This is a genomic window from Paraliobacillus quinghaiensis (assembly GCF_003426025.1).
GTDB classification, from domain to species: Bacteria; Bacillota; Bacilli; order Bacillales; family Amphibacillaceae; genus Paraliobacillus_A; species Paraliobacillus_A quinghaiensis.
The window spans coordinates 57,672-115,342 of the sequence record NZ_QJSH01000008.1; the positions used below are offsets into that span (position 1 = coordinate 57,672).

The 57,671-nt window shown below is 35.1% G+C and carries 59 protein-coding genes, 1 other RNA gene and 1 pseudogene (2 of these 61 cut by a window edge); 6 read left to right on the forward strand and 55 right to left on the reverse strand.

Features of this window, described 5'->3' with window-relative positions; genetic code table 11:
- The 9 genes and pseudogenes from D2K40_RS07215 to D2K40_RS07255 form a co-directional block, all read right to left on the reverse strand.
- Nucleotides 1–907, reverse strand: partial view of a PhoH family protein gene (locus tag D2K40_RS07215; protein WP_117154414.1) — the 5' portion only. Its footprint begins 65 nt before the window's first position; 907 of the gene's 972 nt are visible here — the first part of the coding sequence; the start codon lies at nt 905–907; its stop codon lies beyond the left edge, outside the window.
- A gap of 3 nt (nt 908–910) precedes the next feature.
- Nucleotides 911–2,122, reverse strand: coding sequence for a sporulation protein YqfD (gene yqfD, locus D2K40_RS07220; protein WP_162879161.1), 1,212 nt, complete (start codon nt 2,120–2,122; stop codon nt 911–913).
- Between the two features lie 58 nt (nt 2,123–2,180).
- The gene (gene yqfC, locus D2K40_RS07225) at nt 2,181–2,465 is read right to left on the reverse strand and encodes a sporulation protein YqfC (RefSeq protein ID WP_117154418.1); all 285 of its coding nucleotides are present in this window, start codon (nt 2,463–2,465) and stop codon (nt 2,181–2,183) included.
- A 102-nt stretch (nt 2,466–2,567) separates the two neighbouring features.
- A complete protein-coding gene (locus D2K40_RS07230; protein ID WP_117154420.1) occupies nt 2,568–3,038 on the reverse strand; it encodes a hypothetical protein in 471 nt (156 codons plus the stop codon).
- Between the two features lie 32 nt (nt 3,039–3,070).
- The gene (gene floA, locus D2K40_RS07235; RefSeq protein WP_117154422.1) at nt 3,071–4,090 is read right to left on the reverse strand and encodes a flotillin-like protein FloA; all 1,020 of its coding nucleotides are present in this window, start codon (nt 4,088–4,090) and stop codon (nt 3,071–3,073) included.
- Nucleotides 4,091–4,112: 22 nt separating this feature from the next.
- The gene (locus tag D2K40_RS07240) at nt 4,113–5,438 is read right to left on the reverse strand and encodes an NfeD family protein (RefSeq protein WP_117154424.1); all 1,326 of its coding nucleotides are present in this window, start codon (nt 5,436–5,438) and stop codon (nt 4,113–4,115) included.
- Between the two features lie 202 nt (nt 5,439–5,640).
- Nucleotides 5,641–6,087, reverse strand: coding sequence for a GatB/YqeY domain-containing protein (locus D2K40_RS07245; RefSeq protein WP_117154426.1), 447 nt, complete (start codon nt 6,085–6,087; stop codon nt 5,641–5,643).
- A 68-nt stretch (nt 6,088–6,155) separates the two neighbouring features.
- Complete coding sequence (gene rpsU / locus D2K40_RS07250) at nt 6,156–6,329, reverse strand: 30S ribosomal protein S21 (RefSeq protein WP_090794468.1); 174 nt, start codon at nt 6,327–6,329, stop codon at nt 6,156–6,158.
- A gap of 208 nt (nt 6,330–6,537) precedes the next feature.
- Nucleotides 6,538–6,756: pseudogene (locus D2K40_RS07255) on the reverse strand (zinc ribbon domain-containing protein); the annotation flags it as partial.
- A gap of 158 nt (nt 6,757–6,914) precedes the next feature.
- Between D2K40_RS07255 and D2K40_RS07260 the strand changes: the two are divergent.
- Nucleotides 6,915–7,823 carry a Na/Pi symporter gene (locus D2K40_RS07260; protein WP_117154428.1) on the forward strand — a complete coding sequence of 303 codons (909 nt, stop codon included), beginning with the start codon at nt 6,915–6,917 and terminating at the stop codon, nt 7,821–7,823.
- A gap of 40 nt (nt 7,824–7,863) precedes the next feature.
- Here D2K40_RS07260 and mtaB read toward each other — a convergent pair whose 3' ends face one another.
- The 12 genes from mtaB to gpr form a co-directional block, all read right to left on the reverse strand.
- Nucleotides 7,864–9,213: a tRNA (N(6)-L-threonylcarbamoyladenosine(37)-C(2))-methylthiotransferase MtaB gene (gene mtaB, locus D2K40_RS07265; protein WP_117154430.1), complete on the reverse strand. Its 1,350-nt coding sequence runs from the start codon at nt 9,211–9,213 to the stop codon at nt 7,864–7,866.
- 4 nt (nt 9,214–9,217) lie between these two features.
- The gene (locus D2K40_RS07270; RefSeq protein WP_117154432.1) at nt 9,218–9,970 is read right to left on the reverse strand and encodes a 16S rRNA (uracil(1498)-N(3))-methyltransferase; all 753 of its coding nucleotides are present in this window, start codon (nt 9,968–9,970) and stop codon (nt 9,218–9,220) included.
- 21 nt (nt 9,971–9,991) lie between these two features.
- Nucleotides 9,992–10,927 carry a 50S ribosomal protein L11 methyltransferase gene (gene prmA, locus D2K40_RS07275; RefSeq protein WP_117154434.1) on the reverse strand — a complete coding sequence of 312 codons (936 nt, stop codon included), beginning with the start codon at nt 10,925–10,927 and terminating at the stop codon, nt 9,992–9,994.
- 69 nt (nt 10,928–10,996) lie between these two features.
- Nucleotides 10,997–12,124 (reverse strand): molecular chaperone DnaJ, encoded by a 1,128-nt coding sequence (gene dnaJ, locus D2K40_RS07280; RefSeq protein ID WP_117154436.1) that lies wholly within the window; start codon nt 12,122–12,124, stop codon nt 10,997–10,999.
- A 220-nt stretch (nt 12,125–12,344) separates the two neighbouring features.
- Nucleotides 12,345–14,180: a molecular chaperone DnaK gene (dnaK, locus tag D2K40_RS07285; RefSeq protein WP_117154438.1), complete on the reverse strand. Its 1,836-nt coding sequence runs from the start codon at nt 14,178–14,180 to the stop codon at nt 12,345–12,347.
- A 30-nt stretch (nt 14,181–14,210) separates the two neighbouring features.
- Complete coding sequence (grpE, locus tag D2K40_RS07290; RefSeq protein WP_117154440.1) at nt 14,211–14,774, reverse strand: nucleotide exchange factor GrpE; 564 nt, start codon at nt 14,772–14,774, stop codon at nt 14,211–14,213.
- Between the two features lie 195 nt (nt 14,775–14,969).
- Nucleotides 14,970–15,992 carry a heat-inducible transcriptional repressor HrcA gene (gene hrcA / locus D2K40_RS07295; protein WP_117154442.1) on the reverse strand — a complete coding sequence of 341 codons (1,023 nt, stop codon included), beginning with the start codon at nt 15,990–15,992 and terminating at the stop codon, nt 14,970–14,972.
- 111 nt (nt 15,993–16,103) lie between these two features.
- Nucleotides 16,104–17,282, reverse strand: coding sequence for a radical SAM family heme chaperone HemW (hemW, locus tag D2K40_RS07300; protein WP_117154444.1), 1,179 nt, complete (start codon nt 17,280–17,282; stop codon nt 16,104–16,106).
- 72 nt (nt 17,283–17,354) lie between these two features.
- Complete coding sequence (gene lepA / locus D2K40_RS07305; protein ID WP_117154446.1) at nt 17,355–19,172, reverse strand: translation elongation factor 4; 1,818 nt, start codon at nt 19,170–19,172, stop codon at nt 17,355–17,357.
- 108 nt (nt 19,173–19,280) lie between these two features.
- Nucleotides 19,281–19,592, reverse strand: a complete 312-nt coding sequence (locus tag D2K40_RS07310) for a hypothetical protein (RefSeq protein WP_117154448.1) — start codon at nt 19,590–19,592, stop codon at nt 19,281–19,283.
- 42 nt (nt 19,593–19,634) lie between these two features.
- On the reverse strand, nt 19,635–20,792 hold the full coding sequence (gene spoIIP, locus D2K40_RS07315; protein WP_117154450.1) for a stage II sporulation protein P: 1,158 nt from the start codon (nt 20,790–20,792) through the stop codon (nt 19,635–19,637).
- Between the two features lie 99 nt (nt 20,793–20,891).
- Entirely contained in the window at nt 20,892–21,992 is a 1,101-nt protein-coding gene (gene gpr, locus D2K40_RS07320; RefSeq protein WP_117154452.1) for a GPR endopeptidase, read from the reverse strand.
- A 161-nt stretch (nt 21,993–22,153) separates the two neighbouring features.
- Between gpr and rpsT the strand changes: the two genes are divergently transcribed.
- A complete protein-coding gene (gene rpsT / locus D2K40_RS07325) occupies nt 22,154–22,420 on the forward strand; it encodes a 30S ribosomal protein S20 (RefSeq protein ID WP_117154455.1) in 267 nt (88 codons plus the stop codon).
- 236 nt (nt 22,421–22,656) lie between these two features.
- Here rpsT and D2K40_RS16380 read toward each other — a convergent pair whose 3' ends face one another.
- The 14 genes from D2K40_RS16380 to D2K40_RS07390 all read right to left on the reverse strand — a co-directional run bounded on the left by D2K40_RS16380 (nt 22,657) and on the right by D2K40_RS07390 (nt 35,203).
- Complete coding sequence (locus D2K40_RS16380; RefSeq protein ID WP_162879162.1) at nt 22,657–22,806, reverse strand: hypothetical protein; 150 nt, start codon at nt 22,804–22,806, stop codon at nt 22,657–22,659.
- 319 nt (nt 22,807–23,125) lie between these two features.
- The gene (gene holA / locus D2K40_RS07330) at nt 23,126–24,157 is read right to left on the reverse strand and encodes a DNA polymerase III subunit delta (RefSeq protein WP_117154457.1); all 1,032 of its coding nucleotides are present in this window, start codon (nt 24,155–24,157) and stop codon (nt 23,126–23,128) included.
- 335 nt (nt 24,158–24,492) lie between these two features.
- Nucleotides 24,493–26,778: a DNA internalization-related competence protein ComEC/Rec2 gene (locus D2K40_RS07335; RefSeq protein WP_162879163.1), complete on the reverse strand. Its 2,286-nt coding sequence runs from the start codon at nt 26,776–26,778 to the stop codon at nt 24,493–24,495.
- Nucleotides 26,779–26,857: 79 nt separating this feature from the next.
- A complete protein-coding gene (locus tag D2K40_RS07340) occupies nt 26,858–27,316 on the reverse strand; it encodes a ComE operon protein 2 (protein ID WP_117154464.1) in 459 nt (152 codons plus the stop codon).
- Between the two features lie 44 nt (nt 27,317–27,360).
- On the reverse strand, nt 27,361–27,984 hold the full coding sequence (locus tag D2K40_RS07345) for a helix-hairpin-helix domain-containing protein (RefSeq protein WP_117154466.1): 624 nt from the start codon (nt 27,982–27,984) through the stop codon (nt 27,361–27,363).
- 81 nt (nt 27,985–28,065) lie between these two features.
- The gene (gene tnpB, locus D2K40_RS07350; RefSeq protein ID WP_117154468.1) at nt 28,066–29,241 is read right to left on the reverse strand and encodes an IS200/IS605 family element RNA-guided endonuclease TnpB; all 1,176 of its coding nucleotides are present in this window, start codon (nt 29,239–29,241) and stop codon (nt 28,066–28,068) included.
- Between the two features lie 934 nt (nt 29,242–30,175).
- Nucleotides 30,176–30,925, reverse strand: coding sequence for a class I SAM-dependent DNA methyltransferase (locus D2K40_RS07355; protein ID WP_117154470.1), 750 nt, complete (start codon nt 30,923–30,925; stop codon nt 30,176–30,178).
- 3 nt (nt 30,926–30,928) lie between these two features.
- Entirely contained in the window at nt 30,929–31,285 is a 357-nt protein-coding gene (rsfS, locus tag D2K40_RS07360) for a ribosome silencing factor (RefSeq protein ID WP_117154472.1), read from the reverse strand.
- 5 nt (nt 31,286–31,290) lie between these two features.
- The gene (yqeK, locus tag D2K40_RS07365; RefSeq protein WP_117154475.1) at nt 31,291–31,863 is read right to left on the reverse strand and encodes a bis(5'-nucleosyl)-tetraphosphatase (symmetrical) YqeK; all 573 of its coding nucleotides are present in this window, start codon (nt 31,861–31,863) and stop codon (nt 31,291–31,293) included.
- Entirely contained in the window at nt 31,850–32,419 is a 570-nt protein-coding gene (locus D2K40_RS07370) for a nicotinate-nucleotide adenylyltransferase (RefSeq protein WP_117154477.1), read from the reverse strand. The genes yqeK and D2K40_RS07370 overlap by 14 nt, the downstream gene beginning before the upstream one ends.
- A gap of 10 nt (nt 32,420–32,429) precedes the next feature.
- Nucleotides 32,430–32,720 (reverse strand): ribosome assembly RNA-binding protein YhbY, encoded by a 291-nt coding sequence (yhbY, locus tag D2K40_RS07375; RefSeq protein WP_117154479.1) that lies wholly within the window; start codon nt 32,718–32,720, stop codon nt 32,430–32,432.
- 3 nt (nt 32,721–32,723) lie between these two features.
- Nucleotides 32,724–33,563: a shikimate dehydrogenase gene (gene aroE, locus D2K40_RS07380; protein WP_117154481.1), complete on the reverse strand. Its 840-nt coding sequence runs from the start codon at nt 33,561–33,563 to the stop codon at nt 32,724–32,726.
- A gap of 18 nt (nt 33,564–33,581) precedes the next feature.
- Nucleotides 33,582–34,700 carry a ribosome biogenesis GTPase YqeH gene (gene yqeH / locus D2K40_RS07385; RefSeq protein WP_117154484.1) on the reverse strand — a complete coding sequence of 373 codons (1,119 nt, stop codon included), beginning with the start codon at nt 34,698–34,700 and terminating at the stop codon, nt 33,582–33,584.
- Nucleotides 34,688–35,203: a YqeG family HAD IIIA-type phosphatase gene (locus D2K40_RS07390; protein ID WP_117154486.1), complete on the reverse strand. Its 516-nt coding sequence runs from the start codon at nt 35,201–35,203 to the stop codon at nt 34,688–34,690. The genes yqeH and D2K40_RS07390 overlap by 13 nt, the downstream gene beginning before the upstream one ends.
- Before the next feature lie 380 nt (nt 35,204–35,583).
- On the opposite strand from D2K40_RS07390, the gene sda reads away from it, so the two are divergent.
- On the forward strand, nt 35,584–35,727 hold the full coding sequence (sda, locus tag D2K40_RS07395; RefSeq protein WP_117154488.1) for a sporulation histidine kinase inhibitor Sda: 144 nt from the start codon (nt 35,584–35,586) through the stop codon (nt 35,725–35,727).
- Nucleotides 35,728–35,866: 139 nt separating this feature from the next.
- Complete coding sequence (sigK, locus tag D2K40_RS07400; RefSeq protein ID WP_117154490.1) at nt 35,867–36,565, forward strand: RNA polymerase sporulation sigma factor SigK; 699 nt, start codon at nt 35,867–35,869, stop codon at nt 36,563–36,565.
- A gap of 26 nt (nt 36,566–36,591) precedes the next feature.
- Here the strand turns inward: sigK and D2K40_RS07405 are convergent, their stop codons facing one another.
- The 18 genes from D2K40_RS07405 to cymR all read right to left on the reverse strand — a co-directional run bounded on the left by D2K40_RS07405 (nt 36,592) and on the right by cymR (nt 53,858).
- Nucleotides 36,592–36,810, reverse strand: a complete 219-nt coding sequence (locus D2K40_RS07405; protein ID WP_162879164.1) for a YrhC family protein — start codon at nt 36,808–36,810, stop codon at nt 36,592–36,594.
- Between the two features lie 90 nt (nt 36,811–36,900).
- Nucleotides 36,901–37,593, reverse strand: coding sequence for a 5'-methylthioadenosine/S-adenosylhomocysteine nucleosidase (mtnN, locus tag D2K40_RS07410; protein WP_117154497.1), 693 nt, complete (start codon nt 37,591–37,593; stop codon nt 36,901–36,903).
- Between the two features lie 15 nt (nt 37,594–37,608).
- Nucleotides 37,609–38,334, reverse strand: coding sequence for a YrrS family protein (locus tag D2K40_RS07415; protein ID WP_117154499.1), 726 nt, complete (start codon nt 38,332–38,334; stop codon nt 37,609–37,611).
- A gap of 698 nt (nt 38,335–39,032) precedes the next feature.
- The gene (greA, locus tag D2K40_RS07420; RefSeq protein WP_117154501.1) at nt 39,033–39,509 is read right to left on the reverse strand and encodes a transcription elongation factor GreA; all 477 of its coding nucleotides are present in this window, start codon (nt 39,507–39,509) and stop codon (nt 39,033–39,035) included.
- A gap of 247 nt (nt 39,510–39,756) precedes the next feature.
- Nucleotides 39,757–40,395, reverse strand: a complete 639-nt coding sequence (gene udk, locus D2K40_RS07425) for a uridine kinase (RefSeq protein ID WP_117154504.1) — start codon at nt 40,393–40,395, stop codon at nt 39,757–39,759.
- Between the two features lie 16 nt (nt 40,396–40,411).
- Nucleotides 40,412–41,047 (reverse strand): O-methyltransferase, encoded by a 636-nt coding sequence (locus D2K40_RS07430; RefSeq protein ID WP_117154506.1) that lies wholly within the window; start codon nt 41,045–41,047, stop codon nt 40,412–40,414.
- A 46-nt stretch (nt 41,048–41,093) separates the two neighbouring features.
- The gene (mltG, locus tag D2K40_RS07435; protein ID WP_117154509.1) at nt 41,094–42,266 is read right to left on the reverse strand and encodes an endolytic transglycosylase MltG; all 1,173 of its coding nucleotides are present in this window, start codon (nt 42,264–42,266) and stop codon (nt 41,094–41,096) included.
- Between the two features lie 152 nt (nt 42,267–42,418).
- The gene (locus tag D2K40_RS07440) at nt 42,419–42,697 is read right to left on the reverse strand and encodes a DUF1292 domain-containing protein (RefSeq protein ID WP_117154512.1); all 279 of its coding nucleotides are present in this window, start codon (nt 42,695–42,697) and stop codon (nt 42,419–42,421) included.
- Nucleotides 42,698–42,712: 15 nt separating this feature from the next.
- Complete coding sequence (gene ruvX / locus D2K40_RS07445; RefSeq protein WP_117154515.1) at nt 42,713–43,129, reverse strand: Holliday junction resolvase RuvX; 417 nt, start codon at nt 43,127–43,129, stop codon at nt 42,713–42,715.
- A gap of 1 nt (nt 43,130) precedes the next feature.
- Entirely contained in the window at nt 43,131–43,397 is a 267-nt protein-coding gene (locus tag D2K40_RS07450; RefSeq protein ID WP_117154517.1) for an IreB family regulatory phosphoprotein, read from the reverse strand.
- 96 nt (nt 43,398–43,493) lie between these two features.
- The gene (gene alaS / locus D2K40_RS07455) at nt 43,494–46,130 is read right to left on the reverse strand and encodes an alanine--tRNA ligase (RefSeq protein ID WP_117154519.1); all 2,637 of its coding nucleotides are present in this window, start codon (nt 46,128–46,130) and stop codon (nt 43,494–43,496) included.
- Nucleotides 46,131–46,467: 337 nt separating this feature from the next.
- On the reverse strand, nt 46,468–47,535 hold the full coding sequence (locus D2K40_RS07460) for an AI-2E family transporter (protein WP_117154521.1): 1,068 nt from the start codon (nt 47,533–47,535) through the stop codon (nt 46,468–46,470).
- 48 nt (nt 47,536–47,583) lie between these two features.
- Nucleotides 47,584–47,772: a hypothetical protein gene (locus tag D2K40_RS07465; RefSeq protein ID WP_117154523.1), complete on the reverse strand. Its 189-nt coding sequence runs from the start codon at nt 47,770–47,772 to the stop codon at nt 47,584–47,586.
- A gap of 256 nt (nt 47,773–48,028) precedes the next feature.
- Complete coding sequence (gene recD2 / locus D2K40_RS07470) at nt 48,029–50,362, reverse strand: SF1B family DNA helicase RecD2 (RefSeq protein ID WP_117154585.1); 2,334 nt, start codon at nt 50,360–50,362, stop codon at nt 48,029–48,031.
- 22 nt (nt 50,363–50,384) lie between these two features.
- On the reverse strand, nt 50,385–51,053 hold the full coding sequence (locus D2K40_RS07475) for a tetratricopeptide repeat protein (RefSeq protein ID WP_117154526.1): 669 nt from the start codon (nt 51,051–51,053) through the stop codon (nt 50,385–50,387).
- Nucleotides 51,054–51,128: 75 nt separating this feature from the next.
- Nucleotides 51,129–52,238, reverse strand: coding sequence for a tRNA 2-thiouridine(34) synthase MnmA (gene mnmA, locus D2K40_RS07480; RefSeq protein ID WP_117154528.1), 1,110 nt, complete (start codon nt 52,236–52,238; stop codon nt 51,129–51,131).
- Nucleotides 52,239–52,258: 20 nt separating this feature from the next.
- Entirely contained in the window at nt 52,259–53,401 is a 1,143-nt protein-coding gene (locus tag D2K40_RS07485; RefSeq protein WP_117154530.1) for a cysteine desulfurase family protein, read from the reverse strand.
- Between the two features lie 37 nt (nt 53,402–53,438).
- Complete coding sequence (cymR, locus tag D2K40_RS07490; RefSeq protein ID WP_117154533.1) at nt 53,439–53,858, reverse strand: cysteine metabolism transcriptional regulator CymR; 420 nt, start codon at nt 53,856–53,858, stop codon at nt 53,439–53,441.
- A gap of 267 nt (nt 53,859–54,125) precedes the next feature.
- On the opposite strand from cymR, the gene D2K40_RS07495 reads away from it, so the two are divergent.
- On the forward strand, nt 54,126–55,388 hold the full coding sequence (locus D2K40_RS07495; RefSeq protein WP_117154535.1) for a replication-associated recombination protein A: 1,263 nt from the start codon (nt 54,126–54,128) through the stop codon (nt 55,386–55,388).
- Between the two features lie 149 nt (nt 55,389–55,537).
- The gene (locus D2K40_RS07500; protein WP_117154537.1) at nt 55,538–56,233 is read left to right on the forward strand and encodes an RsfA family transcriptional regulator; all 696 of its coding nucleotides are present in this window, start codon (nt 55,538–55,540) and stop codon (nt 56,231–56,233) included.
- A gap of 102 nt (nt 56,234–56,335) precedes the next feature.
- On the opposite strand, the gene ssrS is transcribed toward D2K40_RS07500, so the two are convergent.
- Nucleotides 56,336–56,519: non-coding RNA, 6S RNA (gene ssrS / locus D2K40_RS07505), on the reverse strand.
- A gap of 821 nt (nt 56,520–57,340) precedes the next feature.
- Nucleotides 57,341–57,671, reverse strand: the final stretch of a protein-coding gene (aspS, locus tag D2K40_RS07510; protein ID WP_117154540.1) for an aspartate--tRNA ligase. The gene runs 1,460 nt beyond the window's last position; only the last 331 of its 1,791 coding nucleotides appear in the window; its start codon lies beyond the right edge, outside the window — the gene reads right to left on this strand; the stop codon is at nt 57,341–57,343.

Sequence of the window (57,671 nt, forward strand, 5' to 3'; positions counted from 1 at the left end):
CTACGTCAGCCTGTTGTAAATAGATGAATTCTATCCCTTTAACATTTGATAACCTAGCTTCAACTGCCCTCAAGCCAGATTGTACGCCTCGTGGTAAATCTACTTGCGTTATGTCACCAGTAATAACCATCTTAGAACCAAAACCAAGTCTTGTTAAAAACATTTTCATTTGAGCATGTGTAGTATTTTGCGCTTCATCTAATATAACAAAAGCATCATCTAATGTACGACCACGCATATATGCTAATGGTGCTATTTCAATTGTTCCACGCTCGATTAAGCGAAGTGTATGTTCTGCCCCCAAAACATCATGCAATGAGTCATATAAAGGACGTAAATATGGGTCAACCTTTTCCTTTAAATCACCAGGTAAAAAACCCAAACTTTCTCCAGCCTCAACAGCCGGACGTGTTAAGATGATGCGCTTGACCGCGCCACTTTTTAAGGCTTGAACAGCCATTACAACTGCCAAATACGTCTTCCCCGTACCTGCTGGACCAATACCAAAGACTAAATCATTTGATTTAATAGCATTAACATAGTTACGCTGTCCTAGTGTTTTAACACGTACTGATTTACCTTTAGCATTTTTAGTTATTTCATCTTCAAATAATGTTTCAAATTGATCTATCTTTCCTTTTTTAGCTAATTCAACTGCATACACAACATCTCGTTCTGAGATTGTTAACCCTTTTCTAATTACACGAAGTAAGGCTAACAAAATATCTTGAATTAACTCTATTTCATGCTCATTCCCTGCAACTCTTACTTGTTCTCCTCTTGTAACAATTGATACTTGCAACTGACCCTCTATTTGCTTTAAGTGCTTGTCCTCAGTACCAAATAAACTTAGTGCTTCGTTTGTATCTTTAATGTGTAAATCGATCAAATGTAACTCTTCTGACATAAGTTAATCTCCTTGAGATAGGTCTTGTATTTTCACTATATTTTCCTTTACGGTAAAGTATAGGTCTAGCTTTACTTTACCATTCTCAGAAGCTTCGTGCAAAATTTTTTCATTTGTTATTTCTGCCTCATGACCTAACGTTTGCTGCAACTGTGTTTTTGCTTGTTTGATCCCTACTTCTCTTGCATTTTTTCTTGACCGTTTTTCTGTTATTTGCTCACTTTCAAATATGCTTTTTTTAACAAAGCTGATTGGTAATTCCCACTGAAAGAAATGGATAGATTTTTGTTCAACCTCTACTTGTTCTTCTTTATACGTTTCTTGAAAAAATCCCCATATTGGAAGATTTAAATCAGCTAAATTTAAATAATATTTCCGATTTACATTACCTGTCAGCACCTTATAGTTCGCTTGTAATGGCACTGTTATAGTTGACTCATACCATGTATTTGCATAAATTTCAGCTTCCACAGCAATTTTATTATGCGTTTTCTCTTCATCATCATCTTCTGAATCAGTGTTAGATAAATCTCCAGCCACTAATATATCGCCCTTTTTTACATAATCATTCACGCTTGCCATCGGTTTTCCTTTAGCAACATACATATCAACAATTACACCATCTTTTGCAGCAACAATATTACTCGGACCTCTACTTTCTTGTTCAGAAACACTTGTTTTCTCTACTCCTTCAAGTGAATAGGTTGTCCCCTTTTCAGTCACCCCAACCCACAATAACTCAGGTATATTATCCAAGATCTTCTTTTGTAAATTGCTTGGTGAGTCTATTGAAAATTTCAGCATGCCAGGATACACACCATTTTCACTTAATGTAGTCCTTATCTGTTTCTCAATCTCTGGTCGAACACCTGCAACCTCAATTTTCCACACCATATTCGACAACAAAGTTATAAAAAATAAACTTACAATAAATCCAATTAGTAATGGCTTTCTTTTATTAACTTTTTTCCAAGCAAAAGGTAATCCTGTTTTTCTTACAAACCTTAGCTTATATCTTGTTTGTTTTCGTATTTGTTTAGTTTTGATGATATCTTTTATAAAGATATTTCCTACGCATGTTGTTTGGTCTACTTTTTTTATTTGCCAAACATCTATTTCGTGTCTTGTACAGAGATCAAAAAATAATTCTGGGTGATAACCTATAACTTGAATCGTTATATACCCACGTAACCAAGTTCCTTGTACTTGCTTCATCATTTCCCCCCACATCTTTGTTGAATATAGTGGTTTCATGTAACTAAATACAACAATCTTATTCACTTTCCAGAAATAATATTTCCTTTATCGTTCCTTCAACTAAAATTTCCTCTGGTAAAAGTGTTTTAATCACAAAATGATCACCAACGATTTTCAATGAACCTTTTGTTAATTTCAACTGTAGTTCCGTATCAGTAAACAAAATCAAACCACGATGATTTTCAATATACGCATGGAATTGACCAATTGTTGTTATTCTCGGTAATTCTAAGAGAACATCAGAAGGTAGTTTAAGGTGATTAGTTAACCAGTTGCCGACCTGTAGCTGCCATTTCTTCATCTAAGCTCCCTCCTCTTCTATCAATATATGAAGGTCACATTAAGATCAGAACAAAGAAAAACCTCACCGAATTCGATGAGGTTTTCTTTGTATTACAAAAATTTATTTACGTGCATATGGTCTATTTTGATACGGTTTTTTAGCTCGCGGTGATCCAAGAACTTCTGCCATAATTACACTTTCAGCCAGTCCTTCTTTAGATATATTTCTAGCTAATGATATGCCGGTTTTCCTTTTTTTCTTCCCGGCTGTGTGGTCTTTCTTACGATTCAAATCAACAACTTCTTGCATACGATTTTGACTTACATCACTGTTGTCAGAAGTATAGTTAGATCGCAGGGCTTCTAACTGCTCTTTTCTTTCATTCATATAAGTACTCATAGAACTTCTACCTTCTGATGATGGTTCATTTCTAACCGTATTTTTTACTTGTTTATCTTGCTGTCGATTATTCGGTCTAGGTGAAGTTGTTTTTTTATTCGAATTATCGTCTTCTTGTTTCTTACCAAAAAAACTTACTAAACCACTACCAATTGCAAACAAGATCATTAGAAAGGGAAAAATTTCGTCCATAAGACCACTCCTTTCAACATTGATACCTAAACTTATTCATCTTCTGATTCTGAATCATCTTGTGAAAGCTTACCAATAGAATCGCGCATGTCTGTATCAGCATCAATATTCTTGTAATTCATGTAATCCATTACACCCATATTTCCAGAACGTAAAGCTTCTGCTAATGCACGTGGAACATCTGCTTCTGCTTCAACAACTTTTGCACGCATTTCTTGAACTTTTGCAACCATTTCTTGTTCTTGAGCAACAGCCATTGCGCGTCGTTCTTCAGCTTTTGCTTGGGCAATGTTTTTATCTGCTTCTGCCTGATCTGTTTGTAAGATCGCACCAATATTTTTACCAACATCAACGTCAGCAATATCAATTGATAAGATTTCAAATGCTGTCCCAGCATCTAATCCTCTATTTAAAACATTATGAGAGATTGAATCTGGATTTTCTAATACTTTTTTGTGAGTTGTTGCACTACCAATTGTACTTACAACACCTTCACCAACACGCGCGATAACAGTATCCTCTCCTGCACCACCAACAAGACGATCGATATTTGCTCGAACTGTAATACGTGCTTTTGCTTTTACCTCAATTCCATCCATTGCTATACCCGCAATAAACGGTGTTTCAATAACCTTAGGATTTACACTCATTTGAACTGCATGCAAAACGTCACGACCTGCTAAATCAATTGCAGCTGCACGTTCAAATTCAAGTGAGATATTTGCACGTTGCGCTGCAATTAATGCGTTAACAACACGGTCAACGTTACCACCTGCTAAGTAGTGACTTTCCAGCTGATTTGTATTTACATCAAGACCGGCTTTATGCGCCTTAATTAACGGGTTTATTACACGCGCTGGTACAACGCGTCGTAAACGCATTCCTACTAATGTAAAGATACTTACTTTTACACCTGCTGCTAAAGCACTAATCCAGAGCGTCACTGGAATAAATGTAAATAATATTGCTACTGCAATAATGATAACCCCAATAATAATGATTGGTAAAAAGTCTTCTATTGCATTGAAGTTAGTACTCCCTAAAATAAACATGTTTTTATCCTCCTACTTTTAATTAAATTTCCCTTACTACAATTCGTGATCCTTCTGTTTTTATTATCTTGACATTTTTTTGGCTGGCAATGTACCCCCCCTCTGTGACAACATCAAGCCTTTCACTACCAAAGACAGCAGTCCCTGCAGGTCGAAGTGGCGTAACTGTTGACCCTTCCATACCGATTAAATCAAGCCTACTTACAGAGGACACATAACCCTTTTCAGTAGATGTAGCATCATTCAATATAATATATTTCAAGAAACCTTTTTCTAAACCAATAGTTTTATATAAAAGAACCGCAGTAATTATTGCCACAATAATGGCAATTGCAATACTCATGCTCATATGTCCTACATCATTTGAAGACATAAATAGCGATCCTACTATTGCACCAATACCTAATAATCCTAGTATTCCTCCTGGCATAAATACCTCTACAATTATCAAGACCATTCCTAGAAGCAACAAGATAATTGCTTCATAACCAGCAAATCCCGCAACCACATGTCCATAAAAAAATAAGATAAGTGACGCAGCACCAATGGAACCTGGAATACCAAAACCTGGCGAATACAATTCAACAATCAACCCTATACTAGCTAGCGACAATAATATAGGTACTACAGCTGAATTGGTTAAAAAACGAGCCAATTCTTCAGCTAATGTTACTTCAGTCTCAATTATAGTTGCGTTAGACAACCCAAGATCATTTAGAAGTTCTGTTCGATGATTTACCACGGCTTCTGCATAGCCAACCTCTACAGCATCGGTAGGTCCCAGTGTTAAGTATTTTCCAGTTGAAGCATCGTATTCTGGTAAATTGATCTCTTTATCTGCCATTGCTTCAGCATATAAGGGATTCCTTCCTTTTGATTCTGCTGCGCTACTCATCGCAGCAAACCATGCAGACTGCGCCTTTTCATTAGCTGCATTTCCATCCGATGTAATTACACCACTTGCCCCCATTGTTGCTGAGGGTTTCATATATATGTTATCTGTGTTCAATGCTATATATGAACCTGCTGATAATGCTTTAATAGTAACAAACGATGTTGTTTCAATATCTAGACCTTGTAACAAACCACCGATATCCATAGCAGCGTCAACACGACCACCTGGTGTATTGATTTCAAAAATGATGTGATCCGCATTAGCTTCAGTTGCTTCAGTAGTTGTACGCTGTAAAAACGCTTGCAACCCTCGTTCAACTTCTTTTTCAATTGGTATAACATACACTAACTTACCTTCTCCATTCTCTTCGGCAACAACATTTTCGGGTTGCAACGCTGTCAAGAATAGCAAGACAGTTAGTACAACATACTTAATAATTTTTGTTACGTTCACTTCAATCCTCCTTTCCTAAAACATATTATGTATACGAATAAGTTAAGCCCTTTGTTTCAAAAAAAGGTATGAATTTAAATATAACATACTGACAATATTTGAACATCCTCTATTAGTATAACATTTAAAACAAAAATAATCCTCTATCACCATATGGTGATAGAGGATTATTTGCTTTATAAAATCTGCATAAAATGTGTAATTATGCTAAGTGTTTTTGCACTAATTTATTTACTTGTGTGCCATCCGCTTTGCCTTTTACTTTCGGCATAAGCGCACCCATCACTTTACCCATTTCCTTCTTAGAAGTGGCATTCACTTCTTTTATGGTTTGCAAAACGATTTCTTCAAGCTCTTCATTTGATAGCTGCTTGGGCATATATACTTGTAAAACTTCTAATTCAACTTTTAATTTGTTTACAAGATCTTCTCTTCCAGCTTCTTCAAATTCATGGAGGGAATCATTTCTCTGTTTTAACTCTCTAGATAAAACAGTTAATTCTTCTTCATCTGATAACTCGTCTTTACCAAGTTTAATTGCTTCATTTTGTAAAGAGGCTTTCACCATACGAATAACACTGAGTGTCACTTTATCTTTACTTTTCATTGCTTGTTTCATATCTTGGGTCAAACGATCTGTTAATGACATTTTGCTCTACACCCTCTTTTAAAGTAAATCGAAGGATACTCTTGATTTACTTTCATACAATACAGTTATTACTTGCGTTTTCTAGCCGCCTCAGATTTTTTCTTGCGACGAACACTAGGTTTCTCATAAAATTCACGCTTGCGATATTCTGATATTGTTCCGGATTTGGATACACTGCGCTTAAAGCGACGAAGAGCATCTTCAAGAGACTCGTTTTTACGGACGCGAGTTGTATTTGACATGCTAATTTCCCTCCCTCCGAAGCATTCAACAGTTTGATACGACATATGTATATGTACATATGCCTCATTGGTATTATAATATAAGGACTTTTCTAGGTCAACTTTTTGTTTTAAAAAGATAGATTCTTTTTTTGAACTGCTCGGCACTGAAGTACCGAGATTCCTAAGTACAGAAACCTATCGGTTTCTAATTGATTAGGCGATCCCCTCAGGTCCTGAGGTTAAGAAGTCTTACGGCTTCATTTTTAAGATTGATTCCTGCGTTAATATCACGGTCAAGATGGGTATGGCACTTCATGCACTCCCATTCACGTAATCCGAGATTTTTAACGTCTTTGTTTTGATAGCCACAACAGGAGCAAAGTTGACTGGATGGGAAACTCTTCGCAACTGTTACAACCTGTTTGCCATACCATTCGGATTTGTATCAGTCGGACAATTGAGATGGCAAATGCCCATCCCTTGTCCGAAGCCGATTCATCTCATGACTGAAGTCACGAGTGTTCTCGGCTAATTCATAAATACAATTAGAATAAGCATGTTCCTTACAACTTGTCCATATAGTAGTATAGAGGTGACAGCATTATGGAACTATTATCCTTCCTAACCGTATTTCTATTACTTTTTTTTATTGGCATGCGGCTCTTACAAATTGGCCTTCACTATTTTATGAACGCAAAAATTGAGCGTTGGTTAACTAAAGGCACGAACAATATTATTGTGAGCATTTTCATCGGAACTATCGCTACAACCTTCTTGCAAAGTAGTTCTGTTGTTTTAGTCATTACTATTAGTCTCGTCACGATTGGTGTATTAACGTTTCGTCAAACGATCGGCATCATTCTTGGAGCTAATATTGGGACAACCGTAACAGGAGAAATCCTTGTATTTGGTGACACTTTTCCTTTTTTAATCTGGCTACTGATAGGTACCGTTTTACTTTTATTTCCGCAAAAAGTACTATTTTATTCTGGATGTATTTTTGTTGGTATTTCGACAATTTTTGTTGCACTTGACGGATTTGAATCACTAGCAACTCTAGTAGCTAACAATCACATGATCATTGAAGGATTTACACTCACCAAAACTTATCCGAGCTTTGGCGTTCTTATTGGTACAATTATTAGTGGTATTATCCAGTCATCCAGTGCTACTTTTGGTTTAACGCTTAGTATGATTGACCATCAATTACTCTCTTTATCAGGATCAATAGCGGTAGTTTTAGGATCAAATATCGGTACTTGTGTCACTTCTCTGATTGCTTCAATTGGAACTACAAAAGAAGCCAAACTAGTTGCCGTTGCACATACTACATTTAACTTAGTAACTGTAATAATAGCACTTCCATTGATCCCTATTTTCACTATGATTGCTCTTAAAGTAGCATCAGATAGCGGTATGCAACTTGCTCATATATCCGTAATCTTCAATGTATTCTCAGTACTGATTGTCTTACCATTCCTTCCTTTGGTTGAGAAAATGTTCACTAAATAATCTTTGAATAAAAAAGAAAACCCAGCAATTATGCTGGGTTTTACACGCTTACTTTTACTTTGTCTGTGGTGTCCATAACTCGTACAAATTCACCTTGATTATATGGATAACCTGCTTGTTTAATTTTAACTCGCACGATTTTTCCTATTAAATCAGGTGAACCTTCAAATCTTACTTTCAGATAATTATCTGTATAGCCAATTAAAATAGAAATTTCATCTGATTCTTGCTGATGTTCCTCAGGTATAACTTCTAGTACTTCCCCTTCATACTGAGAGGCATAAGCTTTTGCCTGTTGATTTGATAACTCTATTAATTGGTGAACCCGTTGATTTTTGCAATCATCATCTACCTGATTATCCATTCGCGCTGCTGGTGTTCCTGTTCTTTTAGAATAAGGAAAAACGTGCAACTCAGAATAACCTATCTCTTGAATGAATTTATAGGTTTCATGAAACTCTTCTTGTGTTTCTCCAGGAAAACCGACAATAACATCAGAGGTGATTGCTAGGCCTGGCAATGCTTCTTTAAGGCGATTTACCTTCTCTTGATAGTAACCTGTCGTATACTTACGACGCATTCTCTCCAATACTGTATCTGAACCAGATTGAAGTGGTATATGTAAATGTCTAACAATCTTTTTTGACTCATCCAAAACTTGAATTACTTCATCTGTAATTTGACTTGCTTCAATTGAAGAAATACGAATACGCTTTAAGCCATCTACTTTTGTTTCAAGTTCACGTAATAGATCAGCAAAAGTATAATCTTTCATATCTTCGCCGTAACCAGCTGTGTGAATACCAGTAAGCACAATTTCTTTATAACCTGCGTTAACTAATTGTTGTGCTTGCTCTAAAACATTTTCAGGTTTTCTGGAACGTAATAAACCTCGTGACCAAGGAATAATACAGAATGTACAAAAATTATTACATCCTTCTTGGATTTTTAAAGAAGCACGTGTACGATCTGTAAATACTGGAACATCCATCTCTTCAAAAACACGATTCTTCATAATGTTTGACACACCATTAATCGGCAGGCGTGTTTCTTGATGTTCTTCGATATAGTCAATCATTTTTTCACGTTCTTGCGTTCCTACTACTACGTCAACCCCAGGTATCTCTATAATTTCTCCAGGCGATGTCTGTGCATAACATCCTGTAACACATACCACAGCTTCTGGATTTTTACGGATTGCCCGCCTGATTATTTGTCTACTTTTTTTATCACCTGTATTAGTGACAGTACATGTGTTAATTACATAGACATCAGATTCATGGTCAAATTCTACACGTTGATAGCCCTGTTCTTGAAATTTCCGCCAAATACCCTCAGTTTCGTAATGATTTACTTTACAACCTAATGTATGAAATGCAACTGTAGGCATCCAATCACTCCCGTTCTTCAAAATGATAAGATAGACTCGCTAACGCATATAAAGCAGCAGTTTCTGTCCGTAATATACGTGGACCCAGTCGAATTGATTCAAAACCAGCTGTATGAAGTTTAGTAATTTCAGACTCAGAGAATCCACCTTCAGGTCCAATACAGATTAATACCTTCTCGCCCGTTGTAATCTGATCGAAATAATAACTTAATTTCTTAGTAGGTAATTCGCGCGTTGTTTCTTCATAAGCAACAAATTTATGATCATAAAAGGCACTATTTGCTACTAAGCTTTGAATTGTTTCAATAGATTCAACGTGAGGAAGTATTGTTCTATGAGATTGTTCACTTGCCTCTTTGACAATTTTTTTAAACCGTTCTATCTTTTTAGCTACTTTCTTGTTGTCCCACTTAACAACTGAACGTGAAGCTTGAAATGGGATAAAACCAGTTGCACCAAGTTCTGTACCTTTTTGTAAAATTAATTCTAATTTATCACCTTTCGGAAGACCTTGTGCAACTGTAACGTGTATAGGTAGTTCCGCACTTTGTTCTAGCCAGTTATTGATGGAAACAACAACTTCTTGATCTGAAACAGTTAAAATTTTACAAATTGCTGCTTTTCCACTCGGGTGATTACAAATAATCTCATCACCACTTTCCATGCGCATCACACGGGTTATGTGATGGACGTCATCACCTTCTATGGTTACTGTATTATCTGAGAAATTTATGGCTGGTACAAAATAGCGTTGCATACACTTTTCCTGCTTTCTCTACTATTTCTTTGCTATAATTGAAATCCAATCTTCCATTTGATTTACTTCTAGAATTTCAAACCCTGCGGCAATCAATGCTTGTTTAACTTGTTGTTTTTTTGTTTGAATAATTCCGGAGGTAATAAAAATACCACCAGGTTTTAATAAATGATAAGCATCTTTTTCAAAGCGCATAATAATTTCTGCTAATATATTGGAAACAATGATATCCGGTTGATGCGTGACATTATCCAATAGATTATTTTGTTTCGCAGTAATTTTAGTGTCAACTTTGTTAAGTTTCGCATTAATCTTAGTCGTCTTTACCGCGATTTCATCTAAATCATAAGCATAAACTTGTTTTGCACCGAGTAAAACTGACGCAATACTAAGTACTCCAGAACCTGCACCAACATCTAGTACTGTTTGATCCTTTTCGATATATCTTTCTAGTGCTTGCATACTTAAAACAGTTGTTGGATGAGTCCCTGTACCAAATGCCATACCTGGATCTAATTCAATAATAAGCTCATCACTTGAAACCGCTGAATACTCTTCCCATGTTGGCGTAATGGTAATTTTTTCGGAAACCTTAACCGGTTTATAGTATTTTTTCCAAGCAGTTGCCCATTCCTCTTCATTTACTTCGCTTAACGTAATACGATTTGACCCTAAATCAATATCGTACAATAGTAAATTATTAATAGCTTGTTTAATTTCCTCAACCGTTTCACCTAAAAAGCTATTAAGTGGGAGATATGCTTTTAATAAAATACCTTCTTCTGGAAAATCTGTTGGATCAAGTTCATACATTTCACCAAATTCAGTAGTACGATCTTTAATAAGATCTTGAGAATCCTCAATTACGACGCCACTGGCACCCGCTTCATGTAAAATGTTTGATATCGGCTCAATTGCTTCGTTGGTGGTATGGATACACAACTCAGACCACTTCAAAAAACCAACTCTTTTCTTATAATTTTAGTTATATAAGCAAAACATCAACTGGACGAATAAAAGTATTATTTATTCACCCTTGAATGCTCTTTTCACCCGTTGAAAAAAGGAATTTCCATTTTCGTCTGTTGATTCATTTCCACTGATTTCATTTAATTCACGTAGTAAATCCTTTTGTTCATCACTTAAATTAGTTGGTGTTATTACACGCATTTTAACATGTTGATCACCGTGTCCATATCCTCTAACATTTGGAGCACCTTTCCCTTTTAAGCGGAAAGTTTTGCCTGTTTGCGTGCCAGCAGGAATTTTTAATTTTACTTTTCCGTGAACTGTAGGAATTTCAATTTCGTCTCCTAATGCAGCTTGTGCAAATGTGATTGGCATTTCACAGAAAATATGATCTCCATCTCTTTGATAGAATTCGTGTGATTTTACTTGAACAACAACATATAAGTCACCAGCCGGTCCTCCATTAACACCTGGTTCACCTTGACCAGAAATGCGAATTTGCTGCCCATCATCTATACCAGCTGGAATACTGATATGAATTTTCTTGCGTTTTTTGACCTTGCCGTCACCACCACAAGTTTGACACTTTTCAGGAATAATTTTCCCTGTTCCATTACAGTGATTACATACACGTTTATTCACAACACGACCAAATGGTGTATTCTGTTCTACATTTAACTGCCCACTACCATTACAATGTGTACATGTTTTTGGTTTCGTTCCAGGTTTTGCACCAGAACCGTCACATGTCTCACATGTTTCTTCTTTAGGTAATTCAACATCTGTTTCTTTACCGAAAATTGCTTCTTCAAATTCTAAGATCATCGTGTACTGCAGGTCAGCACCTTGTCTTGGCGCATTAGGATCACGTCTACGACCTCCACCGCCGAAGAACATGTCAAAAATATCTCCAAAGCCTCCAAAGTCTTCCGCACCAAATCCACCGCCACCAAATCCTTGCCCTTGAGGACCTGTATGACCAAACTGATCATATTGCGCGCGCTTTTGATCATCACCTAATACTTCATAAGCTTCCTTAGCTTCCTTAAACTTGTCAGAAGCGTCTTCTTCTTTATTTACATCTGGGTGATATTTACGTGCTAATTTTCTATACGCTTTTTTTAATTCATCTTTTGATGCATCTTTTGAGACACCTAAGACTTCATAATAGTCTCGTTTACTCACTGAACAATCACTCTCCCGACTCTTGTTTGCATAAAGTTTATCATAACATTGAAACTCTTGTTGGAGCAAATGTTATTTCCTTCATGATATCAATATTTAAGCTATTTATTTTGGAATTTAACAGTCACTTTTTATTAGTAAACATAGTTGAACAGAGGAAAAGCCAAAGCCAAGTAAAACCTGACTTTGACTTCTTTAGTTTCCTACCTCTTAATAATTGTTATTTATCTTTTTCTTCATCATCATTAACTTCTTCATAATCAGCATCTACAACATCATCTTCAGTGTTTGCTTCACCTTGACCTTGTGCTGCTTCTGCATCTTGTTGTGCTTGCTCATATAATTTCACCGATAGAGCTTGCACTTGTTCTTCTAGTGCTTCTTTTTTCGTTTTAATTTCTTCTAGGTCATCAGATTCTAGCGCTGTTTTCAATTCATCTTTAGCTGTTTCAGCTTTTTGTTTTTCTTCTTCAGACACTTTTTCACCAAGATCTTTAATCGTTTTGTCTGTTTGGAAAACCAATTGGTCCGCTTCATTACGAAGTTCTACTTCTTCACGACGTTTTTTATCTTCTTCAGCGTTTTCCTCTGCATCTCTAACCATTTGTTCTACTTCTTCATCTGATAGTCCTGAAGAAGACTTAATTGTAATAGACTGTTCTTTATTCGTACCTAAATCTTTAGCACGAACGTTTACAATACCATTTGCATCAATATCAAATGACACTTCAATTTGTGGTACGCCACGCGGTGCTGGTGGAATATCTGTTAGTTGGAAACGACCAAGCGTTTTGTTATCTGCTGCCATTTCACGTTCTCCTTGCAGGACATGGATGTCAACTGCTGTTTGATTATCTGCTGCAGTTGAGAAAACTTGTGAATGACTTGTCGGGATTGTTGTATTACGCTCAATTAGCTTAGTAGTAACCCCACCCATTGTTTCGATACCTAAAGATAGTGGAGTGACATCAAGAAGAACAACATCTTTCACATCACCTTGTAAGACACCAGCTTGAATTGCTGCACCTAATGCTACAACTTCATCCGGATTAACACCTTTAGATGGTTCTTGACCGATTTCTTTCTTAATTGCTTCTTGTACAGCTGGGATACGAGTAGATCCACCAACTAATAATACTTTATTAATTTCACTTGCTTTCATACCAGCATCTTTTAATGCTTGGCGTGTCGGTCCCATTGTACGCTCTACTAGATCAGAAGATAACTCATCAAATTTCGCACGAGTCATATTCATTTCTAAGTGTAATGGCCCAGCTTCTCCAGCTGTAATAAATGGTAATGAAATTTGTGTTTGCGCAACACCTGATAGATCTTTTTTCGCTTTCTCAGCAGCATCCTTCAAGCGTTGCAATGCCATTTTATCTTTAGAAAGATCAATGCCATTTTCTTTCTTGAATTCTGCAACTAAATGATCAATAATCACTTCATCAAAATCATCACCACCAAGACGATTATCACCTGCTGTTGCGACAACTTCAAATGTACCTTCACCAATATCTAGGATGGATACATCAAATGTACCTCCACCAAGGTCATAAACAAGTACTGTTTGATCTTGATCACCTTTATCAATACCATAAGCAAGTGCTGCTGCTGTTGGTTCATTAATAATACGTTCTACTTCAAGTCCTGCAATTTTACCTGCATCTTTTGTTGCTTGACGTTCTGCATCGTTAAAATATGCTGGTACGGTAATAACCGCTTTTTCTACTGTATCTCCAAGGTAATCTTCCGCGTATGATTTGATGTGCTGTAAAATAATTGCTGAAATTTCTTGTGGTGTATGTTCTTTTCCATCAACTTCTACTTTATAATCTGTACCCATATGACGTTTGATAGATTGGATCGTATTTGGATTAGTAATTGCTTGACGCTTTGCTACTTCCCCTACTTGTCTCTCACCATTTTTAAATGCAACAACTGAAGGAGTTGTACGATTACCCTCTGGATTTGGGATTACTTTCGCTTCTCCACCTTCCATTACTGCAACACATGAATTTGTTGTTCCTAAGTCAATACCAATAATTTTTCCCATGACTTTTTCCTCCTTTTAAGCAATATGTAACTACTGATTTACTTTAACCATTGCGGGTCTAATAACCCGATCTTTTAGTTTATATCCTTTTTGTAATTCTTCTACCACTACGTTAGAGTCATATTGATCATCTTCAACCTGCATAACTGCTTGATGTAAGTGTGGATCAAAAGCCTCACCTTTAGTTGGAATAACTTCAACGCCTTCTTTTTCTAAAGCATCACTTAATTGACGATAGACCATTTTTATTCCATCGACAAACTGTTTAGCACCATCACCATTTACGTCGGTTTGTAGTGCTCTCTCAAAGTTATCTACAACCGGTAATAATTCGGTAATCAATGATTGTGATCTATATTTACGTTCCGCTTCTTTTTCTTTTTGGGTTCTTTTACGGAAGTTATCATATTCAGCTTGTACTCTTAACAATCTCTGGTAAACTTCATCTTTTTCTTTTTGTAATGCTTCGACTTTGCTACCTGAAGTACTTTGATCATCTTCTCGGTCTGTCTCTTCAACTATTTCTTGCTCTACATCTTCTACTTCTTCAACTACATCTTTTTCATTTTCTTGTGCTTGCTTGTTTTCTTCCATTATGGTCACCTCCTCTATTACACCTGAAAATAAAACCTTGTTGACTATATCATGAACAAACAAGGAAATAAAGTTATTCAATTTCTATTTATTCTATCCAGTAATGAAGCAGAAAAACTACTTCATCATTTGGTATGAATTAAAATTCAAGTTAAATTTCTTTTCCCAAAAACAACTTACCCTAATTTTCACAAATCAAAACCAGGAGTGAAAAGTGCTAGACATTCGATTTGATAAAACATTCAACAATGCAATAACTCTTGAATATTCCATTCTAGTCGGTCCCAACAATCCGATTGTTCCTAATTGTTTTCCAGCTAACGAATAAGTTGCAGTAATTAAACTACAATCTTGCATTTCATCCATCTTGTTCTCTTGCCCGATGGAGACATTAACACCATTACTATAGGAACGCAAAACATTTGCTATCAGGTCTTCTTGCTCCATTACCGAATATAAAGAATGAATCTTATTAACATCCTTGAATTCCGGTTGAAGCAAGATATTGGTGATTCCACCAACGTAAAGCTTAACTGGCTGCTCATCAAAAAGGGCCGCTTTCAAGTATTGAAAAGCTGTATCAAAATCAGACATATAGTTATGAAGCAGCGCTGTTAGTTCTTGTTGTAGTTTGTCATGTAAATGAATGATCGGTACATTTTTTAAGCGATCATTCAAAATATTTACTAGTTTCTCCAGATCACTCGGTTCAATCTCTGATGGAACCGTAAAAGAACGATGTTCAACATGGCCAGTATTTGTCACTAAAATAGCTACAGCCATATGTGATGATAAATGAATAATCTGAAGTTGCTTTAGCGTTGTTTCGTAAACCCTTGGCCCCAAAATAATCGAAGTATAATTCGTTAATTCAGAGAGTACTTTTGCTGACTTTTGCACAACTTGCTCAAATTCTACCATTTCTTCTCCAAATGCATGTGAAATAACACCCATATCTTTATTGGATAGATGAAATGGTGACAGAAGATGATCCACGTAAAATCGGTATCCTTTTTCCGATGGCACTCTTCCAGAAGAAGAATGTGTTTTTTCAATAAAACCAAGTTCTTCTAGATCCGCCATATCATTTCTGATTGTGGCAGGACTATATGTGACTTCATCCTTTTTGGAAATGGCTCTAGATCCAATCGGTTGCGCTGTTTGGATGAACTCATCAATAATAACTTGCAAAATGGATATTTGTCTATCAGATAACATCGATGATCACCTCTGTTAGCACTCTTATCTTCCGAGTGCTAAATCTATTATTAAATTATCAAATGCGCGGATAATTGTCAATGCGAATGCTTAAAAGTTTCTTTGGAATTTTTAAGCATTCATTTCTTGAGATTTTATTATGGTTTTAACTTTATCATCTTCTAGCAAAAATGATTGGAATACTTCATTACCGAATAGTTGACCGTCTTGTGTTAACCTTATTTTATTATCAAACTCTTCTATCCACTTCTTCTGCTTCAAGTGCTCTAACTCGGAATTATAAACATCAAATAGTGATAATTGATATTTTTTTTTGAAGTTATCTAAAGAAACTCCTTCCCGTTTTCTTAACCCTAAAAACATTTCTTCTTCAATTTTTTCTTTCAATCCAATAGATTCTTTATGAAGTACTGGCAATCCATTTTCATTTGCTTGCTTTAAGTATGCAGGGAATGGACGTAAATTAATAATACGTTCATTAGGTAAATAACCATGTGCACCAGCACCGAAACCATAATAATAGTCATTGTTCCAATACGTCAGATTATGCATGCTTTCAAAACCAGCCTCAGCAAAGTTACTTATTTCATACTGGATTTTACCGTACTTTTCCATTTGATCAATTAATAACTGATACATTTCTGCTTCGGTTTCTTCAAGTTGTTTTTTTAATTTACCTTTTTTATAACGTTGATAAAAAATTGTTTTTGGTTCAATTTGCAAGGAATACGAAGAATAATGTGGCAAATCAAAAGCTAATGCTTCTTCTAATGTTTGTTCGAATCCAGCAATTGTTTGATTTGGTAAACTGTACATTAAATCAATACTTATATTAGTAATACCATGCTTTTTCAATGCGTTAACATTTTGATAAACATCTTTCACACGATGTAATCGACCTAATTGTTCTAAGATCTTATCATCAAAAGTTTGTGCTCCCATCGATATTCGATTAACACCATAACCTTTTAATAATTTAATTTTTTCTTCGTTCAAGTCACCTGGATTCGCCTCAAATGTGAATTCTTCTACAGTATCTACTTCAAAATAGTGATCAATTGACACTAATAATTTTTTTAATTGGCGCACTGTTAACGCTGAAGGTGTGCCTCCACCGACATATATTGTTCTCATTTTTTGCTTAGGCTCTTCTATATACCTTGCCATCTCTTTATTAAGCGCTTCTAGATAATCATCTGCCATTTTTTCCTCATAGAAAAATTTAGTGAAATCACAATAATGGCATATTTTTTCACAAAACGGTATGTGGATATATACTGATGATATCAATACTTTCTCCCCCTTTTACTACTATAGATAGTAATTAGAAACCCCTGTCAAGTAAATGACAAGGGTTTCTCTTTAATCATCATCGTCCATTCTTAATACGGCCATAAACGCTTCTTGAGGAACTTCAACAGAACCAACCATCTTCATCCGTTTTTTACCCTCTTTTTGTTTTTCTAATAACTTCCGCTTACGTGAAATATCTCCACCGTAACATTTAGATAAAACATTCTTCCGCATTGCCTTTATTGTGGAACGTGCAACAATTTTATTTCCGATTGCAGCTTGGATAGGTACCTCAAACTGCTGCCTAGGAATTAAGTTCTTTAATTTCTCTACAATCTGTTTTCCGCGTTCGAATGAAAAATCTCTGTGCACAATAAATGAAAGTGCATCTATCGTTTCTCCATTTAACCAGATATCCATTTTCACAAGATTAGAAACTTTATATCCAATCATCTCATAGTCAAAAGAAGCGTAACCTTTTGTTTGAGATTTCAATGAATCAAAAAAGTCATAGACAATTTCAGACAGTGGAATTTCATAAACTACATTGACGCGATTGTCATCTAAATACTGCATATCTAAGAAATCACCACGTTTTTTCTGACAAAGCTCCATTACAGGCCCAACAAAATCATTTGGAACCATCACTGTTGCACTTACGTATGGTTCACGTATTTCAGTTACTGATTGTGGATCTGGCATAAATGAAGGGTTATCAATTGAAAGTTCTGAACCATCATGTAAAAGAACCTGATAAATAACACTCGGAGCAGTCGTAATCAAATCAATATTAAATTCCCGCTCAATTCGTTCTTGTACAATTTCCATATGTAGCAATCCTAAGAAGCCGCAACGAAAACCAAAACCTAATGCTTGCGACGTTTCTGCTTCATATTGCAATGATGAATCATTCAATTCTAATCGTTCTAATGCTTCTCTTAGGTCATTATATTTATTTGCATCAACAGGATATAATCCACAAAACACCATTGGATTTAATCGTCGATAACCTGGAAGAGCACTCTCTGCTGGGTTGTTAGCTAATGTAATTGTATCCCCAACTTGTGAATCGCCAACATCCTTCATTGATGCCGTTAAATACCCAACATCACCAACGGAAAGTTCTTTCTGTGAAATTGGTTTAGGTGTAAATACCCCAACATCATTCACTTCGAACTCTTTACCTGTTGCCATCATTTTAATTGTATCGCCTACTTTAACTGAACCTTCTTTAATACAGACATAAGCAATTACACCACGATATGAATCGTATAATGAGTCAAATATAAGTGCTTTTAAAGGCTCATCCGCATTCCCTTGTGGTGCAGGGATTTTTTCAACAATTTTATCTAGAATTTCATCAATACCAATCCCTGATTTAGCACTAGCTAGAATTGCTTCATCGCCATCAATACCAATTACATCTGTTATTTCTTGTTTAACACGTTCAGGATCGGCACTTGGTAAATCAATCTTATTAATAACAGGGATGATTTCTAAGTCGTTATCTAACGCTAAATAAACATTTGCTAACGTTTGCGCTTCAATTCCCTGAGCAGCATCAACAACTAAAATAGCACCTTCACATGCCGCTAAACTACGTGACACTTCATAGGTGAAATCAACATGACCTGGTGTATCTATTAAATGAAACAAGTACTCTTCACCATTATCCTGTTGATATTTTAATTGTACTGCATTTAATTTTATTGTAATTCCTCGTTCACGTTCTAGATCCATTGCATCTAGAAATTGCTCTTTCATTTCGCGTTGTGTTAATGCTTTTGTTTTTTCTAATATACGATCAGCTAATGTTGATTTGCCGTGATCGATATGGGCTATAATCGAAAAGTTACGTACACGTTTTTGCTCTCTTGCTTTTGACAATGTCCATTCACTCCTATTTTTCGGGCAACAATACTAGGATTGATTATAGCAGTGATAGATAAATGATTCAATCGTTTTTAGTTATACTTATAATAAAAACAGCTAAATCTAAATAAAAATCTGTGAAAGGCCGTATGCCACATCAATCACTTGATCATAAAACCATACTCCTGCATGTTCAATCGTTTTTGCAACTTGTTGTGTAATATGCGTAGGATGATCGCCTTGTATTTCTATTGTGTTTGAAATAGGTTCCTCTACTATTTCAAGTGGTGAATCCATTTCAATCGCAACACCTGCAACTTCCTCCTCATTTATATTAGATTCAACCGACGTTACACTTCCTTGTTGCTGTGTACCTAATACCATTCCGGTCAAAAAAAACACAGCCAATAGCAATAACATAACAAGTTTACGCATTTACTCGTTCCCCTTTTGTTTCATAAATTTTATTCGCTATTTTCATTCCCCTTGAACAGCTTGAGCGTTCCAATAATAAGAACTAAAAACTTCTGCGAAAGCATCTGCGGATCGATATAATTCATCCATCTCATTATCTACTCCACCAAATTCAATTAAAATTGCGTTATCTGCTAAATTTTGATTATATACCCCATTGTGTCCTGAACCGCCTTGCTGCGTGACTCCTTTACTTATACCTGGATATTTTTCTTCTAACAATTTATGCAACTTAGTTGCTAGAGCAATATTCTTCTCATTGTTACTGTAATCTGATCCTATTACAAAAAAGAGACTAGCATATTCCTGGCCATCTATCGTTACCGTTGTATCTTCACGTCGTCTGGAATCTCGATGTAAATCAAATATATACTGAATCTCTTTGTTTCCTGCTAAGGCTTCTTCTACAATTGGTTTTGATGCTTGATAAGACTTCCAGTATTCCCAATTATTTTGATTTAAAATTGACATAATATCAGTTTGATCAACCTGCGCTCCAATTCCTTCTATTTCCAAGGCTTGTCCTAATCGATCACTTACTTTAGTAATATTCACCTCAGAGTGAAACGCGTCATTTGGATTATTGACTCCCTCTAAATGCGGTAAAAATGATTCTCGATTATGAGTAGTATAAATGAAAACTACTTCTCTTCCCTCAGTAGTTTGTTCTGCTTGTTTTTCATTCTTCTTTTCTTCAGGCTCATCTATTGATGCATCTCTTTCCTCTAACACTACGTCTAGCGGGGGTGAAGATTCAATTGGTAAATTCGTATAGTCCGTTCCTTCACCTGCGACAATGATTCGTTGGTTATAGCCGTAAAAACCTGGCAATTCTCTCCCCAATAAACTTCTTACATCATTCGGTTTAATGTTTGTTGTTACTTCGAACAAAACCTCTGACCACCGAAGTCTTTCTATATCATCAGGAAATGATTCTGCATATTGCCTATTTTCCATACTCAAAAGATAAAGAAAAGAGGAACTATCAATTTGACTTGTCCACGTTGTTAGAATGGATGAAGATAAACGATAAGCGGGTTTTGCAGTTGTAACCAAACCGATCACAATAAATAAAAGCACGATTAATCCTATCCAAATTGTGCCACCACGCAAGTAGTTAACAAAGTTTTTTATTACTTTTCTGATTTTAAATTTTGTCATATAGTTCCCTCTCCTAAACCTCTATCAGATCTATTAAATACTATGATAGAACTTAAGAGAGTAGAACTTATTCATGAAAAGATTATTAAAACATAATATTTAGCGCGTAAAATCACCTGAGTTTTCAACTGTTACGGCTTGATGCAATGCCGCATTAATACCAGAAGCTACTAAATGCGCCATGTCTTTCATATAACCATCAACTTCCTTTGGGGTTACCATCAAATTATGACCAAGTGGCGTTAATACTTCTTTAATTAATGCACGTTTTTCTTCCTCACTTAGTCCTCCTACCATACCGAACATAGCTTTTCTCTTTTCCGGTTTTGGTAGATCTTCCTTGGACAACGTTCTTTTACCAAAATTTAAACTTGCAGGTGTAAGACTTTTAGACGGTTTATCTTTTTCTTTCCATTCACGTCCAAAGTGCTTTAACATATAATCGATTGTATCACTTGTAATTGTTACTGCATCAACCACTGTAGGTACACCAACTGCTATAACAGGAATCCCCAATGTATCTTCACTTAATTCTTTTCGTTTATTTCCAACACCAGATCCTGGGTGTATACCAGAATCAGAAATTTGAATTGTGGAATTCACGCGTTCAATCGAACGTGATGCTAAAGCATCAATCGCAATTACAAAATCAGGTTTTATTTTATCAATAGTCCCTACGATAATATCACTTGTTTCAATACCCGTTACTCCCATTACCCCAGGTGTTAAAGAAGAGACTGAACGGTACCCCTCTGCTACAGTTTCAGGGTGCAATTGAAATAAGTGACTTGTAATGAGCGCTTTCTCAACTGCCATCGGACCCAATGCATCAGGTGTTACATTCCAATTCCCTAATCCAACAATAAGACAAGTTGCATCATCTTTTATATTTATCTTTTTAAATAACTTCAGGAGTTCCTTAGCTAAGACACTTGCACTTTGTTCTTGTAACTTACTGTCTTGTTTTTTTACACCTTCCGTGTAAAGAGTAATATAATTTCCAGGTTTTTTTTGTATTTTTTTTGCACCTATCTCATCAATTTGAACATAAGTAACACGTATATCCTGTTCTTGATGCTCATGAATTGTCACACCTTCAATTTTGTTCTCTTCTTTTTTGCTTTTTTCGACAAACATATCTTTTGCTTCTACAGCTAAATCGGTTCTAATTGAAGGTTGCCACGCGTTTGATTGCGACATATTTCTCACCATCCTTTTCTATATAGACTTACCAGACAATAAAAAAAAATACAGAATCTCATCATACAGATAGATTTATATTGAAAACTTCGCTCTGCTTTGGTACAATGTCTTTTGTTCCATAGTAATTTATTATGGATGTTAAAAGTGGAGGTGAAATCATGGCTAATATAAAATCAGCAATCAAACGTGTACGATTGAATAATGAAAAACGCGCACATAACGCACCAATTAAAACTGAAATGCGTTCACACATTAAGAAGGTTGAAAACTTCGTTGCAGAGAAAAATGTGGAAAGTGCAAAATCAGCTTTGCAAAGTGCGGTTAAACAAATTGACAAAGCGGTACAAAAAGGCATTGTCCATAAAAATAATGGTAACCGTCAAAAATCACGTCTTACTAAAAAAGTAAACGAGCTTAGCGCTTAATTAGCTTTTTTTATGACCAACCAAAAAGCGATCCTAATTAGGATCGCTTTTTAATTTACATATTTTTTTGAATGGCCCTGTTCACAAATATTGTCCCTTTTAGATATATACCGCTTGCTTATGACACAATTTAAATAAAATGCGTATTAAGAACTAATACGTTTAGTCAGAAATTAGTGACGAAAGTTACCGCTCCTCAAATAAAATTGGTTCCCTTTCCGCAGGCACGGCTTCAGCTAACTCGGATAAGCAAATCTTTTCGGTGGGCCGAGTAATCGCAGGCCCAAAGGGCGCTTTCCGAGTGGATCTTCAGCTCGCGCTGTTCCTGCAGGAGTGTCACCAATTTTATTTGATACGCTAGATAGTTTAAAAATTTGATAATGCATTACAGAGCATTTTAGTAGCAGAAATCCTATTAATTGTTAGTAATTTAATCATGATCAGATCTTCTATCTAGCGAAGTCAGCAAATGGATGAGACTCCTGTGGGAACAGCAAATGTCTTCGATGGGGCGAGTAATCGCAGTCCCACAAGTCGAAGATCCACTCGGAGGTGTTTTTTGCCTCCGAGTTAGCTGAGACTGAGCCCACGGAAAGGGAATCCATTTGGGGACTGCAATTACTCGCCCCACCAAAACCACTGCTGACGTAGCGGGTGATAAATTACGTTACTCGTTATTGCGCATTTTCTATCAAGTCCAACCTTTTAGAAAGAAGTGTTTTGAATTAACTGATATAGTAGTAATTCGAACGCTAGGGCTTTTTCGACTTTACCCTGCTTTATTTGTGCGTCAGTATTCGCACAAGCATTAATGATCGTTTCTAGTCTCTGTCTCGAAAACTTGGATTCCCTGACCATTGCCATCTTTATCACATATGGATGAACTTTTAAATGCTGTGCCATTTGTTTTTGACTGTACCCTTTTTGTTTTAATATTTTAACATGAAGGATGGTTCGAAATTGTGAAGCTAATAAAGCAACAAGTGCTATCTCATCATCATTCATTCTTACAAGGTCTTTATAAATTTGAATTGCCTTATTCAAATCTTTTGCTATAACAGCATCAACTAACTTTAGCCCAGATGTATTTGCCTGATGCGCTACTAGCTCCTCAGCTATACTGGCTGTAATTGTGCCATTTTCACCCACGTATGTGGCTAGTTTTTCTAATTCCTTTTCAAGCATTAATAAGTTTGTACCTGTTTCTTGAACAAGCAACTCGTATACTGGCTTCTCCAAGTTGACATGCAATGTCTTAGCCAAGTGATCAATCCATTGATCAATATTCCATGCTTTTACCTCTTCACATTGAATTATAGTAGCCTCTTTTTTTAACAATTTAACTAATTTTTTACGCTCATCCAATTTTTCATAAGGTGCAATCATTACAAGCATAGAATAGTCAACTGGATTATTTATGTATGCTTGTAGACTTTCCAAATCATGACTAATGTTCGTTTTATCCTGCTTACCAGTTAAAAATATCGGATTATACGCAAAGATAATTTTCTTCCCTCCAAAAAAAGGGTAGGTTTCTACGTCCATTATTACTTCTTGTATAGGCGTTTCCTCTAAATCATACCGAATAATATTTGCTTCTTGATCTTCTGTAGCTAAACCATTTGCTATTAACTCCTGCATGACGGATTCAATTAAAAAAGATTCTTGTCCTTGTAATACATATATGGCTTCTATCTGCTTCTTTTTGATTTTCTCAACTGCTTTAAAATAATCCATTATATTCACTCCGATAAATCTACATTAATATGTCTATCGTATAGCGAATGAGATAAGAAAACAAGCAAAAATAAAACAAAAGGAGGAAGCAATCAATATTACTCCCTCCGCAATCTATATGAACGTTTTAAAAACAGTCCTAGGCAGCTGCCTTTAAAACGATGTTTTCATTTATAGATTGACCATATAATCAAAAACTAGGCATGTAAACTGTTGCTAACACAGGAAATCATCACACGTGATATTTAGGATATAAATTCCATCACCACGAATAGCGCCTTTTTCTACCTGTTACATTTCTAATTAACAATTTCCTTTTTGTTATTCACCATATATTATGGTAAGAATGTAGAAAATGTTCCTTGTTCTCCATTATCTTTAAAAGTATATTGGATTGCTCCTTGCAGATCTGTACGATAAATAATATTACTTTTTTTCAACAACCTATCCATAACCTCTTTATGCGGATGATTATAACGATTATTCTCCCCAACTGAGATAAGTGAAATATCTGGTTTAACCTTATTTAAAAAATCCTTTACAGATGAGCTATTACTTCCATGATGCGCTACTTTTAAAACATCAACAGTTAAGTTCGGATATAAATGTGTCAAATTAATCTCAACTTCCTTGCTAATGTCACCAGTAAACAACCATGTTAAGCCACCTATATTAGAAAGAATAACTAAGGAATTATCATTTTTAGAGTAATGATTTGAATCAGGATGAATGATTTTAAATGCTTGGTTATCAATGGTGACCTGTTGCCCTGCTACAATTGCGGTTATTGTTTGTTTTTCTTCTTCTAAAATTTGTGACAAGGGTTCTGGTGGGATAAAATATGGACTAGTTATAATATTTTGTACCGCGAACTCTTTTATTAAATAAGATACACTTCCAATATGATCATGATCAGCATGCGACAAAATTACAGCGTCAATTTTCCCTATCCCTTTACTATATAAAAATGGCTTAATTATTTGTTTATAGGTACGGTCTGAAGGGGTCGTAAAATCATTCTGCATTGTTCCGGCAGCATCAATTAACACAACACCTTTTCTGTATGGTAATTCAATTACAATCGCATCACCTTGTCCTACATCAAGCATTGTCACTGTTCCGTATGGATTCAAATAAGGACGACATGCAATCCAAATCATCAACCCTACCAACAATATACCTGGAAATATAATATTACTCTTTTTATTCTTATTGAGTGCAATAAATAAAAAAATCAAGAAAGAATAATAAGGAATAAAATAACCAAATGGAATTTCACCAATTACCCATGGATAATAGAAAATATCATCTATTCCCCTAATTAATGTTAAAACAAATTGATGTATGAGTTCAAAACTAGTGTCGATTAAAGTGCTGATAAAAGGGGTTACGTATGAAGATATAAATAATACAAACAATAGAGGCATTACGATTAGCGTAAAGTAAGGAACAATAAAAAGATTTAATAAAATTGCTAACGGGTTAATGAAATAGAAATGTGCAAGTTGAAGTGGTAATACACTTACAGTACTAATAAAACTTATCCGAAATATTATTTCTAACTTTTTGTTACTTCTCATTAAAAATTTCCGTGATAATAATATTGCGAGCGTTACAATAAAAGAAAACTGAAAACCTAACTGAAAAATAATTTCCTTATTGATGATCAGACAAAGTAAAAAGACTATGCTGATAATATCTGTTAATCCAATTTTATGATTATTGCTTAAGACTATGATCCCTAGCACAGACATTAGTACCGCTCGCCAAACAGAAGGTGATCCCCCACTTAAAAAGGGATAAATCAAAAGTAGCACGATTAATACAAAGTATGCTTTTTCTCTCGTTAGCATGCCCGTCTTCGTAAAAATAAAATAAATAAACCCACTTATTAACCCAACATGCAAACCGGAAATAGCCAACAAATGCGAAAGATTCCAACGTTGAAATAGTTCGATATCTGCATCCTCAATTAAATTATCTTGTCCAAGTAAAAGTGCTTGGATCCAAGCGCTTGAGAATGAACTAATTTTTGTCTCTATATCTGTTTTGATGTCTTTTCTCAAATTATAAAAATATTGTCTAACTGAAGAGTTTTCACATTCTAAATCCGTTACACTTCCAAGTGTTAATTGATAGTTGATTGCCTGTTTCTTTAAATGCTTTCGATAATTAAATTGACCAGGATTTTTACTGATTGGAGGGGAAACTACTTGGCCTTGAAGACTACATGTTGCACCGGTTTTCCAAGAAGTGGTTTGATCTGAGTGGTATTTTGGATCTTTAAAATAGGTTACAGATAATTTTTGTTCTGATTTTTTCTCCTGAAATATAAAAGAGGTAGATGTAGTTGTTTCTTCTACTTCAGATAAAATAACGCCTTCTATCACACTGTTTTGTTTAAGGGACATGTTATCTTGTATGTTAATGGGATAATAATAAAGAGAGGAAATGAAACAAGCAATAATCATAAGAATTAAATGGGGAAACTTGATTCTTTTATATTGATACAAAAGATATAGCCATATTGCAAAAATTGCATATATGAATAAAAAATTTAATGTTACTGCAACCACACCTATAATTACACTAATTACAATTAAATTCCAATCACCTCTCACAATACACCTACCTTAGTGTTATTTTTTATTTATACGAGAGCTGAGAACACCCGTGATTTCAGTCATGGGTGTGTTGACTCTATTGCTTAGGTATTAGTTCAATTGCAACTTGTTCTAACTCTACCTTCTCAACATGAATTCCTGCATTTTGAAACAATTCAACAGCATAGGAATGGTTTTTGTAATCTGTTGCATAGTAAACAGATTTTATGCCAGCTTGAATGATCGATTTACAACAATGTAAGCAAGGAAAATGTGTAACATACAGTTCTGCACCATCAGTTGCTACACCAAATTTAGCACATTGTAATAACGCATTTATTTCTGCATGAATAGTTCGTACGCAATGACCGTCTATCACGTAACACCCTTTATCAATACAATGATCACTTCCAGATACACTGCCATTATAACCACCTGCAATTATTCTTTTATCTCTAACAATTGTCGCACCAACCATTAATCGTTCACAAGTGCTACGTAATGAAAGTAAATGACTTTGCGCCATAAAATATTGATCCCAAGAAATTCTCTCCATCAAAATCACCTTCTACTTTTTTATAGTTAGTATACCTTAAATTATTATGGGATTTGGATTAATTCTGTCAACTTGTCAACTGTTTTAGTACCAATCCCTGTTATCGCTTGTAAATCATCAGCAGATCTAAATGGTCCATTTTCTTCACGGTATTGAATAATTGCCTTTGCTTTAACTGCACCAATACCAGGAAGTGTTTCTATCTCTTCAATAGTGGCAGTATTTATATGTACCCTATTTGAATTTTTATTATTAGTAGTAGATACCAAGCTAGTTAAAGATTCTTCTCCAATTTCAGGTATAAGTATAACCATTTCATCAACTACTTTTTGCGCTAAATTAACCTGTTCAATACTGGCATTATCCGTAAAACCACCAGCCATATTTATAACATCATGCACTCGTTCTTCACCAGTAATTTCATAGACATCTGGGTACTTTACCGCCCCCTTCACATCTACATATTGTTTAGTTGGTACCACATTATTTATTTCGGAGTTAGTATTATTTTCTATATCATCTTCTTTTTCTATTTCACTAATCTTTACCGAATCGGTAATGTTAACTTTTTCCTCAATATGAGACTTAATAAGTTCCCATCCTGCAAAAATAACTACACCTCCAATAACACAAACAAGCAACCAATTATTCTTCAACCAATAAACCATAAATCCACTCCTTTATGTTGAACTACTCGGCACTGAAGTGCCGAGATTCCTAAGTACAGAAACCTATCGGTTTCTAATTGATTAGGCGAGCCCCGCAGGCCCTGCGGTTAGAAGTCTTACTGCTTCATATTTAAGATTGATTCCTGCGTTAATATCGCGGTCAAGATGGGTATGGCACAAAGTGCACTCCCATTCACGTAATCCGAGATTTTTAACGTCTTTGTTTTGATATCCACAACAGGAACAAAGCTGACTGGACGGGAAATTCTTTGCAACTGTTACAACTTGTTTGCCGTACCATTCAGCTTTGTACGCAAGTATTGATTTAAATTCTGACCATGACACTTCACTAATTGCCTTTGCCAGGTTGTGATTTTTGAGCATATTACTTACTGACAAATCTTCCATTCCGATCATGTCGTGGTTTTTGACAATCTCAGTAGAGATTTTATCTAAGTAATCTTTTCGTGCATTAGCAATTTTTTCATGGATACGAGCTACTTTGATTCTAGCTTTATTCCAATTTGCACCACCTTTTGTGCGTCTACTCATAATCCTTTGTGCTTTAGCTAACTTTTCTTCCATGGTTCGGAATAACTTTGGATTAGAATAGATTGTCCCATCAGAAAGTGTAGCGAAATTTTTTAGCCCTACGTCTATTCCAATAGCTGAGCCTGTTTTAGGTAATGCTTTAACTTGTGTTTCGGTTACTATAGAAACAAAGTATTTTCCGGAAGGGTTTCGCCTAACGGTAACATTCAAGATCCTACCTTTTACTTCTCGACTTTTAGCATAACGAACAAGTCCCAGTTTTGGGAGTTTAATGTGTTTATCTAATACTGCAATATTTCCATTCGTTTGTTTTGTTGTATAAGACTGAACAGGATTCTTTTTAGATTTGAAACGGGGGTACTTATTTTGTTTCTTGTAGTAACGATTATAGGAATTGGCTAAATTTTCAACTGATCTTTGCAAGGCAATGCTATCAACCTCTTTTAAAAACGCATAGTGTTTCTTTAATTCAGGGAGAGATTTGACAGTGTTGTATTTATTTAAAAACTTCCCTTTCCAGTTGTTAGCTGGCAGGTGACCATTTTGAACCATTTCACGGGTGATATACCAATAAGCATCTTTTTCTTTTTGTTTCCCGAAAAAGAAGTTAAAAACGAATCTGGAACAACCAATGGTTTTATTGATAAGTTCAGTCTGTTTTTTATTGGGATAGATACGGAATTTATAGGCTTTGTTTACAATCATTGTTTCACCCCCCTTATTAGGTCAATTATACCATTCTGGAGAGAATTACACAAACGTTTGTTCTTATTTTTTTAAAGGTAGTGGTGTGTACAAAAACTCGTATCTAATTACTTATATGTAGAGCTCATACAGTCGGACAATTGAGATGGAAATTAGCCATCCCTTGTCCGAAGCCGATTCATCTCATGACTGAAGTCACGAGTGTTCTCGGCTAATACATAAAATACACTTTTATTCTGATGGGATTTTAATAATAGACTTAAAGTCATGAGCAAGTTTTGAGTAAATGGTGCTTGTAGTTAAAGTAACGCCGTGGAAGGCTCTATAATAGTAGTTCAGGGGTATATATCATTTATCGCATTATTAAACATTCGACAAATTTAAAATAATTCCTGCTAAATTCCACAAAAAATTTATAAGCGCTTTTTTCTAAGAGATTGTTGTTTATGACAAATAAACTCCGTCGTAAGGAGTCGAAGTATTCTACCTACACTGGATAAAACGTACTTTGGTACTGTGATTAGCCACCCCATCAAAACATTTGCTGTCACCACATCATTATCCATCTATCCTTATATATGCTGTAGTGGATTATTATTAAATCAAGCAAACGCAGCTGATTTTCAGATTTTGATTGGAGCGTAGGGTCAGTCGACTCCAGCGGGAAAAGTAACATCTGAAAATCCACTCGGAAGTGTTCTTTACTTCCGAGTTAGTTGAAGAGTTACCCGCGGAAAGCGACTGACCCTACGCGTAAATCAAAGTTAATGTTACGACGGAGTTTTTATCAAGTATGTTAAGCAAAAGGGTCTTCATATAATAAATTAAGACAGTTCGGAGTATAATCCTTACTTCATTTTTAATCCGTTAACTTGGCGCAAAAATAAAAACATTCAACCCCATATATTTTTGAAAAAGGGTTAAATGCTTTTTATTATTTTTGACAGACAAAAAATAATCGTTCCGCGTTATTAGTCTGTTCTAGCTCAATTGGTTCTAGTGAGAAGTCTGCATATAGATTTAAAATTCTAAATCCACTTTTTTCTAATAATTTTTGATAGGTAGCTACAGGAAAAGTACGTTGGTGATGCGTTTCGTCAAAACGTTCATATTGTGTTTGATCCTGAATAAAAAAAGTTAAGTCATGAAACACTTCTCCAGGGTGATCTCCAGCCTCACAAAACCAAACATAGCCCATATCTTCGTACATCTCTGAAAAAATTTGGTCTTTTAAGTTAGATTCAACGTACTCCAATGCATGTACATCAAAAATGAACAAACCTTCTGATTGAAGGAGTTGATACGTATTGTTAAATACCTTTAAAAGTTCTGCTTCTGTTGTTATGTAATTTATAACATCACAGTAGCTAATAGCTGCATCAAACTGATCAAAGATCTCTAGCTCACGGAGATCCTGTTCTACCCATTGAATTTTCAACTGTTCCTCATCCGCTCTTTTTGCAGCGTGAGTGAGCATATCAGCTGCTAGATCAATACCAACTAAATTATAACCAGCTTTTGCAAGGCGACAGGTTATTTGTCCAGTTCCACACCCCAAATCAACTACTTCATTAATTTTGTTTTGATAGATATTAAAAACACCTTCAGTAAATACCTGCCATTTATCATATGGCGCATCTTCCATTAATAAGTCATAGACTGCTGCCATTTTATTATAAGACATTGCTTACCCCTCTTTAGAAAAATGCGTCTCCACAATTGGCGCATCTCCCCATAGACGTTCTAAATTATAGTAATTACGATCGTCACTATGAAAAACATGGCAGACAATATCACCTAAGTCTACAAGAATCCAACGCGCTTGATCAAATCCTTCTAAACGCTTTACTTGTATTTCATTTTCCTCTGCTTTTTCTTTAATTTCTCTCGCTATTGATTGTACTTGTCTCTCACTATTTGCATCACAGATCAAAAAATAATCAGCCATTGACGAAACTTCTTGCATATTTAACAGGATAATATCATTCCCACGTTTATCATCACAAGCTTTCGCTGCTAATTGTGCTATTTGTTCATTATTCATTTAGTTTATTCCCCCACTTTAATTTTTCTTAGTAGATCATTATATGCATGTAATGCGTCTGGATAAATCAACTGCTCTTGTATTACTAAATGATCAATTGTATTTTTCAAAGCTAAAAAGCATGCGTAATCCAAATCTTTTTTCGCTTGGATACGAACAGTATCAAGACCCGGAAAGTCTCTTCCCGGCTCAATATAATCTGCTAAAAAAATAATTTTTTCCATCATATTCATGTGTGCCTTGCCTGTTGTATGGCAATGAATTGCATCCAAAATCAGTTGATCTTCTATACCGACTTCAAACTTTACTAACAGTGCTCCAACAGGTCCATGCCAAAGTTCTGAATGGTACTGTAATAAATCTTTTGGTAAATTGGAAGTCTCAATCCAACGTCTCATTTCATTTTTATCTCGATACTTTGCATAGTCATGTAATATTGCGGCTAACTCTATTTTATCAATAGGTTGTCCATAATATTCAGCTAAATCAACTGCTGTATCAGTCACACGAATAGTATGCTCATATCGAGATAATTTTAAGTGTTTCCTTACTATTTCTAGTGCTTCAGTTCGATTCATACAACTGATGCTCCTTTATAATTTGCAATACTTTAGATGGAACAAAATATTTAATTGATTTACCATTTTTAATTCTTTCTCGAATCATTGTTGATGAAATATCCATCACAGGTATATCTATTTCACATACTGGAAAATCAGTTTTTAAATTATGCATGGGGCGTTTGACACCAACAAATTGAATTAACTTTATCAATTCCTCTATACGATACCATTTAGGTAAGTATTCCACCATATCTGCACCAATTATAAAATAGAACTTTATATCTTGATACTTTTCATTTAATAGCTTAATTGTGTCAAATGTGTAGGACTTGCCTGCACGATCTACTTCAATTGTACTGAGCGTAAAATGATCATTATCTTCTATAGCTGCTTCTACCATGGCAATTCGGTTTTGTATGTCAGTTCCACCAGCTTCTTTATGAGGTGGTTCATATGATGGAATAAACCAAACTTCATCCAACTTTAATTGATCATGCACTTCTTCAGCAATCATTAAATGACCAATATGTGGTGGATCAAAAGTTCCACCTAAAATTCCTACTTTTTTCATTTTGTTCTCCTTAAGGCAATTGAATCTGTTTATTTTCCTCTGATTCCTTATATAAAACAATATTGTTACCGATAATTTGAACCAATTCTGCATTAGTGCCTTGAACTAACCCGTCTGCTACAACTTGTTTATCTTCTAAACAATTTTGAAGAATACTAACTTTAATTAACTCTCTTTTTTCTAATGCTTCATTTATTTGTACAATCATATTTTCATTCACACCAGTTTTTCCAACTTGAAAAATCGGACGCATTTGATTTGCCTTTGCTCTTAAAAAACGTTTTTGTTTACCAGTTAACATAAATTATTCATCCTTTTTTAATATCTCTTCTAATTTAGGTAATACTTTTTCAGCGCTCACTTCTTGTCCGCTCCATAATTCAAAAGCTACTTTTGCTTGATACAGAAGCATTGTATGTCCTAGATGTACATATGCGCCTTGTTGCTTCGCTTCAGTTAAAAATTGTGTGTACAATGGTTGATAGACGATATCACTTGCCACAGCATTTGGTTTTAAGTTTTTTAACGAAATAATTTGCTCATTAGTTTCAGGTTTCATTCCGACAGATGTTGTTTGGATAACCAGATCATAATTGCCTAATTTTTCTTCAGCTTCTTTAAAGCTTATTGCACTTGATTTTACAATATGCTGATGATTAAGCGCAAGTATACCTTTTGCTTTGTCAATTGTTCGATTCGCAATATCAACTTTTTGAAATCGTTCTTGACAGATTGCATAGTAAATACCTCTTGCTGCGCCCCCTGCACCAAGAATCAACACACGTTTATCACCTGTGAAAAGTTGTGGAAATTGAGACTTAATTGCAGTTACATAACCGATGCCATCTGTATTATAACCAATCCAGTTCCCATCTTGATTCAACACTGTGTTCACAGCACCTATTTGTTCTGCGTATGGATCTAACGCATCTAAATAGTGAAGAATATCTTCTTTATAGGGGACAGTAACATTAAACCCATTCACTTTATCCTCTTTAAGCGATTCAAGTATATTTGGAAGTTCTTCTTTATTAGTCTCATAAAGCTGATATGAACCAACATCGTTTACTTGAAGTAAAAATTGTTGATGAATCAAAGGTGACAAAGAATGTTTAATAGGTTGACCAATTAAGCCCAATTTCATCATACTTCCCCCTCTACCTTAAATAAGTGCATCTCTCCATGACGCAGATACAGTTGCTGGACAATGTGCCTTAACAGTAGCTGCTCCGCCTGTCACAGTGATCCAACCTAAACCTGGAAATACAATATCTGTTTTCTGTCCATCAATTTTAAAAGATTGTTCTTTCAACTCAGGAAATCCTTCAACACTTTCCTTACTCGGTGGGGCTAACATATCACCAAGGTGCTTTGCATACAAATCATCAGCATTTTCCAACTTCGTCCGGTGTATAGCTAATTCATTAGCAAAGTAACAAACAAATGATTGTTTTTCTCCTTTAATAAAATCAAACCTTGCTAAACCACCAATATATAAAGTTTGTTTCTCTTGAAGCTGATAAACACGTGGTTTTATTTCCTTTGTTGGCGTTATAACTTTCAAATCTTTTTCCGACATATAATGGGCAATTTGACCACGATTAATTACACCTGGTGTATCGTACAAGACAGAATGTTCATTTAGTGGAATTTCTATAAATCCAAGTGTCGTTCCTGGGAAATAAGAAGTTGTAATGGCATCCTTTGTTCCAGTCGACTCCCCAATTAAGCGGTTAATAAATGAAGATTTCCCCACATTTGTGCTACCAACTACATATACGTCTTGATTTTTTCGGTATTTCTCCATACCTTCTTTTACTTGCTCCATTCCAAGTCCCTTTGTTGCTGAAATTAAATAAACTTCTTGAACCACAAGCCCTAAATCTGCAGCTGATTTTTTCATCCACTGTTTTAGTTTATTACGATTTGTTGATTTAGGTAATAAATCTACTTTGTTGCCAACCAATATAATTGGATTATTTCCTGTTAATCGGTGTAAACTTTTGATAAAAGAACCGTTAAAATCAAATATATCGACAAGTTTTACAATTAAACCGTTCGTTCGACTAATCTGACTAATCATGTCGACGAAATCCTGATCTGTATATGGAACATCCTGCACTTCATTATAATGTTTTAAACGAAAACAACGCCTACAAACGACTGTGTCGTTTTTTATTGCAGATTCTGGCACATAACCAGGTTGGCTGGCATCAGCAGTTTGTATTGATACACCACAACCCTGACAATATTTCTCTAGTTGATCATCTATTCCTGCCATGTAATCATCCCTTTCTTACGCATCCAACTTAGAATACGTCGTTCAATTTTACGATTTATCCTGGTCATTCTACCATCTGTTTGAACAATTGGCACAACTAATACGGTATGGAAACCTGCATTATTTCCGCCTAGCACATCCGTCATAATCTGATCACCAATTACCACAACTTCCTCTTTCTTTAACTCCATATCTTTTGTTGCTTTCTTAAAAGCCTTACTCAACGGTTTTCTTGCACTATAAACAAATGGTGCCTGTAATGGTTCTGAGAATAGACGCACACGTTCTTCATTATTATTAGATATGATCGTTACCTTAATGTTGTTTTCTTCCATTTGCTTAAACCAGTCAATTATTTCTGGTGTTGCATCAGGAATATCCCATGCTACAAGTGTATTATCTAAATCTGTTATAACCCCTTTAATCCCTTTTGCCTTTAGTGAATCTGGACTTATTTCAAAAATATCCTTTACATGTTGATTTGGTAAAAATCTTTTTAGCACTGTATTTTTCACCTCATTTTACATTTGCCTTTCCTATTCTACTTATTCATCATAAACAATTTATCGTCTTGTTTCAAAACTATTCTAAAAAAATGACTAAAAAATATTATATTTATGCTTCTCACCTATTAATATTGCTACAAATCGTTCGACAAATTAATTCATTTTTTTCAGTTGTGGATAATTTTATACACAAACAAAACTGTGATATTACAATTTATTTCAATGTTTTTCGTTTTTTGTCAACACGTTATCTACAGGCAATTGTTGATAACCATGCCCTTGTTGCAGTAATTTTATTTTGATAAAGTATTATTAACTTCTTAAGAGTAGAAATTAACGTAACAAGAAATATCCCAAAATTATAGGAGGGGATAGAGTTGAAACATTTATCTGATGAATTATTAATTGAGTCCTACTTTAAAGCTTATGAACTAAAACTTAATCCAGATTTTATTCGCTTAATAGAACAGGAACTTCATCGTAGATCACTATCTCATATATTTCACTGTTACGCTAATTAGAAAGTTCAAACAAAATGATTTCTAAAATATTGTCTAATTTCTAAAAGATATTTTTATATGGACAGACACAATTCCTTCGATTCTTTCATAGGGTATAAATATAGGCGACAGCCCAAATGAAGCTTTGGAGGTGTATATCTTGTCTGCTATCTTAAGTGCACTTGCTCTATTAATTAAAGATGCACTTTTTTTTGTTTCTTATGTGAAAAATCATGCTTTTCCCCAGCCTTTAAATGCAAAAGAAGAGGCAGTTCAAATTAGAAAAATGTTAGAAGGAGATGAGAATGCTAGGAATACACTAATTGAGCACAATTTACGTCTAGTTGCGCATATTGTTAAGAAGTTTGAAAATACCGGAGAAGACACAGAAGATCTTATTTCTATTGGTACAATTGGATTAATCAAAGGAATTGAAAGTTTTTCGATGGATAAAGGTACTAAATTAGCAACTTACGCAGCTCGTTGTATTGAAAATGAGATACTAATGCATTTACGAGCACTAAAGAAAACTAAGAAAGATGTTTCACTGCAGGATCCAATTGGGCAAGATAAAGAAGGAAATGAAATTAGTTTAATTGATATTTTACAAGCGGAAAATGAAGATATTGTGGAATTCATTCAATTAAACATGGAAGTGGCAAAGATAAAAGAGTACTTAACTATTTTAGATGACCGTGAAAAACAAGTAATTATAAGCAGGTATGGTTTAAGTGCCGAAGATGAGTTAACTCAAAGGGAAATAGCAAAGAAATTAAATATTTCGCGTAGTTATGTATCAAGAATCGAGAAAAGAGCTCTTATGAAAGTGTTTCATGAGTATTATCGACAAGAAAAATGAAGAAGGCACATGTATTTGTACCTTCTTCATTTTTTTTTATTTAAATTTATAATAAGCATTTGAAACCATCCTGCTGCAGCTAAACAAATAAGTGTCAGTATACTAATATATTCTATATGAGCTGTTTGTTGGTAGACATATGCTTGAATAACGATTCCAGCGTATAAATAACAACTCATTATCAATGACATAAACAGAAAACGCTGATAGTCGATAATCTTTGTTTCTAGTTCTTCATTTTCCATCTCAGTCTCCCCTTTACCAATGATGTATAACCATAATAACATGCATAGAGAAGGAAAAACCCTAGTAATTGATGGAAGAAGATTTATAATTTACAAATCATGAACAACTTGAATAATTAATTCTGCTGCATTTTTTGCTGCCTTTTCTAAAAATGCATCAAAGGACACCGACGATTCTTTTCCAGCTATATCTGATAACGCTCGAATAATAACAAAAGGTGTTTGATATTGATAGCAAACTTGAGCAATTGCAGCTGCTTCCATCTCTGCAGCGATTAACAACGGAAATTGGCCTCTAACAAACTCAACTCGTGATGGATCTTGCATAAAAGAATCACCAGTTGCTATTAACCCTTGTTTCCCTTTTACATGTGTTACATTGGCAATAGCATCTTCTACTTTCTTAATCAAAAAGTTATCTGCATGATACGTCTCTGGCAATCCCGGAACTTGTCCATAAGCATATTTAAAAGCTGTTACATCTACATCATGGTGGGTAACTTCATTCCCTATTACCAAATCCCCCACTTCAAGTTCTGTAGCAAATCCACCTGCAGATCCTGTATTGATGATGTAGGTTGGCTGATAACGTTCATGTAATATAGTTGTTGCCATTGCAGCATTCACTTTACCAATGCCGGACTTTAGCACAACAACATCCTTTCCCTCTATAGCCCCTTTAATAAATAAACAGTTTGCTACTTCTTCCTCACTTTCAATTACCATACGTTCCTTTAATAAAGCCACCTCTTGGTCCATTGCTCCAATAATTCCAATTAACACGTTTCATTTCTCCTTTTATTCATTCGATTCTTCATCTGCATTTCCATCTTCACTACCCTCTTCAGGGGAGACCATTTTTTCCATTTGATCATTTTCCTCTAATACTTCAACTTTGGTTGGTTTCCACCCTTGATTTTCAATCCACGATATATATACACGGTAGTGTTCCGTTTGATCACTATTAGAAAATGTCGCTATAACGCTTTGAGGACCATCACCTGAGACCCATAAATAAGACATAGCATCTGGGGCAATGCCAGTAGCTAGTTCACCCGCTTCAAGCATTTCTTGCCAGTCCACTGACGATTGTTCCCAAGTAATAACATGTGGTTCTTCTTGGCTAGTAGGTACGGGAGCCCAATTACCAGTATAGGCTTCAATAACAAGATCATCATCGGTTTCAATACTTTCTAATTCATCATCATTGTTTTCTTCGATACTTTCTGTAGGTTCTTGTTCTATGTCTCCACTACTCGTATCATCTTGTTCTGTATCATCTACTGTGTTTTGCTCAGTTTCTTCGCTTTCTCCATCTGCAGACTGTATTTCATCTGTTGATTGATCATCATTTACTGTTGTATCTTCCTGTTCATTATCATCATTGTTCAGAAAAACCAAGTATACAAAAAGAAAGATGCAAACTATTACGCCTAGACCAATTAATATTGATAACCATTTCGTATTTTTACGTTTTTTTTCAAACCGATCTAATCGGCTATAAGCATCAAATTTTTCAGACATACAGAATCCTCCCACTTTTTTATAAATTATACTACGTTATAACACCTTGTACCAATTGTTTTTTAAAAAGGATGTTTCACAAAACTTGTTATCTTTCCATATTCGAAGTTGAGGTAAACTCCGCATTAACTTTGAGGTAAACTCCGCATTAACTTAAGGTGTGAATTCGATAACGCTCCATAAGTGAAATGGACTCGCTTTCCGTGGGCACGGCTTCAGCTAACTCGGAGGCAAAAAACGCCTCCGAGTGGATCTTCAGCTCGCGCTGTTCCCACAGGAGTCTCGACCATTTCAATTACTCCGCTAGATAGCGTATCTTTTTTCATATAGCTTTCAACGTATAGTGTTTGTAATTAAATATAATGAGGCATTTAACACGCTACTTAATTCACGAGTTACACTAGCGTATCAAATGAAATTGCCGACACTCCTGCAGGAACAGCACGGGCCGAAAATCCATTTTTAGAAGTGCTCTTCTTCTAAAAATTAGTTGAGGCCGTGCCTGCGTAAAGGGAGGTAATTTCATTTGAGGAGCGGGTCAACAAACTCTTTTTAATGCAGAGTCTATATAAATTTAGCCCTAAACAATATTTAAAATAACAGTCTTTCTTTCAACTTATGTAAATCAAAAAATGTTTCACGCCAAATGGTAGCATGAAACATTTTAATTACTCATTCGAGCAAGATTTTACATTTTATTATTTTACACTAACGATTTTCACTTTCATATCGCCTGCAGGTGTATATACATTTAATTCTTCGCCAACTTTATGACCTAGTAAACTTTTCGCTATAGGTGAGTCATTTGAAATTTTGCCTTCAAATGGATCAGCTTCTGCGCTTCCTACAATGGTATACGTTTCCTCATCACCATCTGGTAACTCTTGAAATGTCACTGATTTACCAAGTGAAACAACATCAGAATCTTTATTATCATTTTCTATAATAACTGCATTACGAATCATATTTTCAACTTGTACAATTCGTGACTCTACAAAAGCCTGCTCATCTTTAGCTGCATCATACTCTGAGTTCTCAGATAGATCACCGAAGTCGCGTGCTACTTTTATACGTTCTACTACTTCCTGACGTCTTTCTTGTTTTAAATATTGTAGTTCATTTTCTAATTTCTCTTTACCCTCTTGCGTCATATAATAGCTTTTCTCTATAGCCAATTCATACACTCCTTTTAATCCAAACCATTTTGCCTAACAAATATACTCATTCATAGATATTCTTAAAAAATTATTAATATGTCACCTTCACTTAAAGAAAAATAACCTTTTCATAAAGTACTAAACAATACTATGGCAGATTTTATATAAGATTTCAATACCTTTATTAGAAAAACTTGGTGGTTAATAGTTGGTTAATCGTAACATATTGGAAGCGCTATTAACATCTAAAATTATTTTTATTATTTTAATTTTTAATTTTTCGATTTAAGATGGTTTCAACTTTAGTCGCCATTAAATCTATAGCTACGTGATTCTCTCCACCTTCTGGGATAATAATATCCGCATATCGTTTTGTTGGTTCGATGAATTGTAAATGCATCGGTCTAACAACATTAATATACTGATCAATAACCGAATCTATTGTACGTCCTCTTTCTTTAATATCACGTAACAATCTTCTAATAATACGTACATCAGCATCTGTATCTACATACACCTTTATGTCCATAAGATCCACTAATCGAGGATCCTCTAGTATAAGTATTCCCTCTAGTATAATTACTTCCTTAGGTTCAACTTTTACCACTTGACTAGAACGTGTATGTTGCTTGTAATCATAAATTGGCTTGTCAACCGCCTGGTTATCAACCAATTGATTTAAATGTTCTATCAGTAGATCATTATCGAATGCAAACGGGTGATCATAATTCGTTTGTAATCTTTCCTCAAAAGGCAGATCTGACTGGTCTTTGTAATAATGATCTTGCTCGATCACTAGAATTGTTTTATCTGCAAAACGTTCACATATGGAACGTGTAACGGATGTTTTCCCTGAGCCAGATCCTCCTGCTACTCCGATTATTATCGGTTTATCATTATTCATGCTGTAATAGCTCCTTTTACTTTTTTAGTGTGATAGCAATGCCGTCACCAATCGGCAAAATTGTTGTATTGTAATCTGGATGGTTAACTAACCATTCGTTATAGTTGCGAATTTTCTCCACTATTCTCGACTGCCTTTTATTATCTCCGTTGTTTTTCGCGACTAGTCCCTTAAATAAAACATTATCAGAAATTATTACAGCATCATCTTTTAAGAATGGCGTGTATAAGTCAAAGAAGCGTGTGTATTGACCTTTCGCTGCATCAATAAATAAAACATCAAATGGGCCTTTTGCCTCTACTTTATCACTGACCTCTAAAGCATCGCCAAACATGACCTCAATTGTGTTTGTATTGCTATATTGCTCAATATTATTTAATGCTTCTTTATAACGCGTTTGATCACGTTCTATTGTAATAACTTGTGTGGAGGGGTAGGCCGTAACCATTTGTAAAGCAGAATACCCTATAGCTGTGCCTATCTCAAGTATTTTACCTGGCTTTTTCATACGTATAATTTGCATTAAAAAATCAATGCCTAATGGTTCCATAATAGGCACATGATTGTCTTTAGCATAAGCTTCTAACTTTTCAACCCATTCTGATTGCTTCTCTCGTAAACTTGTCAAATATAAATCTGTTTCATCATTCATTAAACACTGCCACCTTTATTTTAAAAAGAGAAGATCCAGCTATTTATTACACATCTCGATCTAGGTATTTTTCCGCATTTTTAAGATGTTCAGCAAACGTTTCAGCGTAATATATCTCGCCATCAGGTGCAGCAACAAAGAATAGATAATTTGTATCTTCAGGTTCTAAAACAGATTTCAAAGAGCTTTCACTAAAATTTGAAATAGGACCCACAGGCAAGCCTTTTACATGGTAGGTGTTATATGGAGATTCTACTTCTAAATCTTTTAATAACACACGTTCTTTGTGTCCACCTAATGCATATAAAACAGTTGGATCTGTTTCTAATCTCATATCCTTCTCTAAACGATTAAAAAATACTCCTGCAATTTTTTCTCGGTCCTCTTCAGTACGTGCTTCATTTTCTACTAAAGAAGCCAATGTCACAACATCATGAACATTCCATTGTTCTAACTCATTTATTTGACTTATATAAGATAATACCACTTGTTCACTTTTCTCCAACATATCATAAACGATTGTATCAATAGATGGTTCTTCTTCATAGAATGGATATGTTGCAGCAAATAAATATCCCTCTAATGGAAAACGAATATCGTCATCTAATAGTTCGTCTGACAAAAGTGCTGGATAAGTTTGAATAAGGTGTTCAATATATTCTTGATCTTGCATTTTTTCAATAAATTCACTAGCTTCAATATCTGCATTCTGTTCATATATTGTAGCAATTTGTTCTATTGTCTTTCCTTCTGGTATTGTTACATTAAATATTGGTTCTCTCACCACAGTACCAGTTTGTAATTCATCAGTGATTTCAGCTAATGTCATAGAAGGTGATAAGGTATACTCACCAGCTTGAAATCCTGTAGCATTATTATTAAATTTCACATAGAAACGATAAAATAAATCATTATTAATTACACCATTTTCCTCTAAAATAGATGCAATTGCAGAAGTTGATGATCCCATTGGAATTTCAACCTCAATTGTTGTATCAGCATTTTTATCGACCGGTTCAAGCCCTTGTTTAACATAACGATACCCTGACATACCACCAACCACGAGTATGATTGTTAATAAGATAACAATAGTAAAGACGATTTTCCTTACTAAACTGGCCTCTTGACAACGTTTTATGAATCGTTCACTTTTAGAATAAGTATTTGCTTGTTGATGTTCTTGTACTTGATTTTCATTCTCTTGAGTAGACTTGGACATCTTTAATCCTCCCTTCATCCGGTATATTATACTACAGAATTCTACAATATTACTATGCAAAATTAAAAAATATCTCAAACAGAATAAAAACAGAAGGAAATAATATTCCTTCTGCTTTATTTTTTAAAAAATCATTTTTACAAACTACAAAATTATTCTTCTTCCTCAGTGAGTGTGTTTAACATCTCTTCTACCATTTCCCACTCTTCATCTGATTCAATTTGAAATAATGCTAAATCATCTTCATTTTCCTTGTCTTCATAACGAAAAGCAAATACTTCAACTTCTTCGTCATCCTTCTGATCAACAGGAACAACCGCAATATATGACTGTTCATTTGCGTCCACATCAAAGGTGAATAACACCTCAAATAAATGTTCTTCTCCATTTTCATCAGGAATAATAATTCTTTCTTTTTCTTCTAATGCCATCTTTTTTGCCTCCTATTATTGGTGAGAATCTAAATATCCTTGCAAAATCATTACTGCTGCCATTTTATCAATTACTTTCTTTCGCTTCTTTCGACTAACATCAGCCTCTAACAAAACACGTTCCGCTGCCATTGTAGTTAATCGTTCATCCCACAAAGATACCTTTACAGCAAACTGTTCTTCGATATACTTTGCTATTCTTTGAGAAGCCTCTCCTCTTTCGCCAATCGAACCATTCATGTTTTTAGGAAGTCCTATTACTACTTCCGTTATATCGTGTTCTTTAATAAGATCGGCAAGTTGATCCCTTACTGTTTGAAAATCATTTTCATCCCAATAAAGTGTAGTAAGACCTTGAGCTGTCCAACCAAATGCATCACTTACGGCTATACCGATCGTTTTCGAACCGACATCTAACCCCATTTTTTTCATATTAAACCTCTTTGTGTTGTTCTAGGTAATACTTAACCAATTCTTCAATCAATTCGTCTCTTTCAATTCTTCTTATTAAATTTCGTGCATCTTTATATCTCGGAATGTAGGCTGGATCACCTGATAGCAAATAGCCGACAATTTGGTTTATTGGGTTATAACCTTTTTCTCGTAACGCCTCATAAACCGTTAATAATACTTCATTAACATTTTTATCAAAGGGTTCTTCTGGAAAATTAAATTTCATCGTCTTATCCATTGAGTCCATACTTCACACCCACCTATTATTATTCTGAAATATATTCATCATAACATATTACATACTTCTTTTGTCTATTATAGCTTTTTTATCCAAGAAAAACACTTATTCTGTTATAGAGGCTATATATGTTTCTGCATGAGCTAATGCGTTGTTTAATTGATCTGGATTTTTACCTCCAGCCTGCGCCATATCAGGACGACCTCCACCGCCGCCACCACAGAGTTCTGCAGTTTCTTTTATAAGTTTTCCAGCGTGGAATCCTTTCTCAATTAGATCTTTAGAGACACCTGCTGCTAGCTGTACTTTTCCATTGTTGACAGCTCCTAATAAAATAATACCAGAATCTATCTTTTGTTTTAAATCATCAACCATACCACGTAATTGATTCATATCAGCTACATCCACTTGTTCTGCTAATAAAGAAACACCATTAACTTCTTTAATACGATCTAAAATTGATGTTGCTTCTAGGTTAGATAGTTTTTGACTTAATGAATCCTTTTCTTTTTGTAATTCTTTCATTTCTTGGAATAATCCAGTGATTCTTTGTGGCACTTGGTCTACTGATACTTTTAACAAACCTGCTGCTTCTTTTAAATGTTGTTGTTGCTTGCTAACGTATAAATAAGCTGATTTACCAGTAGTTGCTTCTATTCGACGTGTACCAGCACCTATACCTGATTCAGTCGTGATTTTAAATAAACCAATCTCGGCAGTATTGATGACGTGACATCCACCACACAATTCGATACTGTAATCATCAATCTTGACAACACGAACGATGTCACCATATTTCTCACCAAATAGAGCCATTGCCCCCATCTGCTTAGCTTCTTCAATTGGATAGCTGCCAACCGATACAGGTAAGGAAGCCCATATTTTTTGATTCACTATTGTTTCAATTTGTTCAATCTCATCATCTGTAATTGCACTAAAGTGAGAAAAATCAAACCGTAATCGATCAGTTGCAACTAGAGAACCCGCCTGATTAACATGATCTCCCAAAACCTCTTTTAATGCTTGGTGCAGAATGTGAGTTGCGGTATGATTTTTTACAATTGACATACGTGCATCTCTGTCAACTACTGCTTTTACAGTGTCACCTTGTTTTAGTGTACCTTGCTTAACTGTTACACGGTGTAGATTCTGCCCTTTAGGCGTTTTTTGAACTGCTTCTACCCTTGCAGTTGCCTGATCTGTATATAACCAACCCTTATCAGCTATCTGCCCTCCACTTTCCGCATAGAAAGGTGTTTCTTTTAAGAGTAGATATACTTCCTCATTTACCGATTGCTCTACAATTTCTTTATCTTCTATAATAGTTGAGATTGTTGTGTCTACTTCTAAAGTGTCATACCCTACAAAAGTACTTTCGGCTGTTAAATCGCTGTATATGCTATCTTGTACTTGCATGGAGTCAACTTTTTGTCTTGCATTACGAGCACGATCACGCTGCTTGTCCATTTCTTGCTTAAATCCTACTTCATCTATTGTAAACCCAGCTTCATTAATATATTCTTCAGTTAACTCTTTTGGGAATCCATAAGTATCATACAATCTAAATACCTCTGTACCAGGAAACACCTTATTCCCTTGTTGCTTCTCTCTTTCAATGATTTCCTCTAAAATAGTTAAACCTTCATGTAATGTTTCATGGAATCTTTCTTCTTCTGTTTTAACCACATTTTTAATAAACGCTTGTTTCTTCTGTACATTTGGATAGAAAGCCTCCATGATTTCTCCAACTGTCGTGACCAATTGGAACATAAATGGCTTTTCTATTCCAATTTGTTTTGCAAATCGTACTGCTCTACGTAACAATCTTCTTAAAACATAACCTCTACCTTCATTAGATGGTAGTGCACCATCAGCAATCGCAAATGCGACCGTACGAATGTGGTCAGAAATTACTTTATACGCTACGTCTGTTGTTTCATCTTTTCCATATTTAACTGTTGCAAGTTCTTCAACTTTTTTTATAATAGGTAAAAATAAATCAGTTTCGAAATTAGTTGGTGCATCTTGTATCACACAAACTATACGCTCCAACCCCATACCTGTATCAATATTCTTCTTTGGTAAAGGTGTATACGTATCATCAGGATTATGATTGAATTGAGAAAATACAAGATTCCAGATTTCTAAATACCTATTGTTTTCTCCACCTGGATACAGTTCTGGATCAGCAGGATCATTACCATATTCTTCTCCACGATCATAGAATATCTCTGTATTTGGCCCACTAGGTCCTTCTCCAATATCCCAAAAATTTTCCTCTAATCGTATGATTCTTTCTTCGGGAAGCTTGATTGTGTTCTTCCATAAATCATACGCTTCATCGTCTTCCGGGTGGACAGTTACTGCAAGTTTCTCAGGATCAAAACCAATCCACTTCTTATCAGTTAAAAATTCCCATGCCCAAACAATTGCTTCTTCTTTAAAATAATCTCCTATAGAGAAGTTACCTAGCATTTCGAAAAAAGTATGGTGACGTGCGGTAAATCCAACATTTTCTATATCATTTGTTCGAATTGATTTCTGTGCATTAACAATTCTAGGATTATCTGGAATAACACGACCATCAAAATATTTTTTTAAAGTTGCAACACCACTATTAATCCACAATAATGTTGGATCTTCTTTTGGTACAAGTGATGCACTAGGTTCAACACTATGGCCTTTTTCTTTAAAAAAATCTAAAAAGAGTTGTCTTACTTCTGCTGACGTTTTCGATTGCAATTTAATGCCCTCCTTGATTTTACGGTATGTATTGTATACTAAAAAACATTAAAAAAGCTCCCATTCCTGCAATACATTTGCAGGGACGAGAACTAAACTATCGCGGTACCACCCTGATTATGAATGAAATATCATCCATCACCTTTAAGCACTATAACGGCGTGTAACCGGCAGGAATTAACTGCACTCTGAACCTAGCTTCTGTGACCCTTCATTTAGGAATTCTTACAGCCTAAGGAAATCCTTCTCTTTTAATGGTCTGCCACATACTGATGGTCTTCTACGTTTTGCTTCATATTACTATGCTAGGATATTATAGATAAAATTGTGGAATCTGTCAATTAGGTGACTTGAAATCCTTTATATGGTGAATGATCACTTTTAGCACTGTTGCAAGTGGAATAGCAACAATCATTCCAATTACCCCTGCTATTTCTCCACCAATTAATAATGCAAAGATGATTATGATTGGATGTAGATGAACACTTTTCCCTACAATATAAGGAGACAGCAAATTTCCTTCTATTAATTGAACCACAATCACACCTATAACAACATAGATCACTTGTTTCACAGACATGGTAAATGCAATAATCACCGCAGGAACAGCACCAATAATCGGACCAAAGTAAGGTATAATATTCGTAATCCCCATCAAGATAGCAAGTATTATTGGATATTTCATATGAATGATTAGAAGAATTATATAAGTGGTTAGTCCAACAAATAAACAAACTAGCAATTGTCCCCTAATATATCCGCCTAAACTTTTATTAATGTCAGGCCATAAAGCTTTACTATTTTCTCGATATCTTTTAGGTATAAGTTTCCAAGCAGTTGATTTAATTAGTTTATAATCTTTTAACATATAAAAAACTAGAACTGGTATTACTGCAATAATAACAAACAAATCAAATATTTTTGTGACATTTTTCAAGCTACTAGTTATACGTTGACTTAAGAAATCTTCTAGTTGATTAAAAAATAGATCCATTCTGTCATGAAATGTTTCTGGTAGAAAAGAGGTACTCTCATATATTTGATAAATTGTTGTACGATATGTATGAATAAATTTCGGTAAATTCTCTTGTAAATCTCTTAATTGAGATATGAAATCTGGGTAAATTAGATAACCTAAATAACCCAAACCACCAAAAAATACAAGGTAAATAAGTGTAATTGCTAACCAACGTGGTATTCGATAGTTGTGTATCTTTTCAACAAATGGATGTAACAAAAAAGCGATGATTCCTGCTAGTAAAAATGGCGTAACAATATGCCATATACTAGTTAACACCGTTTGATAAAATGGGAAGAGCGTCATTAGCAAATAGACAAATAAAAGTAACAAAATCCCACATATAATCCAAAACAACCAGCGTATTACTCTATTTTGACTAAACATTTGCAACAAAACTCCTTATACCGAATGGCTACTAGTTTATACATGCATTCAATAGCCCATCTTTCTATCTTCTTCTGTAAAAATATCATTTAACGAACTAAGTGATCCATCTTCTTCTACTTCATGCATATCAAATACACCATCAGTCGCTGTTAATTCAATAAAACAACCCCAACAATAATAATGTTGGTTACCTATCTTCCCTATGTTTTTACTTTTACAATTTGGACAATACATTAATTCTGCTCTCCTTTAGACAAAACTATTATTGTTAGTTTTTCCAATTGGCAAAAATTTTATACAAAAAAAGCGCCATATATCCAGGATACATGGCGCTTTCTTTCTTTCTTTTAAACATGAGTTTTAAGAAATGTTTATTTAAAAGATCAATCTATTCCGGTGTACTATGTCCACTCATTTTAATAAGATATTTATGTCAGATACAAGATTGCTTGAAACTACTCGACTGAAGTCACGGGTTTTCTCGGGTTTTTTATAAAAAATCATATGGTGATAATGCTTCTTCTTCATTATCCTGACCTTCTTCTATATTTTGCGGTTCGTCTTTTTTAAGAATTAAAATTAACTTGTCTGCTAGTGTTGTATAACGTCTGTTCGTATCTACTTCTTGCGTGCCAGATAGGAATGCCTGCTTACTACCACAAAGAATCAAAGACTTTTTCGCACGAGTTACAGCTGTATATAATAAATTCTTACGTAACATACGGCGGTAACTTGGCACTACTGGTAATACCACAATTGGAAACTCACTACCTTGCGATTTATGAATCGAAATACAATAAGCATGCATTAAATTTAATAGATCTTTTCTCTCATAGACAACTTCTTTATCATCAAACAGAACAACAACCTGTTCCACTTGATCGACGTTTTCATCTTCCTGAAATATAGCTACTATCTCACCAATATCACCATTAAAGACACCATCTTCTGGTTGATTGACTAACTGAATAACCTTATCTCCTTTACGATAAATAACGTCTTTTGTGCGAAGCTCCCTCCGGCCCTTCTGTTTCGGATTGATTAGTTTTTGTATTTCCTCATTCAATCGATGAATACCAGCCTCTGATCGATACATTGGGGCAAGCACCTGGATATCTTTGAGTTCTACCCCTTTTTCATATGCTTTTGTAACAATCTGCTTTACAACATCTACCACATGACTCTCATTGCAACCAATAAAATTAAAATCGTTTGCTTTTTGTAGTGATTCGGTTGTAGATTGATTTTGCTTCATTTCATGTGCTAATTGAATTATTTTAGATCCTTCTTTTTGACGATATACTTCTTCTAATTTAACAGCAACAACCTGCTTACTAAGTAGTAAATCAGCTAGTACTTGACCTGGACCAACTGATGGTAGTTGATCCTCATCCCCTACGATTAGAACTTGCATTTCATTCGGGATTGCTTTAAACAATTGATTAGCTAAAAAGACATCTACCATCGAAAATTCATCAATTACTAATAGTTTTCCAGCTAACTGGTTATCTTCGTCTTTTTCAAAACTCTCGTTTCCATCCCACCCTAATAAACGATGAATTGTAACAGCAGGTAAGCCCGTAGATTCATTGATTCGTTTCGCTGCGCGGCCTGTTGGCGCAGTTAACACTACAGGAAATTGCGATTTATTATCATATGAATCAATATCTAGAGATATATCATGTAACGCACTATAAGCCTTAATAATCCCATTTATCACTGTTGTCTTACCTGTACCTGGACCACCAGTTAAAATCATCACTTTCTCTGCTAGCGCGCGTTCTATTGCATAAAACTGTTCTTTACCATAACTAAGAACTTCTTCTTCTTCAATTTGCCCAACAATTTTCATCAATTCAGCATCAACAACTTCTTCTTCAATCTTTTTATCTAGAATTCGCTTCAACTGTGTGCAAAATCCTGCTTCTGCATAATATAGCGGCGGTAAATATACTCTTTCCTCTTCTTCGATAATTAATTGTTTTTCAGTATTTAACGCTAGAAGCTCTGCTTGAATCTCTTCTCTCTGAATATGGTAACGATGGGCTTGAATTAAACGCATGGTTAAATCAATTAATTCTGTAATAGGTAGATAGACATGTCCCGCTTGTGTGGATTCTTGTAAACAAAACATACATCCAGCTTGAATCCGACTTGGATGGTTCATTGCGATATTATGCTGCGCTGCTACTTCGTCCGCACGTAGAAAACCAAAGCCTTCTATATCAAAAACATATTGATATGGATTTGTTTCTAAGACATTAACAGCTTCATCTTTATAAATTTGGTATATTTTTTGTGCCATTTTCAGACCAAATCCATACTTAGAAAGATGAACAACAATATGTTCAAAACCTTGATGTTCTTGTAGATTCCGATGTAACCCTTCTGCTCTTTCTTTTGTTAATCCTTTAATATCATCCAAAACGGTTGGATTTTTTAAAATTTTAGATACAGCTGTTTCTCCAAGTTTTTTTACAATCCTTTTTGCTGTTTTTTTACCAATTCCATAAAATAAATCACTTGATAAATAGGCAACTAATCCTTCTTCTGTATCTGGCACATAGCGTTGATAGCTTTCTACTTGATACTGTAAGCCAAATTTTTTATGCTCAATAAAGTTTCCTTTAAAGACATAGGGTTCACCAGGGTTTAATTGATTAAAGTAACCTTTAATCACCACTTCTTTTTCAGAGAACGATTCATTGGTTTGAAGCACTTTAACTTTAGCGATGGAAAAATGTTCTTGATGATTAGTGAAAATCATATGAATTAGTTCCCCTTTTATATAATTTTCTTCCACCTTATTATAATTTTCCTCCATCATTAAAGTACTCCCCTACTAATTATTGTTTTGACTGTTCAATCAAAGTCTCAACCGTCGCTTTAGTCTCTGCTGCTAAAACGTGGTCCGGCTGAATATCTACTGCTGTTGATAGGTGCGTTAATGCTTTCTCAACATCATCTTTAAACAAATAGGCAACACCCAGATTATAATGGGCATCACTATGTTTTGGATCAAGCTCTAACACAGTTTCAAATGTTTCTTTCGCTAATTTAATTTGATCCGTTTGCGCTAAAGCTAGACCATATTGAAATAAAATCGCTTCATCTTTTGGATTTAACTCTTTTGCTCGTTGGAAATATGCTAGAGAAAGTTTATTATATTCTTGTTGCTGAAGTGCCATACCTAGCATAAAATAAACATCAGCTTCTTCTAACCCACTATCAATTGCCTTTTGGTAATAGGTTTGAGCCTGTTTAAAATCATCTTGTTCAAAATAGAGATTTCCAAGTCCATAATATGCTGTCCCTGCTTTTTCATCTAAAGTAATTGCCTTCTCAAAAAAAAGTTTAGCTCTTTCTGCATCATTCATATGTAATAATAAGTTACCAAAATTAATATACCCTACTGGATCTTTAGGAGACTCTTCAATAACCTCATTAAAACAACTTGCTGCCTCTTCAAATTTACCTTCTTGCATATATTCAATTCCTTGATTTGTTTTCTCCATGCTGTCCCTTCTTTCTAACTTTATTATACAGAAAAATACAGAACAAATGGTAGTCTGTTCTGTATTTTTAATCCATTATCCAACATAATCCAACATTACTTCATCCTTAAAAATTTCATCAATTGTTCCGCCACCCATACATATTTCATCCGCATAAAATACAACAGCTTGTCCAGGGGTAATTGACCGTTCTCTTTGATCAAAAACGACGCGCGCTTTATTGTCACCTAACGGAACGACGGTCACTTTACTATCACTTTGACGATAACGGAATTTCGCTGTGCAGGTAAATGATTCAGACGGTGTTTCATTAATCCAATTAATATCAGTAGCAATTAAGCTATCTGAATATAAATATTCATTGTCATAACCCGCTTCTACATAAAGAATATTTTTATTTAAGTCTTTTCCAACAACAAACCATGGACCACCAGGACCTCCAATGCCTAAGCCTTGACGCTGGCCAATTGTATAATACATTAACCCTTCATGTTGTCCTTTATCTTCGCCTTCCATTGTTTGCATTCTACCAGGTTGTGCGGGTAGATATTCACTTAAGAATTCTTTGAAATTTCGTTCACCTATGAAACAGATGCCTGTACTATCTTTTTTTGTTGCTGTAGCTAAATCATGTTCTTGTGCTATTCGGCGTACTTCCTTTTTAGGTAAATGACCTAGCGGAAACATAACTTTTTCTAATATATCTTCAGAAAGTTGATTTAAGAAATAAGTTTGATCTTTATTTCTATCAACTCCTCTAAGCATTTCAGTCCGGTCACCAGTCTTACGAATTTGTGCATAGTGACCTGTTGCGACATAATCAGCTCCAAGCGAAAGAGCATGGTCTAAAAATGCTTTGAATTTTATTTCTTTGTTACACATTACATCTGGATTTGGTGTTCGTCCCGCTTTATATTCGTCTAAGAAATAAGTGAACACTTTGTCCCAATATTGTTTTTCAAAATTAACTGCATAATATGGAATATCTAATTGGTTACAAACACGGATGACATCATCATAATCCTCTGTTGCCGTGCAAAATCCGGATTCATCCGTATCATCCCAATTTTTCATGAAAATACCTACTACATCGTAACCTTGTTCTTTTAACAAAAGTGCTGTAACAGAGGAATCAACACCTCCACTCATCCCTACAACAACACGGATATCCTTATTGTCTTTCATTACGTTCACCACCTATCTACTTATGATGCTAATCTATTTACAATAGCCCCTACTTTTGTAGCAGCCTCTATTATTTGTTTCTCATTATTTGCTAAGCCAAAGCTAAATCGAATCGAATTAACAGTTCGCTCATCCTCACTTCCAAACATTTCAGATAAAACATGTGACGGCTCTATTGATCCTGCTGTACAAGCACTTCCACTTGAAACTGCAATTCCTGCTAAGTCAAAGTTCATTAGTAAAGATTCTACATTCGTTCCAGGAAAGCTAATATTCACAATCGTCGGAACCAGTTGTTCTTCTTCACCATTAATAGCAAAATCCAAGTTTAATTCTTTTAAAGTTTCCAAAAATGTTTGTTTATAAGACTGATATTTACGTAATCGTTGATCTTTTTCACCTGCAATTAATTCAATTGCTTTTTTAAACCCAACAATGTTTGCTACATTTTCGGTACCTGGACGACGTTTCCGTTCTTGTTCTCCACCGAATTGGATCGTATTAATTTGTACTCCATCCCTTATATACAGAAAACCGACACCTTTAGGACCATTAACTTTATGAGATGAAACTGTTAATAAATCAACATTTAATACATTCACATCAAGATCACAAATACCATATGCCTGAACAGCATCAGTATGGAAATAAGCTTGATGATCTATAAGCAATTCCCCAATTTCTTGAATAGGCTGCTTAACTCCCGTTTCATTATTAACCATCATTACAGATACTAGGATTGTTTGGTCTGTCAAAGCATCACGTAAATCTTTAACAGATACTTGACCTGATTGTTGTACAGGTAAGTACGTAACCTCGAACCCCTGTTTTTCCAAAGATTCAGCAGTCCGTAAAGTAGCATGGTGCTCTATTACCGTCGTTATTATGTGGTTCCCTTTACTTTTATTAGCCCAAGCTGTTCCAAGTAAAGCTATATTATCTGCCTCAGTACCACCACTAGTAAAGATAATATTTTTTTCATTTGCATGTATACTTGATGCCGCAACACTTCTTGCTTGATCTAGTAACTGTCTTGCTTTTCGTCCATATTGATGAATACTTGACGGGTTTCCAAATGTTTGTTTCATTACTGGTAGCATCGCTTCTATCACATCAGGATGGACTGGTGAAGTTGCAGCATGGTCCAAATAAATAGCATCCATAATTGTGCCTTCTTTCCAGTTCTATTTCATTTAATAATTAGATGTAAAACATATAAGGTTCTTGACTATCATCTTCTCCATGTTTACTTAAATCGTCCAATGTAGTTGTATCCAATACATCTTTAACCGCATCGCGGATTCGCATCCACAATGCTTGTTTAGCAGGTTCTTCATCTTCAATACCTTCTACAGGTGTAATCGGTCCTTCTAAAATCCGAATAACATCACCTGCAGTAATTTCTTTCGAATCCTTTGCTAACATATAGCCTCCATATGCTCCTCGAACACTTCTTACCAAACCTGCATTTCGTAATGGTGGTACGAGCTGCTCAAGATAATGCTCTGATAGGTTATTATCTTGAGCAATCGTTTTTAAAGATACCGGACCATCTCCAACCCGCTTCGCTAACTCAATCATTACTGTTAAGCCATAGCGACCTTTCGTTGAGATTTTCATATTCTACACTCCCCATTTATTACTAACCTAATTCGCAAATTATCTATCATTTCATGTATTATCATCAAAAAACAATTATATAAAATTTTTTCTTACTATTATTAAATTTATTATAGCACGAACAACGTATCTCTTGCATTTTTTCAAGGTTATAAGTACGCTAGAGAAAATATATTACCTTTTAGAAATAGTTTGAAAACAAAGAATTATTTTATCCATTTATAGATAAGAAGTCAAGTATTTAACCCATTAAAGGAGTTTACATTCATGGCAAATCAACCACTCGCTTTTCGAATGCGACCGAAACATATAGATGATATTATAGGGCAAACCCAGTTAGTAGGTTCAGATAAAATGATTTATCGAATGGTTAAAGCAAATCGATTAGCTTCTATGATTTTGTTCGGACCACCTGGAACCGGAAAGACATCCATGGCAATTGCTTTAGCAAAAAGCTTGGACCTAAGATTTAAGTTATTAAATGCTGTAATTAATAAGAAAAAAGATATGGAGATTGCTGTTGAAGAGGCAAAAATGTCAGGGCAACTTGTCTTAATACTAGATGAAGTGCACAGACTTGATAAAGCAAAACAAGATTTTTTACTACCACATTTGGAGAGTAATTTAATTACATTGATAGGTTGCACAACAAGTAATCCATATCATTCGATTAATCCTGCAATCAGAAGTCGTGTTCACTTATTTGAACTATCTAAATTAGAATCCTCTGACGTTAAAATAGCAATTAATCGGGCATTAAGTGATCCTACCGATGGACTTGGTAACATGCAGATTAATCTAACAAATGAAGCACTAGAACACTTTTCACAATCTGCAAATGGAGATTTGAGAGCGGCACTAAATGGACTAGAACTGGCTGCCTACTCTACACCACCAAGTGATAATCATATCATTAACATCACACTAGAAGTTGCAGAAGCATGTATGCAAAAGAAAAGTTTTTCACATGATAAAAATGGAGATGCACATTATGATGTTTTATCTGCTTTCCAAAAATCAATTCGAGGTAGTGATGTTAATGCAGCACTTCACTATTTAGGGAGATTAATAGAGGCTGGCGATTTAGAAAGTATAGCACGAAGAATGATTGTTTGTGCATATGAGGATATTGGAGTTGCTAATCCACAGGCTGGACCAAGAGCGTTGGCTGCAGTTGAAGCAGCTGAACGTGTTGGTTTTCCAGAAGCACGTATTCCTTTGTCTGTGGCAATTGTAGAACTCTGTTTATCACCAAAATCAAATTCTGCATATAGCGCTCTTGATCATGCATTGACCGATATTCGGAATAGTGATACAGGAGATATACCAGCACACCTTAAAGATGCACATTACCAAGGTGCAAAGAAACTCGGGCGTGGATTAGACTACCATTATCCACATAGCTATGAAGGTGGATGGGTTAAACAGCAGTACCTACCAGATAAGATAAAACATAAGCGCTATTATCAACCTAAAGAAAATAGCAAAACGGAACGAACATTCAAACAAATCTATGATAAATTACAATAATTAATATACAAGATAAATAACTTGTATAATTCTATTCAAATGAGACCATACTAGTAAAAACAGTCTTATCAGTAATCATATAACTAGTTTTACACTAGTTTTATAATACAAATTTACTAGAGAAAATGGAATCAAAGGAGTGAATAGAATTGGTAAAAGTTAGACAAGACGCATGGTCTCATGAAGATGATTTGTTGTTGGCTGAAACTGTATTGCGCCATATCAGGGAAGGCAGTACACAATTAAATGCTTTCGAAGAAGTGGGTGACAAGTTAAATCGCACTTCAGCAGCTTGTGGCTTTCGTTGGAATGCAGAAGTAAGACAACGGTATGACCAAGCAGTTGATATTGCGAAACGACAACGCAAAGAAAAGAAACGCCAACTTACATCACAGCAAAAACAACCTAGTAATTCTTATGTTCCAAATTGGGAGCAAAAAGAAATGGAAGAAGATACATCCATTTCAATAAATCAATTCAATAATCATGAAGTCATAGATGGAACTACAAACAGAGCAACTACAGACATAAATTCAATCGATTTAGATAGTGTGATTCGATATTTAAGATCATTAAAAAAAGATGTAGATACTTCTGTTCGTTCAAAACAAAATGCTGAAAAGCTTAGACAAGAAAGAGATACATTGACAGCCGAAAATCAAAAGTTGCAAAAGGAAATTAACAAATTAGAAAAACAGTTAGAGACTGTACAAGTAGATTATCAAGCTTTTCTTCAAATTATGGATAGGGCTAGAAAAATGGTTGTATTTAGTGATCAAGATGAGAGCGCATCTCCTGCTTTTAGAATGGAGAAAAACGGAAATTTAGAACAGGTTGCAAAATAGACATCACAGCATTATACACACAAAAAGGTATCTTTTCTATTAATAGAAAAGATACCTTTTTGTGTGTATGAGCTAAACTCAAATACTTTTATGTATAGATAGTTCAATCCCAATTGTGCCGTCTTAATAAAAAGTTTTGAACCCGCTTCTTGCAGGTGGGTGCCCCGTTTTATATATTATGCGTCCTTAAGATACAAGGCATGCACGCCACATAAAAACATTTGGCTCCCTTATTAAAAATGTTCGGTCAAAACATTAATAATTTAAACGTACACATCAGGACTGGAACTATCATGAAGTTAATAGAACCCTATTAGCTTGTAATTAAATATTAGCATAAATGATTCAAAAATTCAAGTGGTTATGTAAGCACTTTCACTGATTTTTTACCTAACAATTTCTGGTACAACCTTTTAGAAACGAAGATTGTTGCTACGACACAATTAACATAAACTATGCATTAAAAATCTAATCTGCTAAATCAGTAGTTAGTAACGTAAATTACGCTTCTCAAATAAAATTGGTTCCCTTTCCGCAGGCACGGCTTCAGCTAACTCGGATAAGCAAAGTTCGCTTTCCGAGTGGATCTTCAGCTCGCGCTGTTCCTGCAGGAGTGTCACCAATTTTATTTGTTACGCTAAATAGTTTAAAAACATACTGAGCACATCTCCGTGGCAGAAAAGTTTATTGCATGTTACTATCTCAAATCATGATTAGGTCACTAACTAGCGCAGGAAGCAAATGGATGACACTCCTGTGGGAACAGCTAATGTTTTCGATGGGGCGAGTAATCGCAGTCCCACAAGTCGAAGATCCACTCGGAGGCGTGTTTTGCCTCCGAGTTAGCTGAGACTGAGCCCACGGAAAGGGAATCCATTTGGGACTGCGATTACTCGTCCCACCAAAACCGTCTGGTGACGTAGCGGGTTAGTAACTTACGTTACTAGTTATTGCACTTTTTATATCAAGTTCGTTCAACGGATGCACCTGCTTTCCCTATTTAAAGCAAAGATGTTTGAGAGTGAAAGAGCGTATTCCATAACTGGAATACGCTCTTAAATGTATCTGCTTTATTAAAATTCTCACTAAAACCGAACTGGGAATAGTTTATTTAGATGTTTCATCAATTGCTTTTTGTTGCAAACTTAGGTGTAATTCATCTAACTGTGTTTGACCTACTGAACCAGGTGCCTCTGTTAATAAATCAGATGCAGATGCTGTCTTTGGAAATAAAATTGTGTCACGTAAATTTGTTTTTCCAGCTAATAGCATTACCATACGATCAAATCCTAAGGCAATACCTCCATGTGGTGGTGTACCATATTCAAGAGCTTGTAAAAGGAATGAAAATTGTTCCCAAGCTTCTTCTTCTGAAAAACCAAGCACCTTAAACATTTTGTCTTGTATATCCTTCTTATAAATACGTAAAGAACCCCCA

Bases quoted from the DNA above. Each gene is read 5' to 3' on its own strand.
- yqfD (WP_162879161.1), bottom strand. From the start codon at position 2,122: ATGAAGCAAGTACAAGGAACTTGGTTACGTGGGTATATAACGATTCAA.
- yqfC (WP_117154418.1), bottom strand. From the start codon at position 2,465: ATGAAGAAATGGCAGCTACAGGTCGGCAACTGGTTAACTAATCACCTT.
- D2K40_RS07230 (WP_117154420.1), bottom strand. From the start codon at position 3,038: ATGGACGAAATTTTTCCCTTTCTAATGATCTTGTTTGCAATTGGTAGT.
- floA (WP_117154422.1), bottom strand. From the start codon at position 4,090: ATGTTTATTTTAGGGAGTACTAACTTCAATGCAATAGAAGACTTTTTA.
- D2K40_RS07245 (WP_117154426.1), bottom strand. From the start codon at position 6,087: ATGTCATTAACAGATCGTTTGACCCAAGATATGAAACAAGCAATGAAA.
- rpsU (WP_090794468.1), bottom strand. From the start codon at position 6,329: ATGTCAAATACAACTCGCGTCCGTAAAAACGAGTCTCTTGAAGATGCT.
- D2K40_RS07260 (WP_117154428.1), top strand. From the start codon at position 6,915: ATGGAACTATTATCCTTCCTAACCGTATTTCTATTACTTTTTTTTATT.
- mtaB (WP_117154430.1), bottom strand. From the start codon at position 9,213: ATGCCTACAGTTGCATTTCATACATTAGGTTGTAAAGTAAATCATTAC.
- D2K40_RS07270 (WP_117154432.1), bottom strand. From the start codon at position 9,970: ATGCAACGCTATTTTGTACCAGCCATAAATTTCTCAGATAATACAGTA.
- dnaK (WP_117154438.1), bottom strand. From the start codon at position 14,180: ATGGGAAAAATTATTGGTATTGACTTAGGAACAACAAATTCATGTGTT.
- grpE (WP_117154440.1), bottom strand. From the start codon at position 14,774: ATGGAAGAAAACAAGCAAGCACAAGAAAATGAAAAAGATGTAGTTGAA.
- hrcA (WP_117154442.1), bottom strand. From the start codon at position 15,992: ATGTTATCTGATAGACAAATATCCATTTTGCAAGTTATTATTGATGAG.
- D2K40_RS07310 (WP_117154448.1), bottom strand. From the start codon at position 19,592: ATGCGTAAACTTGTTATGTTATTGCTATTGGCTGTGTTTTTTTTGACC.
- spoIIP (WP_117154450.1), bottom strand. From the start codon at position 20,792: ATGACAAAATTTAAAATCAGAAAAGTAATAAAAAACTTTGTTAACTAC.
- gpr (WP_117154452.1), bottom strand. From the start codon at position 21,992: ATGTCGCAATCAAACGCGTGGCAACCTTCAATTAGAACCGATTTAGCT.
- rpsT (WP_117154455.1), top strand. From the start codon at position 22,154: ATGGCTAATATAAAATCAGCAATCAAACGTGTACGATTGAATAATGAA.
- D2K40_RS16380 (WP_162879162.1), bottom strand. From the start codon at position 22,806: ATGCATTATCAAATTTTTAAACTATCTAGCGTATCAAATAAAATTGGT.
- holA (WP_117154457.1), bottom strand. From the start codon at position 24,157: ATGGATTATTTTAAAGCAGTTGAGAAAATCAAAAAGAAGCAGATAGAA.
- D2K40_RS07340 (WP_117154464.1), bottom strand. From the start codon at position 27,316: ATGGAGAGAATTTCTTGGGATCAATATTTTATGGCGCAAAGTCATTTA.
- D2K40_RS07345 (WP_117154466.1), bottom strand. From the start codon at position 27,984: ATGGTTTATTGGTTGAAGAATAATTGGTTGCTTGTTTGTGTTATTGGA.
- tnpB (WP_117154468.1), bottom strand. From the start codon at position 29,241: ATGATTGTAAACAAAGCCTATAAATTCCGTATCTATCCCAATAAAAAA.
- D2K40_RS07355 (WP_117154470.1), bottom strand. From the start codon at position 30,925: ATGTCTTATAATAAAATGGCAGCAGTCTATGACTTATTAATGGAAGAT.
- rsfS (WP_117154472.1), bottom strand. From the start codon at position 31,285: ATGAATAATGAACAAATAGCACAATTAGCAGCGAAAGCTTGTGATGAT.
- yqeK (WP_117154475.1), bottom strand. From the start codon at position 31,863: ATGAATCGAACTGAAGCACTAGAAATAGTAAGGAAACACTTAAAATTA.
- D2K40_RS07370 (WP_117154477.1), bottom strand. From the start codon at position 32,419: ATGAAAAAAGTAGGAATTTTAGGTGGAACTTTTGATCCACCACATATT.
- yhbY (WP_117154479.1), bottom strand. From the start codon at position 32,720: ATGTTAACTGGTAAACAAAAACGTTTTTTAAGAGCAAAGGCAAATCAA.
- aroE (WP_117154481.1), bottom strand. From the start codon at position 33,563: ATGAAATTGGGCTTAATTGGTCAACCTATTAAACATTCTTTGTCACCT.
- yqeH (WP_117154484.1), bottom strand. From the start codon at position 34,700: ATGGCAGGAATAGATGATCAACTAGAGAAATATTGTCAGGGTTGTGGT.
- D2K40_RS07405 (WP_162879164.1), bottom strand. From the start codon at position 36,810: ATGGAAAATGAAGAACTAGAAACAAAGATTATCGACTATCAGCGTTTT.
- D2K40_RS07415 (WP_117154499.1), bottom strand. From the start codon at position 38,334: ATGTCTGAAAAATTTGATGCTTATAGCCGATTAGATCGGTTTGAAAAA.
- udk (WP_117154504.1), bottom strand. From the start codon at position 40,395: ATGAATAATGATAAACCGATAATAATCGGAGTAGCAGGAGGATCTGGC.
- D2K40_RS07430 (WP_117154506.1), bottom strand. From the start codon at position 41,047: ATGAATGATGAAACAGATTTATATTTGACAAGTTTACGAGAGAAGCAA.
- mltG (WP_117154509.1), bottom strand. From the start codon at position 42,266: ATGTCCAAGTCTACTCAAGAGAATGAAAATCAAGTACAAGAACATCAA.
- D2K40_RS07440 (WP_117154512.1), bottom strand. From the start codon at position 42,697: ATGGCATTAGAAGAAAAAGAAAGAATTATTATTCCTGATGAAAATGGA.
- ruvX (WP_117154515.1), bottom strand. From the start codon at position 43,129: ATGAAAAAAATGGGGTTAGATGTCGGTTCGAAAACGATCGGTATAGCC.
- D2K40_RS07450 (WP_117154517.1), bottom strand. From the start codon at position 43,397: ATGGACTCAATGGATAAGACGATGAAATTTAATTTTCCAGAAGAACCC.
- D2K40_RS07460 (WP_117154521.1), bottom strand. From the start codon at position 47,535: ATGTTTAGTCAAAATAGAGTAATACGCTGGTTGTTTTGGATTATATGT.
- D2K40_RS07465 (WP_117154523.1), bottom strand. From the start codon at position 47,772: ATGTATTGTCCAAATTGTAAAAGTAAAAACATAGGGAAGATAGGTAAC.
- recD2 (WP_117154585.1), bottom strand. From the start codon at position 50,362: ATGGAGGAAAATTATAATAAGGTGGAAGAAAATTATATAAAAGGGGAA.
- D2K40_RS07475 (WP_117154526.1), bottom strand. From the start codon at position 51,053: ATGGAGAAAACAAATCAAGGAATTGAATATATGCAAGAAGGTAAATTT.
- mnmA (WP_117154528.1), bottom strand. From the start codon at position 52,238: ATGAAAGACAATAAGGATATCCGTGTTGTTGTAGGGATGAGTGGAGGT.
- D2K40_RS07485 (WP_117154530.1), bottom strand. From the start codon at position 53,401: ATGGATGCTATTTATTTGGACCATGCTGCAACTTCACCAGTCCATCCT.
- cymR (WP_117154533.1), bottom strand. From the start codon at position 53,858: ATGAAAATCTCAACGAAAGGTCGCTATGGCTTAACAGTAATGATTGAG.
- D2K40_RS07495 (WP_117154535.1), top strand. From the start codon at position 54,126: ATGGCAAATCAACCACTCGCTTTTCGAATGCGACCGAAACATATAGAT.